This window comes from Paenibacillus sp. PvR098 (assembly GCF_017833255.1).
Lineage (GTDB): Bacteria > Bacillota > Bacilli > Paenibacillales > NBRC-103111 > Paenibacillus_G.
The window spans coordinates 115,343-173,013 of the sequence record NZ_JAFIBU010000001.1; the positions used below are offsets into that span (position 1 = coordinate 115,343).

55 protein-coding genes (2 of these 55 running past the window's edge) are annotated in these 57,671 nt (G+C 52.2%); 51 read left to right on the forward strand and 4 right to left on the reverse strand.

Annotated features, from left to right (window positions below; all coding sequences use genetic code 11):
* Window positions 1-203 carry the 5' portion of a DUF1657 domain-containing protein gene (locus tag JOE45_RS00570; protein ID WP_210022037.1) on the reverse strand. It extends 4 nt beyond the left edge of the window, so the window shows 203 of its 207 coding nt (coding positions 1-203); its start codon is at window positions 201-203; the stop codon falls past the left edge of the window.
* A gap of 138 nt (window positions 204-341) precedes the next feature.
* On the opposite strand from JOE45_RS00570, the gene JOE45_RS00575 reads away from it, so the two are divergent.
* The 17 genes from JOE45_RS00575 to leuS all read left to right on the forward strand — a co-directional run bounded on the left by JOE45_RS00575 (window position 342) and on the right by leuS (window position 17,293).
* Complete coding sequence (locus JOE45_RS00575; RefSeq protein ID WP_210022036.1) at window positions 342-1,202, forward strand: DUF421 domain-containing protein; 861 nt, start codon at window positions 342-344, stop codon at window positions 1,200-1,202.
* A 20-nt stretch (window positions 1,203-1,222) separates the two neighbouring features.
* Window positions 1,223-1,702, forward strand: coding sequence for a stage V sporulation protein AC (gene spoVAC / locus JOE45_RS00580; protein ID WP_210022035.1), 480 nt, complete (start codon window positions 1,223-1,225; stop codon window positions 1,700-1,702).
* A complete protein-coding gene (gene spoVAD, locus JOE45_RS00585) occupies window positions 1,703-2,716 on the forward strand; it encodes a stage V sporulation protein AD (protein ID WP_210022034.1) in 1,014 nt (337 codons plus the stop codon).
* A 10-nt stretch (window positions 2,717-2,726) separates the two neighbouring features.
* Window positions 2,727-3,092 carry a stage V sporulation protein AE gene (gene spoVAE, locus JOE45_RS00590; protein ID WP_210023485.1) on the forward strand — a complete coding sequence of 122 codons (366 nt, stop codon included), beginning with the start codon at window positions 2,727-2,729 and terminating at the stop codon, window positions 3,090-3,092.
* A 322-nt stretch (window positions 3,093-3,414) separates the two neighbouring features.
* Window positions 3,415-4,374, forward strand: coding sequence for an AAA family ATPase (locus JOE45_RS00595; RefSeq protein WP_210022033.1), 960 nt, complete (start codon window positions 3,415-3,417; stop codon window positions 4,372-4,374).
* A 2-nt stretch (window positions 4,375-4,376) separates the two neighbouring features.
* Entirely contained in the window at window positions 4,377-5,624 is a 1,248-nt protein-coding gene (locus tag JOE45_RS00600; protein ID WP_210022032.1) for a DUF58 domain-containing protein, read from the forward strand.
* Window positions 5,621-7,849, forward strand: a complete 2,229-nt coding sequence (locus JOE45_RS00605; protein ID WP_210022031.1) for a transglutaminase TgpA family protein — start codon at window positions 5,621-5,623, stop codon at window positions 7,847-7,849. Before JOE45_RS00600 ends, JOE45_RS00605 begins: the two co-directional genes overlap by 4 nt.
* Before the next feature lie 123 nt (window positions 7,850-7,972).
* The gene (locus JOE45_RS00610) at window positions 7,973-8,467 is read left to right on the forward strand and encodes a YqeG family HAD IIIA-type phosphatase (protein WP_210022030.1); all 495 of its coding nucleotides are present in this window, start codon (window positions 7,973-7,975) and stop codon (window positions 8,465-8,467) included.
* Window positions 8,468-8,474: 7 nt separating this feature from the next.
* Window positions 8,475-9,605 carry a ribosome biogenesis GTPase YqeH gene (gene yqeH / locus JOE45_RS00615; RefSeq protein WP_210022029.1) on the forward strand — a complete coding sequence of 377 codons (1,131 nt, stop codon included), beginning with the start codon at window positions 8,475-8,477 and terminating at the stop codon, window positions 9,603-9,605.
* Window positions 9,606-9,660: 55 nt separating this feature from the next.
* Window positions 9,661-10,530 (forward strand): shikimate dehydrogenase, encoded by an 870-nt coding sequence (aroE, locus tag JOE45_RS00620; protein WP_210023484.1) that lies wholly within the window; start codon window positions 9,661-9,663, stop codon window positions 10,528-10,530.
* 46 nt (window positions 10,531-10,576) lie between these two features.
* On the forward strand, window positions 10,577-10,870 hold the full coding sequence (gene yhbY / locus JOE45_RS00625) for a ribosome assembly RNA-binding protein YhbY (protein WP_210022028.1): 294 nt from the start codon (window positions 10,577-10,579) through the stop codon (window positions 10,868-10,870).
* 45 nt (window positions 10,871-10,915) lie between these two features.
* Window positions 10,916-11,503, forward strand: a complete 588-nt coding sequence (locus JOE45_RS00630; protein WP_210022027.1) for a nicotinate-nucleotide adenylyltransferase — start codon at window positions 10,916-10,918, stop codon at window positions 11,501-11,503.
* Window positions 11,493-12,077 (forward strand): bis(5'-nucleosyl)-tetraphosphatase (symmetrical) YqeK, encoded by a 585-nt coding sequence (gene yqeK / locus JOE45_RS00635; RefSeq protein ID WP_210022026.1) that lies wholly within the window; start codon window positions 11,493-11,495, stop codon window positions 12,075-12,077. Before JOE45_RS00630 ends, yqeK begins: the two co-directional genes overlap by 11 nt.
* A gap of 30 nt (window positions 12,078-12,107) precedes the next feature.
* Window positions 12,108-12,455 (forward strand): ribosome silencing factor, encoded by a 348-nt coding sequence (rsfS, locus tag JOE45_RS00640; RefSeq protein ID WP_210022025.1) that lies wholly within the window; start codon window positions 12,108-12,110, stop codon window positions 12,453-12,455.
* Complete coding sequence (locus tag JOE45_RS00645; RefSeq protein ID WP_210022024.1) at window positions 12,452-13,351, forward strand: CvfB family protein; 900 nt, start codon at window positions 12,452-12,454, stop codon at window positions 13,349-13,351. Before rsfS ends, JOE45_RS00645 begins: the two co-directional genes overlap by 4 nt.
* Window positions 13,352-13,428: 77 nt before the next feature.
* Window positions 13,429-14,223, forward strand: a complete 795-nt coding sequence (locus JOE45_RS00650) for a class I SAM-dependent DNA methyltransferase (RefSeq protein WP_210022023.1) — start codon at window positions 13,429-13,431, stop codon at window positions 14,221-14,223.
* Window positions 14,224-14,842: 619 nt separating this feature from the next.
* Window positions 14,843-17,293: a leucine--tRNA ligase gene (leuS, locus tag JOE45_RS00655; protein ID WP_210022022.1), complete on the forward strand. Its 2,451-nt coding sequence runs from the start codon at window positions 14,843-14,845 to the stop codon at window positions 17,291-17,293.
* A 95-nt stretch (window positions 17,294-17,388) separates the two neighbouring features.
* On the opposite strand, the gene comER is transcribed toward leuS, so the two are convergent.
* Window positions 17,389-18,222, reverse strand: a complete 834-nt coding sequence (comER, locus tag JOE45_RS00660; protein WP_210022021.1) for a late competence protein ComER — start codon at window positions 18,220-18,222, stop codon at window positions 17,389-17,391.
* A gap of 124 nt (window positions 18,223-18,346) precedes the next feature.
* Here comER and JOE45_RS00665 point away from each other — a divergent pair, with 124 nt between their 5' ends.
* The 6 genes from JOE45_RS00665 to JOE45_RS00690 all read left to right on the forward strand — a co-directional run bounded on the left by JOE45_RS00665 (window position 18,347) and on the right by JOE45_RS00690 (window position 24,832).
* On the forward strand, window positions 18,347-18,850 hold the full coding sequence (locus JOE45_RS00665) for a ComEA family DNA-binding protein (RefSeq protein ID WP_210022020.1): 504 nt from the start codon (window positions 18,347-18,349) through the stop codon (window positions 18,848-18,850).
* 100 nt (window positions 18,851-18,950) lie between these two features.
* On the forward strand, window positions 18,951-20,243 hold the full coding sequence (locus tag JOE45_RS00670; RefSeq protein WP_210022019.1) for a homocysteine synthase: 1,293 nt from the start codon (window positions 18,951-18,953) through the stop codon (window positions 20,241-20,243).
* Window positions 20,244-20,258: 15 nt separating this feature from the next.
* Window positions 20,259-20,771, forward strand: coding sequence for a deoxycytidylate deaminase (locus JOE45_RS00675; protein ID WP_210022018.1), 513 nt, complete (start codon window positions 20,259-20,261; stop codon window positions 20,769-20,771).
* A gap of 71 nt (window positions 20,772-20,842) precedes the next feature.
* Window positions 20,843-23,431 (forward strand): DNA internalization-related competence protein ComEC/Rec2, encoded by a 2,589-nt coding sequence (locus JOE45_RS00680; protein ID WP_348632457.1) that lies wholly within the window; start codon window positions 20,843-20,845, stop codon window positions 23,429-23,431.
* A gap of 152 nt (window positions 23,432-23,583) precedes the next feature.
* On the forward strand, window positions 23,584-23,793 hold the full coding sequence (locus JOE45_RS00685; protein ID WP_210022017.1) for a hypothetical protein: 210 nt from the start codon (window positions 23,584-23,586) through the stop codon (window positions 23,791-23,793).
* Window positions 23,794-23,923: 130 nt separating this feature from the next.
* Window positions 23,924-24,832, forward strand: a complete 909-nt coding sequence (locus JOE45_RS00690) for an EamA family transporter (RefSeq protein ID WP_210022016.1) — start codon at window positions 23,924-23,926, stop codon at window positions 24,830-24,832.
* Between the two features lie 103 nt (window positions 24,833-24,935).
* Here the strand turns inward: JOE45_RS00690 and JOE45_RS00695 are convergent, their stop codons facing one another.
* Window positions 24,936-25,808, reverse strand: coding sequence for a LysR substrate-binding domain-containing protein (locus JOE45_RS00695; RefSeq protein WP_210022015.1), 873 nt, complete (start codon window positions 25,806-25,808; stop codon window positions 24,936-24,938).
* A 138-nt stretch (window positions 25,809-25,946) separates the two neighbouring features.
* Here JOE45_RS00695 and JOE45_RS00700 point away from each other — a divergent pair, with 138 nt between their 5' ends.
* The 5 genes from JOE45_RS00700 (at window position 25,947) to holA (ending at window position 30,773) form a co-directional block, all read left to right on the forward strand.
* The gene (locus JOE45_RS00700; RefSeq protein WP_210022014.1) at window positions 25,947-27,140 is read left to right on the forward strand and encodes a YbfB/YjiJ family MFS transporter; all 1,194 of its coding nucleotides are present in this window, start codon (window positions 25,947-25,949) and stop codon (window positions 27,138-27,140) included.
* A complete protein-coding gene (locus JOE45_RS00705; RefSeq protein ID WP_210022013.1) occupies window positions 27,128-27,331 on the forward strand; it encodes a 2-hydroxymuconate tautomerase family protein in 204 nt (67 codons plus the stop codon). Before JOE45_RS00700 ends, JOE45_RS00705 begins: the two co-directional genes overlap by 13 nt.
* A gap of 230 nt (window positions 27,332-27,561) precedes the next feature.
* Window positions 27,562-28,119: an RNA polymerase sigma factor gene (locus JOE45_RS00710; protein WP_210022012.1), complete on the forward strand. Its 558-nt coding sequence runs from the start codon at window positions 27,562-27,564 to the stop codon at window positions 28,117-28,119.
* A 51-nt stretch (window positions 28,120-28,170) separates the two neighbouring features.
* Window positions 28,171-29,433 carry a zf-HC2 domain-containing protein gene (locus JOE45_RS00715; protein WP_210022011.1) on the forward strand — a complete coding sequence of 421 codons (1,263 nt, stop codon included), beginning with the start codon at window positions 28,171-28,173 and terminating at the stop codon, window positions 29,431-29,433.
* Between the two features lie 320 nt (window positions 29,434-29,753).
* Window positions 29,754-30,773, forward strand: coding sequence for a DNA polymerase III subunit delta (holA, locus tag JOE45_RS00720; protein WP_210022010.1), 1,020 nt, complete (start codon window positions 29,754-29,756; stop codon window positions 30,771-30,773).
* 100 nt (window positions 30,774-30,873) lie between these two features.
* Here the strand turns inward: holA and rpsT are convergent, their stop codons facing one another.
* Window positions 30,874-31,146, reverse strand: coding sequence for a 30S ribosomal protein S20 (gene rpsT / locus JOE45_RS00725; protein WP_210022009.1), 273 nt, complete (start codon window positions 31,144-31,146; stop codon window positions 30,874-30,876).
* 192 nt (window positions 31,147-31,338) lie between these two features.
* Between rpsT and gpr the strand changes: the two genes are divergently transcribed.
* The 23 genes from gpr to addA all read left to right on the forward strand — a co-directional run.
* The gene (gene gpr, locus JOE45_RS00730; protein ID WP_210022008.1) at window positions 31,339-32,337 is read left to right on the forward strand and encodes a GPR endopeptidase; all 999 of its coding nucleotides are present in this window, start codon (window positions 31,339-31,341) and stop codon (window positions 32,335-32,337) included.
* 234 nt (window positions 32,338-32,571) lie between these two features.
* Window positions 32,572-33,822 (forward strand): stage II sporulation protein P, encoded by a 1,251-nt coding sequence (gene spoIIP, locus JOE45_RS00735; RefSeq protein WP_210022007.1) that lies wholly within the window; start codon window positions 32,572-32,574, stop codon window positions 33,820-33,822.
* A gap of 51 nt (window positions 33,823-33,873) precedes the next feature.
* Window positions 33,874-34,248: a hypothetical protein gene (locus JOE45_RS00740; RefSeq protein WP_210022006.1), complete on the forward strand. Its 375-nt coding sequence runs from the start codon at window positions 33,874-33,876 to the stop codon at window positions 34,246-34,248.
* An 86-nt stretch (window positions 34,249-34,334) separates the two neighbouring features.
* Window positions 34,335-36,146: a translation elongation factor 4 gene (gene lepA / locus JOE45_RS00745; RefSeq protein WP_280874457.1), complete on the forward strand. Its 1,812-nt coding sequence runs from the start codon at window positions 34,335-34,337 to the stop codon at window positions 36,144-36,146.
* A 99-nt stretch (window positions 36,147-36,245) separates the two neighbouring features.
* Window positions 36,246-37,418 (forward strand): radical SAM family heme chaperone HemW, encoded by a 1,173-nt coding sequence (gene hemW / locus JOE45_RS00750; RefSeq protein WP_210022005.1) that lies wholly within the window; start codon window positions 36,246-36,248, stop codon window positions 37,416-37,418.
* 83 nt (window positions 37,419-37,501) lie between these two features.
* A complete protein-coding gene (locus JOE45_RS00755) occupies window positions 37,502-37,969 on the forward strand; it encodes an N-acetyltransferase (RefSeq protein WP_210023481.1) in 468 nt (155 codons plus the stop codon).
* 80 nt (window positions 37,970-38,049) lie between these two features.
* On the forward strand, window positions 38,050-39,084 hold the full coding sequence (hrcA, locus tag JOE45_RS00760; protein WP_210022004.1) for a heat-inducible transcriptional repressor HrcA: 1,035 nt from the start codon (window positions 38,050-38,052) through the stop codon (window positions 39,082-39,084).
* Complete coding sequence (locus JOE45_RS00765) at window positions 39,081-40,622, forward strand: TCP-1/cpn60 chaperonin family protein (protein ID WP_210022003.1); 1,542 nt, start codon at window positions 39,081-39,083, stop codon at window positions 40,620-40,622. The genes hrcA and JOE45_RS00765 overlap by 4 nt, the downstream gene beginning before the upstream one ends.
* 136 nt (window positions 40,623-40,758) lie before the next feature.
* Window positions 40,759-41,382 (forward strand): nucleotide exchange factor GrpE, encoded by a 624-nt coding sequence (gene grpE, locus JOE45_RS00770; RefSeq protein ID WP_210022002.1) that lies wholly within the window; start codon window positions 40,759-40,761, stop codon window positions 41,380-41,382.
* Window positions 41,383-41,434: 52 nt separating this feature from the next.
* On the forward strand, window positions 41,435-43,273 hold the full coding sequence (gene dnaK, locus JOE45_RS00775; protein WP_210022001.1) for a molecular chaperone DnaK: 1,839 nt from the start codon (window positions 41,435-41,437) through the stop codon (window positions 43,271-43,273).
* Window positions 43,274-43,356: 83 nt separating this feature from the next.
* Window positions 43,357-44,472 (forward strand): molecular chaperone DnaJ, encoded by a 1,116-nt coding sequence (gene dnaJ, locus JOE45_RS00780; protein WP_210022000.1) that lies wholly within the window; start codon window positions 43,357-43,359, stop codon window positions 44,470-44,472.
* Window positions 44,473-44,599: 127 nt separating this feature from the next.
* The gene (locus JOE45_RS00785) at window positions 44,600-44,749 is read left to right on the forward strand and encodes a YfhD family protein (RefSeq protein ID WP_210021999.1); all 150 of its coding nucleotides are present in this window, start codon (window positions 44,600-44,602) and stop codon (window positions 44,747-44,749) included.
* 4 nt (window positions 44,750-44,753) lie between these two features.
* Window positions 44,754-45,125, forward strand: coding sequence for a hypothetical protein (locus tag JOE45_RS00790; protein WP_210021998.1), 372 nt, complete (start codon window positions 44,754-44,756; stop codon window positions 45,123-45,125).
* A gap of 206 nt (window positions 45,126-45,331) precedes the next feature.
* Window positions 45,332-46,309, forward strand: a complete 978-nt coding sequence (gene prmA / locus JOE45_RS00795) for a 50S ribosomal protein L11 methyltransferase (protein WP_210021997.1) — start codon at window positions 45,332-45,334, stop codon at window positions 46,307-46,309.
* Window positions 46,310-46,319: 10 nt separating this feature from the next.
* On the forward strand, window positions 46,320-46,997 hold the full coding sequence (locus JOE45_RS00800) for a site-2 protease family protein (RefSeq protein ID WP_210021996.1): 678 nt from the start codon (window positions 46,320-46,322) through the stop codon (window positions 46,995-46,997).
* Window positions 46,998-47,144: 147 nt separating this feature from the next.
* On the forward strand, window positions 47,145-47,915 hold the full coding sequence (locus JOE45_RS00805; protein ID WP_210021995.1) for a 16S rRNA (uracil(1498)-N(3))-methyltransferase: 771 nt from the start codon (window positions 47,145-47,147) through the stop codon (window positions 47,913-47,915).
* Window position 47,916: 1 nt separating this feature from the next.
* Entirely contained in the window at window positions 47,917-49,323 is a 1,407-nt protein-coding gene (gene mtaB, locus JOE45_RS00810; RefSeq protein ID WP_210021994.1) for a tRNA (N(6)-L-threonylcarbamoyladenosine(37)-C(2))-methylthiotransferase MtaB, read from the forward strand.
* Between the two features lie 83 nt (window positions 49,324-49,406).
* The gene (locus tag JOE45_RS00815; protein WP_210021993.1) at window positions 49,407-49,835 is read left to right on the forward strand and encodes an NUDIX hydrolase; all 429 of its coding nucleotides are present in this window, start codon (window positions 49,407-49,409) and stop codon (window positions 49,833-49,835) included.
* Complete coding sequence (deoC, locus tag JOE45_RS00820; RefSeq protein WP_210021992.1) at window positions 49,836-50,519, forward strand: deoxyribose-phosphate aldolase; 684 nt, start codon at window positions 49,836-49,838, stop codon at window positions 50,517-50,519. It begins immediately after the preceding gene.
* Between the two features lie 19 nt (window positions 50,520-50,538).
* On the forward strand, window positions 50,539-51,909 hold the full coding sequence (locus JOE45_RS00825) for a class I SAM-dependent rRNA methyltransferase (RefSeq protein ID WP_210021991.1): 1,371 nt from the start codon (window positions 50,539-50,541) through the stop codon (window positions 51,907-51,909).
* A 53-nt stretch (window positions 51,910-51,962) separates the two neighbouring features.
* Window positions 51,963-52,547 carry a nitroreductase family protein gene (locus JOE45_RS00830; protein ID WP_210021989.1) on the forward strand — a complete coding sequence of 195 codons (585 nt, stop codon included), beginning with the start codon at window positions 51,963-51,965 and terminating at the stop codon, window positions 52,545-52,547.
* A 798-nt stretch (window positions 52,548-53,345) separates the two neighbouring features.
* Window positions 53,346-57,059 carry a helicase-exonuclease AddAB subunit AddB gene (gene addB / locus JOE45_RS00835; RefSeq protein ID WP_210021988.1) on the forward strand — a complete coding sequence of 1,238 codons (3,714 nt, stop codon included), beginning with the start codon at window positions 53,346-53,348 and terminating at the stop codon, window positions 57,057-57,059.
* A protein-coding gene (gene addA / locus JOE45_RS00840; RefSeq protein WP_210021986.1) for a helicase-exonuclease AddAB subunit AddA crosses the window boundary here: on the forward strand, window positions 57,059-57,671 show its 5' end (the start). The gene runs 3,356 nt beyond the window's last position; 613 of the gene's 3,969 nt are visible here — the first part of the coding sequence; its start codon is at window positions 57,059-57,061; the stop codon falls past the right edge of the window. The genes addB and addA overlap by 1 nt, the downstream gene beginning before the upstream one ends.

Sequence of the window (57,671 nt, forward strand, 5' to 3'; positions counted from 1 at the left end):
AAACCTTTATATTGCGGCTCTTCGTTCTCGAGCTGCTGTACGCGTGAGCTGACTTGATCTACAATACCTTGTGTTTGTTTGGCACAATTTTCAAACAGCGATTTTGCTTCTTGATTTTGCGTACCTAACGCAAACGTTTCAAGGCTTGCTTGCGCGCTTTTGAGCGATGCCAGCGTCGTTTTCACTTGGGATGCCACGGTCATCGATATCACCTCCACAAACGATAATATGCTCAATCTTTTTGAACTAATGAATGTAAAAAAAACCCAGTAAATAACAATAGCGATTTTAGTAAACAATTGAAATGTCATGCTTTAACCACTGGAAAAGGAGAGGGTCTCTTGCAGGAATGGGCGCAAATTGCGGTCCGCTCGGCAGCTGCCATAACGATTCTGTTTATAATCACCCGTATTCTTGGGAAAAAGCAAATTTCTCAATTAACCTATTTTGAATACATACTCGGTATTGCGCTTGGGGAAATGGTTGGATTCATGTCCATTGATTTAGAATCACCTTTTATGTATGGCCTGATCGGACTTTTGACCTGGTTTTTGCTCCCTTTTATCCTCGAAATCTTTGCCTTAAAGAGCAATCGGCTTCGGAAATGGTTTGAGGGAACGGGAACTGTGTTTATTAAAGAAGGCAAAATTATGGAAGACAATCTAAAAAAAGAACGCTACACCGCGGATGAGCTCTTGGAGCAGCTACGAATCAAGAGTGTTTTTAACGTGGCTGATGTGGAGTTCGCCATGCTGGAGGCCAGCGGAGATCTCAGTATTCTGTTAAAGCAAGAGCATCAGCCGCTGACACCCAAACAGTTGGGGATACGCGTTGCTCCTCAGAAAGAAACACAAGCGGTGATTATTGACGGGAATATCATGGACGAGCCATTGGCTACAGCGGGGCTTAGCCGAGAATGGCTACAGACAGAGTTGGAGAAAATAGGCGTAACCTTAGAGAATGTTTTTGTCGGTCAAGTGGAATCGTACGGTCAGCTGTATGTTGATTTATATGACGATATGCTGAAGGTGCCGCCGATGATTCAGAAGCCTCTGCTGCTGGCGACGTTGAAAAAATGCGAAGCGGATTTGGCGCTGTACGGGTTATCTACGGCAAACCAAGATGCCAAACGAATGTACGAACAATGCATGGAACAATTGTCAGGCATAATCGAGCAGGTTGAACCGTTTTTGAAAAGATGAGCAGAAAAGGGGTATAGAGGATGTCCACCAGATCGAAGATGAAGAAGTTAACTTGGACGCAGCAGGAATACCAAGAGTTTGCCAAGAAGCGGGAGCCGGCCCGTCCGGTGCTAAAAAATTGCTTTCGGGCCTTTTTGGTCGGGGGTTTTATATGCCTGATCGGTCAAGCCCTTATGGAAATGTTTATCAGTTGGTTCGGGTTTACCCAGAAAACGGCAGGGAATCCAACGGTCGCTGTACTGATCTTTGTTGCGGTCCTGCTCACAGGCTTTGGGGTGTACGATAAAATTGCTCAATGGGCCGGCGCCGGTTCCGCTGTTCCGGTTACGGGGTTCGCCAATTCGGTTTGCTCCGCTGCATTGGAACATAAAAGTGAAGGCTATGTCCTTGGGGTTGGGGGAAACATGTTCAAATTGGCCGGTTCGGTAATCGTGTTTGGAACGGTTGCGGCTTTTGTAATAGGCCTCATTCATATGCTTCTCGGATTGGAGGGTCGATAAATGCTGAAGGGATATCAGAGTTGGGAATTCAAAAAGCGTCCGGTCATTATGGGAACAGCGACCATCGTAGGACCGGATGAAGGCAACGGTCCGCTTGGAAACGAATTCGACATTGTTCACGCAGATAACATACTCGGTCAAGACAGCTGGGAGAAAGCGGAGAAAAAAATGCTGGAAGAAGCCGCCAAGCTTGCGATAGAGAATGCGGGTCTCACGAAAGAACATATTCAATTTTATATCGGCGGAGATTTGTTGAACCAAATCATTAGCAACAGCTTTGCCGTACGTACGATGCAAATTCCTTACATCGGTATCTTCGGGGCTTGCTCGACCTCGATGGAGGGCTTAGCCATAGCTTCCATGATCGTTGATTCCGGCTATGGCCATCAGGTGATGGCCGGGACGTGCAGCCATAACTGCACCGCGGAAAAACAATTCCGCTACCCGACGGAATACGGCTCGCAGAAGCCGCCAACCGCACAATATACGGTTACGGGAGCGGGATGTGTGGTTGTGGGGAATCGAGGCAAGGGGCCAGTCGTAACAGGAGCAACGATTGGACGTGTCATTGATATGGGGATTAAGGATCCTTTTAACATGGGCGCGGCGATGGCTCCGGCGGCTGTGGATACGCTGCAAGCTCATTTTCGCGATTTTAAGCGGGAGCCGGGATATTATGATCTGATCTTAACAGGCGATTTAGCGAAGGTTGGCTATGAAATTGCATGTGAATTGCTCGAAAAGCATCAGGTGCCGATTAAACAAACCAATTATTATGATTGCGGTCTAATGATGTACGATTTGGAGAAGCAGAATGTACAAGCAGGGGGTAGCGGCTGCGGCTGCTCAGCCACCGTAACGTACGGACACATCATGAAACGAATCAAAAAGGGAGAGCTGAAGCGGGTGCTGATCGTTGCGACGGGAGCGCTGCTTTCGCCGCTCTCGTTTCAACAGGGAGAAAGTATTCCGTGTATTGCTCACGCAGTAGCCATTGAAAGCGAGGTAGTGTAGCATGGATTGGATGCAATTTGTTTGGGCTTTTCTCGTTGGTGGTGCGATCTGTGTGCTGGGGCAGCTGATGATGGATGTCATGCGGTTGACGCCGGCACATACGATGAGTACACTTGTGGTGGCCGGTGCCATTGTGGATGGGATTCAATTCGGGGGCAAAAGCTTGTACGATAGGTTCATCGAATTTGCCGGTGCCGGGGCGACCGTACCGATTACGAGCTTCGGTAACTCATTGGTGCACGGGGCGCTGAGCGAATTAAAATCGCAGGGGCCGGTCGGAATCATCACAGGGATCTTCGAGGTCACCAGTGCGGGGATTTCTGCGGCCATCATATTTTCGTTTCTGGCCGCTCTCGTTTTTAAGCCGCAAGGATAAGGTTGTTAAAGGGCTGATGTAGATGATATAAGCTTCGGAACATGGGAGGGTGGCGCAAGCGCTAAACCGCCCATGGATTTCGGGGCTTTTTTGCAATCATACAAATAATTTCATCATTTTTACACGTGTACTCCGTTTCCTGATTCCTGTACAATAGGAAGTAAGTCTCTTGTATTTAGTGTGTATGTTACAAAGGTTACAATCACATTACATTTTGATTTCATTTGTCAAATCGGCACGATTTTTCAGAACCATAGGCTCTTATTTTACGTAATAAAATGAATTAACGTGTTAGTTTATGCGATTTTAAGGAGGCCGGACGATGGAGACGATGATCAGAGAAGATGTACAAGCGATAAGGCGCGTACAGGCGAACCTGGAATCCTGCATTCTGGGGAAAACAGAAGAAATTCAGCTGCTTTTAACTGCAATGCTGGCAGGAGGCCACGTGCTGCTTGAGGATGTGCCGGGTACAGGAAAGACGGTTCTGATCAAAGCGCTAGCCAAATCGATCCACGGACAATACCGCCGCATTCAATGCAACCCCGACCTCCTTCCCACCGATATCACCGGCGTTTCCATATATCATCCTAAGGATGAAGTGTTCATGTTCCGCCCGGGTCCCATCATGACAAATATTCTGCTTGCTGACGAAATTAACCGGGCTACAACAAAGACGCAATCCGCCTTGCTGGAAGCAATGGAGGAGAGACATGTTACGGTGGACGGAGAGGGTCATGAGCTGCCAAAGCCTTTCTTGATGTTGGCAACCCAAAATCCGATCGATTTCGAGGGCACCTATGTCTTACCGGAAGCGCAGCTGGACCGTTTTATGATGAAATTCAGCCTGGGCTATCCGGATGAGGAAACCGAAACGAAAATGATCATATCTCAAAGCATAGCTCACCCGCTGGATTCCCTGGAGCCGGTTATGGAAGTGGAGCATATATTGGGTATCCAAAAGCAGGTTAAGCTGGTCCATCTCGATGAGGCGGTGGCGGGGTATTTAGTATCGATTATCCGGTTGACCCGAGAGCATCCTGCGATTTACCTGGGCGCGAGCCCGCGTGCAACGCTGGCGTTGGTACAGGCGGTCAAAGCCTACGCTTTGCTTCAGGGGAGAGATTACGTCATTCCGGATGATATCAAATTTTTGGCGCCTTATGTGCTTGGACATCGGATTATTCTGCAGCCGGAAGCGCGGATGGAAGGTGCTACTGTACCTTCGGTGCTGCATTCGGTGTTCCAGCAGGTGAAAGTGCCGATACGTTGGGAGAAGTGATCATGCTGAGAACTTCTTTCGCTTATAAGCTGGCGGAACGCCCGCGATCCAGCCGCAAGCTCTGGGCTGTGCTTTCGGTTTTCTTGGGCAGCCTCGCATTCCTGCTGTTTCAGGGCGGAAAGCTGGCGCTTATGTTGTTTATCATCATGCTCATTCTCAGCGTTTATTTGTTGCTTGGCCAGTGGAGCGGAATCAAGCGGGCCCAAGGTGTAAGGACGCTCAAACATAACGAATTCGGGTCGATATTGGAAGCCGGAAGTACCCTTGGGGTAACGATTCAGCTGCAAATTCCGGGATTTTGGCCGATGCCTTATCTTTTCGTTAAGGATCGATTGGTTCACAAAAGCGGACGTGAGCTGATGTTCGAGGCGACGGTCGTGCCCGACTGGAAACGACGTGCGGAGTGGGAATACAGAACACCGGTGATGCGCCGCGGACACTACATCTTCGGGACTACGGAATGTGTAACCGAGGATGTGTTCGGATTGTTCGAGCACAAGGGAGAGCTTGAGCTTTCGCAAAGCATCGCGGTTCTGCCGCAAACGGTACCGATCCGGGAGTGGCAGCAGTTCCACCATATGATGAAAGGTACCAATCACCACTCCTCGACGACCCGTGCCGCACGTGAAACCACACAAATTAACGGTGTACGTGAATACATTTACGGAGACCGCCTCTCGCGGATTCACTGGAATGCGACCGCGAAAACGGGAACCTGGAAATCGAAAGAATTTGAGCGCGAATCGCTTCCAAAGACATATTTGTTTCTGGATCGAGGGCGGCAATCTTACCCGGATCCGGAGCCGTTCGAGCTGGCGGTATCCGCTGCAGCCTCGCTGTTCCAATACGGCGCTCATCGAGGCTTGGCGCTTGGGCTTATCTCCACCGGGTCAGGAGACAACTATTTTGAACCAAAATCGGGGCAAGCGCAGTATCAAGCGATGATTCAGCATCTTATCGATGTGGAGCCGGATGGGGCGTACAGCGTACGGCAGGTATTGATGGAGAAAATCAGCAGGCTCGCACCAGGCAGCTTCATTACGCTGATTAGTCCGGTCTCCGATGAAATGATGCTGCACTTGCTGCTATGGCTCAAGCAGCAGCAAATGAAGCCCTGCCATTTGTGGGTTTGCCCGGATGCAGCCCGTAAAGAAGCATGGGTAAAGCGGCTTCAGTCCCGGGGGATCGTCTGCTATGCGGTGCAGCATTTGTCTGAACTGCCTTCCCTGTTGGGAGGTCGAATCACATGAATGAGAAGCCGCTATCCTGGTGGAAGCACTTGTTATTTCATAATTGGCCGCATCGGCTCACGGTGCTGTTGTGCGGCGTGTTTTTGCTTCAGTTTACCATTTGGTTTTCCAAAGAAGAAGGCATGTGGCTGCGAGAGACCGTTGTCATCGTGCAGTTGACGCTATTGACGATCTTTATCATGGAGCATGTGCCGCGTATCCATTGGCTTCTTCGCGGCGCGATTGAGCTGGCGGCTATTCTTATTATCCATATCCAAGCGCTCCAACAGTTTGAAGTAATCGAGCCTATGAAGTTTTCAAGCTTCTTTTCTTCGCACTTGTTTTTGAACTTGTATGAGCTTACTCCTTATTTGTGGTTTGGACTCGGGGCTTGGGTCGCCTATCTGACGATGATCTGGTGGGTGGAAGCGAAGTGGCGCCTTTATGTTCTGCTCGTTATGACCGTACTGGCCATGTGCATCCGAGATTCATTTTCAGCCGTTTATTTATGGCCGCAGGTGGCCATCATTGTCGGCTGCGGGCTGCTGCTGCTGATATTGTGCCACTTTACACAGCTTCGGCGCAAAGATGCGTCAGCTTGGCGGCATCTTGCCCATTACCCAGCCTCCATTGCGATTCCGGTTGTTTCCCTCGTCTCCCTTACGATATTCATCGGGGCACTGATGCCGGAGGTAGGTCCGACGCTAACGGATCCGTATACCGCATGGCGCAATTTCAAAGGAGAACCGATGAATTTTACCACCGGCAAGGGCATTCAGGTGTCCACTGCCGTCGATGCAGCGGATTCTTCTTCTGGCTACAGCCGCAACGACTCTAACCTTGGCGGCGGGTTTCAGTTTGACTATACGCCGGTGATGGCTGTAGAAACGACGCACAGGGCTTATTGGCGCGGGGAATCCCGTTCGCTCTATACCGGGAGAGGCTGGGAGGAAAGCGATAGTGAACGCCGGGCCGCTTGGAGCGCTGTCCGCCCGGACAATCCGGTTCCAGTCGATCCGAGGCATCCCGCAGGGAATCGGAAGACGGTTGAGGTGACGCAAACCGTGACGCTGCTCACGGAGCAGCGGTATCCCGTCCTGTTCGGAGCCTATGCGGTGCAGAAGGTAACCGGCATTAACGGGGCCAAGAGTGGATTCGATCCGCTCCAATGGTCTTCCCAGCAGTCAGAGCTTAGGTTCAGTGAACGTCAGTCCTATCCGAAGACGTACACGGTCGTTTCCCAAATGCCGATTGTCGATGAGGCAGCCTTACGTGCGCTTCCGATGGAGCCGGCAAGGCCAGGTATGAATGAGTATTTACAGCTGCCGGACAATTTGCCCGAGCGCGTTCGGACGCTGGCGAGCGATATTACCAGAGAAGCGACGAATCCGTATGACAAAGCCAAACGGATAGAACAGTATCTGCAGCTGAATTTTCCCTACACGAACCGACCGGACTTATCGAAGGGGCGCAGTCGTGATTTCGTGGACCGGTTTCTATTCGAAATCCAGGAAGGCTACTGTGACTATTATTCGTCCGCCATGGTGGTTATGGCCCGTTCGGTGGGCTTACCAACCCGTTGGGTGAAGGGTTATGCATCCGGCGCAACGGATTGGAATGGCGAATTGTTAGGGATGTTCCCCGAGGATACGATGACGAATGCGGACGCATCTGGTGTGTACAAGGTGCGAAACTCGGATGCGCATTCCTGGGTAGAAGTTTACTTCAATGGCTATGGTTGGATTCCGTTCGAGCCGACCTCGGGATTTGCTCTGCCAATGGTGACAGCCGAAGCTGATCCCGCAATCGATACTTCAGAAGCTCCGGCTCCGATTGAAACGGAAACGGAAGAGAATGCGTCTGTCGTGGAGCCACACCATGTTGCAACTGGGGGCATTATAGCAGCGGTTGCTCTGTTTGCGGCTTTCCTGGTTTGGAAGCTGCAGCTCATTGAATTACTGAGAGAGCGGGAGCGCCGGCGCAGAGCTTCACTGCTGAAGCAGAAGGTTATTGTGGAGTGCGAGCGGCTGCTGCGTATATTCCGCCGCAACGGCTATGTGCGCGAGGAGCATGAAACGCTGCGTGAAGCGACTCGCCGGTGGTCGAAGCAAAGCCGTTGGATGAAATCGGAGCTCGATACCGTGCTTCATGTGTTTGAAAAAGCGAAATATGGGAATGCGGAGATTACCGAAGAGGATTGGCGTCAGACAACACAAATCGTAGAAAAGCTTCGTTCTCAGATGTAGCTTGCCCCTGAAGGCTTGACGGCTTCGAGCCGTCGGCCTTTTAATTTCTTCCTTTTTGCAACAAAAAGGAGTATTATGGTATAGTTTGACGTATACAGCCTAATGTCTTTCGAGGTGAACGCTTTGCTGAATAAGCTGATTCCGCGTAAACAAGTGAATTCGATTTATGAAATAGCACTCAATGAATTATGGGAGCAGGGGTATCGGGGCATCATTACGGATTTGGACAACACGTTGGTAGGGGCCAAGGCGCCGCTGGCTACGCCGGAGCTGATCGATTGGCTCAAGGTGGTAGGACAGGTCGGCTTTCAGGTGGTCGTTGTTTCTAACAACCAAAGGACTCGTGTGACCAAGTTCGCGGAACCGCTATCCCTGCCTTTTATTTACCGTGCCAAAAAGCCCACAAGCGCATCGTTTCGAAAAGCTCTGCACATGATGAATCTAAGGGCGGAAGAGACCGTTGTGATCGGCGATCAAATGCTGACGGACGTGCTGGGAGGTAACCGGATGGGCTTGTTTACCATTTTGGTTCGCCCCATATCATTGATGGACGAAGGTTTTTTTACCAAAGTAAACCGCAGAATAGAGAAGGCGGCTTTAACGATAATGAAAAGGTAGGGAATCCATGACGGATCAGAAACAAACGACAACGGAAGCTACTCACTGCGCAGGCTGCGGCGTAGCGCTCCAAACCGAAGACGCCGAGAGGCTTGGTTATGTGCCGGAACAGGCATTGACGAAGACGCCGGTTATTTGCCAGCGGTGCTTCCGCATTAAAAATTACAATGAAGCTTCCAGCATTACATTAAATCAGGATGATTTTCTGCGTTTGCTTACGCATGTAGGCTCGACCCAATCGCTTGTGGTCAACATTGTGGATCTGTTTGATTTCGAGGGCAGCATGATTTCCGGGCTCCCACGGTTTGTGGGAAACAATCCGATTGTGCTCGTTGTGAACAAAATCGACCTTTTGCCTAAGGTGACGAACTATAACCGGATCTTAAACTGGGTTCAGCGCCAAGCGAAGGAAGCAGGTCTGAAGGTAGCAGAGGTCGTGCTGTGCTCCGCAAAGAAAAACATGGGCTTCGAACGGGTGATCGAAGCGCTTGATGAACACCGCCGCGGCCGTGATATTTATGTCGTTGGCGCAACCAATGTCGGCAAGTCGACGCTGATCAACCGGCTGATCCGGGATTACAGTGATCTGGACGCGGAGCTGACTACGTCGCAGTATCCCGGAACGACACTTGATCTTGTCCGCATTCCGCTAGAGGACGGCGCATCTATTATCGATACGCCAGGCATCGTATACCATCACCGGCTGACGGAGCTTGTCAGTAAGAAGGATTTGATGAAGCTGATGCCGGACAAGCCGGTCAAACCGCTTGTATTCCAACTGAACGAACGGCAAACGATCTTCTTCGGCGGGTTTACACGGTTTGATTTTGTACAGGGCGAACGGCAGTCCTTTACTTTCTATATGTCTAATGCGCTCCAGGCTCACCGGACTAAGCTGGAACGGGCGGACGAGCTGTATGAGGAGCACAAGGGAGAGCTGCTGTCGCCACCAACGCGGGAGGAGCTGGACAAGCTGCCGAAGCTGGCAAAGCATCCGGTCAGAATTCCGAAGGGCTCGAATTTGGACGTGTCCATCTCAGGAATCGGGTGGGTGAAAGTGAACGGAACCACAGGAGCGGACCTTGTCATTCACGTTCCTAAGGGCGTGAAGGTAGCCGTACGAGAGTCACTTATTTAACCATTTGCCGAAGGAAAGGCGATGCATGGGCAAGCAATGGGAGGAACGGGAAACAATGGGGAAGCATAAGCTGGACAGTCATACGATTCTGTATGGTGTATTCGGAGATCCGATTCGTCATTCGAAGTCTCCGATCATGTTGAATAAGGCTTTTGAAGAAACGGGGATCAATGCCGCCTACGGAGCGTTCCATATCTTGCCGGGCACGCTGAAGGATGCCATCGCCGGAATTCGGGCGCTGCAATTTCGCGGAGTCAACGTGACGATCCCGCACAAAGTGGAAGTCATGTCATATTTGGACGAAATCGATGAAGCCGCGCACGTTATCGGCGCAGTCAACACGATTGTGAACGAAGGCGGCAAGCTGGTCGGTTACAACACCGACGGTATCGGTTATATACGTTCGCTCAAAGAAGAGACGGGCATCAATCTAAAAGGACGCAAGGTGCTGATGATCGGTGCGGGCGGCGCCGCTCGCGGCGTCGGCTATGCATTGGTCAAGGAAGGCGCTGAGCATGTCTACATTGCAAACCGGACGAAAGAGAAAGCTCTCCAGTTGGCCGGTTCTATGAGTGAATTCGGAAGCGTATCCGGTCACGGTTTGGACGAAGTAAGTAAGCTAGCCGGTGAGGCGGCTCTCGTCGTGAACAATACACTGCTCGGTATGCACCCGAATGTGGACGAGGTACCCATGGACGTGGAGCTGATCAAGCCCGGTACGGTGGTCAGCGATTTGGTGTATAATCCGATCCTTACCCGTTTTTTGAGAGAAGCCCGGGATCTTCGGGAAGCAACCGTTCACAGCGGCTTGGGCATGTTTATATATCAAGGCGCCTATGCGTTCGAATATTGGACCGGCCTCCCAGCTCCGGTTGCAGCCATGCGGAAAGTGGTTGAACAATCTTTTGAAGAGCATGCGAAATAGAGTTAAGATTAGATCTCATCAATAGAATAGAGGTAGAAGATAGAGCATGTTAACAGGCAAACAAAAGAGGCATTTGCGTTCGATGGCGCACCATTTGAATCCGATTTTTCAAGTCGGCAAAGGCGGAGTGAACGATCATTTGGTCCGTCACATTAGTGAGGCATTGGAGGTTCGGGAATTGATCAAGATTTCCGTCCTCAACAACTGTCTGGAGGATCCCAAAGAGGTGGCTGTGGAGCTCGCTGACGGGTCGGGTGCAGAGCTTGTGCAGGTCATTGGTAAAACCATAGTGCTTTATAAAGAGTCCAAAGAACATAAAACGATCGAGCTTCCGGTATAATTATCGAGTGGAGCTGGGATTCTTGTTGCAAAGAGGGGGAGCCGGATGAAAATCGGCTTGATGGGAGGAACTTTCGATCCCGTTCATATCGGCCATTTGATTGCAGCCCAGAGTGTTTGTGAGGAGCTGGGGCTGAATGAGGTTTGGTTTATGCCAACGTCCGTGCCGCCGCATAAGGAGCAGGCGCCCGGCGCTTCTCCGGAGCAGCGCTGGAAGATGGTATGCCTCGCCGCGGAAGGCCATCCGAGTTTTAAGCCGTCGGATATCGAGCTGCGCAAAGGCGGCGTATCCTACAGCATTGAGACGGTGACTATGCTCCGGTCGCAGTATCCTGACTATGAATTTTTTTACATCATCGGTGCCGACATGGTGCAGTACTTGCCCAAATGGCACAAGATCAACGAGCTGATCCGTCTTGTGACCTTCGTAGGACTTCATCGCCCGGGGTATGAAACCGAGATTGAAGGGTTGCCTGCCCCTATTCGGCAGGCCGTTCGCTCGGTCCGTATGCCTCAAATCGAACTATCTTCGACCTGGATCAGGCAGCGGCGGGCCGCAGGGCAATCCGTGCGTTATATGGTGCCCGACCGGGTAAATGATTATATCGAGGTGAACCGGCTTTATGAAGCGTGAAGACATGATCGAATCAGTCCGGTCGCAAATGCCGGAGAAGCGCTGGAACCATACGCTTGGCGTGATGGAGACAGCGGTGAAACTGGCCGAACGATTCGGAGCTGATCCGGTTAAAGCCGATTTGGCGGCTTTGCTCCACGATGTGTGCAAATATTGGCGGGTTGACGAGCAAGCGCGCATTATTCGAGAGAATGGGTTGCCCCTTGATCTGTTGGAGTATGACAAAGAGCTGTGGCATGCTCACGCCGGAGCGTGGGTGGCTGGTGAACGCTACGGTGTGCAGGACGAAGAGGTGCTGGATGCGATTCGTTATCATACCTCGGGGCGCGCGCGGATGACACTGCTGGACAAGGTAGTTTGTCTTGCCGATTATATGGAGCCGGGACGCGATTTTCCAGGCGTGCATAATATTCGCGAAATCGCCGAATATAGTTTAGAGAAGGCATTGCTTGCTGGTTTTGACGGAACGATACGATTCTTGCTGGACAAGGGAAAACGGATATATCCGATGACGCTGGCCGCTCGCAACGCTTTGATCGAAGAGCTGGGGCAGCAGGACGGTGCCAGCGTCTAGCACATTTTTATACTATTGGGAGGAAACCAGATGACGGTACAACCTGAAGAGCTTATGGCACTAGTGACCGAAGCAGCCGAAGACAAAAAAGCGATGAACATCATCACTTTGAATCTGCGCGGAATATCGCTGATCGCGGATTATTTTGTGATTTGCCACGGTAATTCTGAGACGCAGGTGCAGTCGATTGCTACGGAAATCCGCAAGAATGCGGAGGAAAAAGGGGTTCGGGTTCGCGGTTTGGAAGGGATGGACACGGCGCGCTGGGTACTTGTCGATCTTGGCGATGTGGTCGTCCATGTATTCCATCGCGACGATCGGGAGTATTATAACATCGAACGTCTTTGGTCCGACGCGAAAGTGGTCGAACGGGTATGAGACTTGATGCCGGTACGATCAGGCGCTTGGAAGTGGCAAGGGAAGTGTCGCCGAACGGCTATTTTTTGACCGACGGGACACAGGACGTTCTTCTGCATTACAGCGAAACGGTTGGGGAAGTGAAACTAGGGGACAACGTAGAGGTATTCTTGTTTCATGACACTCAAGACCGGCTGGCTGCAACGATGCGAAAGCCGCTGATTCGGCTTGGTGAGGTGGCACTGCTTGAGGTCGTGGATCTTCATCCGCGTTTTGGATGTTTCCTTGAGATGGGTCTGGGTCGGCATTTGCTGCTGCCGTTCAAGGAGCTTCCTGAGCTCAAGGAGCTTCGTCCTGAAGTCGGGGACAAGGTGTTTGTCGTGCTGGCCCACGACCGTCAAGGCCGCCTTGTCGCCAAGGTAGCGGGAGAAGAGCAGCTCAAAAAGCTGTGCTTCGATGCGCCGGCCGCTTGGCGCGGCACTACGGTAGAAGCAAGGGTGTACAAGCCCCTGCAGATGGGTACGTTCATCGTCTGTGACGGAGGTGTGGTTGGTTTCGGAGTCATCGGCTTCATTCATTCCTCCGAGCGGACCCGTCTGCTGCGGCTCGGCGAGCAGGTTAAGGTTCGCATTACCTTTGTGCGTGAAGACGGTAATGTCAACTGCTCAATGCGCGAACGCAAGGAAGTAGGACGGGATGAGGATGCGGAGAAGCTTCTGGCATTCCTACAGCAGCGTCCAAACCAGGCAATGCCTTATTCGGACGAAACACCCGCCGATCTGATCAGCCAGCGATTTGGGATGAGTAAGTCCGCATTCAAGCGCGCCATTGGAAAGCTGATGAAAGAAGGCATAGTTTATCAGGAAGGCAGCTGGACTTACCTGAAGCAGGATGAGATAAAGCCGGTAACCGAGTGAAGGATTGCTCCGGTACCGGCTTTCTTCTTGCGGTAGTGGGTTATCATGATGCGCTGAGTTAGGGGAGGTTGGTACTCGTGGCTTACGAGCGGTTCTCGTATATTTATGACCGTCTGATGGAAGATATGCCCTATGAGGAATGGATGCGATTTGCCCAGCAGTGCTGGGACAAGTACGGTAATCCCCGTACCATCGTCGACCTTGGCTGCGGCACTGGAGCTTTGGCGGTACCGCTTGCGCAGCTAGGCTATGAAGTGATCGGCATCGACCTATCAGACGATATGCTGGCCGTAGCTCAGCAAAAGGCAGACAACGCGCTGCGGCGTTCTGCCTTCCCTGCTGGAGGCAGGCTGATGCTGCTTCAGCAGGATTTGCGCGATTGGGAGCTTGGCCGACCCGTGGATGCTGTCATATCGTTTTGTGACTGTTTCAACTATTTGCTGGAGGAAGAGGATGTCGTGCAGGCCATCCGTCAAGCCTATGAGGGCTTGAAGCCCGGGGGCGTGTTTCTGTTCGACGTGCATACGCCCTACCAGCTTCAATCTTATGCCGAGTCACAGCCTTTTACTTTGAATGAAGAGGATATTGCGTATATTTGGACTTGCGATTATGACCCGGGACGCTGTGAGATCGAGCATGCGTTAACGCTTTTCGTCAGGGAAGGGGAGCTGCTGGAAACCGGATCGGACGACGCGGTGACCGAACGCTATCATCGGGTGGAGGAGCTGCATTTGCAGCGCGCCTATCCTCTGGATTGGCTCCAGGATAAGCTGCGTGAAGCCGGGTTCCGGGAAACGGCATGCTATGCTGATTTTCTGTGGAAAGCACCGGCGGAAGACACGCAGCGGGCATTTTTCGTAGCGGTAAAATAGGTAAACCCGCCTTATGGCTGCTCAAGCCAAAGGCGGGTTTTTCTCTATCCATAAAAGCGGCTTATTCTATCAAGTTCAATATTAGTTGCACAACGCTCAATATCATTCCCCAGAGCGGAAGTGACAAAATCAAGCCGTTTAATAAGCCCCGCATCGGTGACGACCTCCAAGAGACGCTTTTTTAACAGTATGTCCAAAACAGCCTCTGGACATCCCTGCTGATAAATAATGCTGGTTCTTGAAGGCTGTCTTCTTCATTCGCCGCCCGCTTGACATAGAGGAATCGTTTTACATATAATGAAATTTAATTGGAAGATTGCAAGGCTGTGAGAGAAAGCAGTACCTGTACGCCATATTTCAGAGAGCCGGTGGTTGGTGCAAATCGGTTGTGGCCGCAGCGAACTCGTTCTGGAGCCAGAAGGTGAAGGATCTTCGGAAGAAGGATTGACTCCGAGACCTAGCCGGATCGTATTCCCCGCGTTAAGGGGCTTGAGTGGACAGGGGCAAAGCATGCCGGCTGTCAACTAGGGTGGTACCACGGGAAGCGTAGCTCTCGTCCCTAGCTAAGGCTAGAGGCGAGGGCTTTTTTGTTTTTTATTCGAAGGAGGCATAATGTAACATGGCACAGGAAGTCAAAGAACAGCAAGGATATAACCCGCTGGCGCTTGAACCGAAATGGCAGCGCTACTGGGAGGAGAACAAGACGTTCAAAGTATTGGACGATGATAGCAAGCCCAAATTTTATGCGCTCGATATGTTTCCGTATCCTTCCGGTGCGGGACTTCATGTAGGCCACCCTGAGGGGTATACGGCTACCGATATCGTGTCACGTTACAAAAGAATGCGCGGCTACAACGTGCTTCATCCGATGGGATGGGACGCTTTCGGCCTTCCGGCGGAGCAGCACGCGCTTGATACGGGCGAGCATCCGCGTGAGATTACGATCAAGAATATCAACAACTTCCGCAGACAAATCAAATCGCTGGGTTTCTCGTACGATTGGGATCGCGAATTCAGCACAACCGACCCGGATTATTACAAATGGACGCAGTGGATTTTTATCCAGCTGTATAAAAAAGGTCTCGCTTACGTTGATGAGGTGCCTGTTAACTGGTGTCCTGCGCTGGGAACGGTTCTCGCGAATGAAGAGGTGATTGACGGCAAGAGCGAGCGCGGAGGCCATCCCGTTATCCGTAAGCCGATGCGCCAATGGGTGCTGAGAATTACCGAGTATGCGGAGCGCTTGCTGGAGGATCTGGAGGAGCTAGATTGGTCCGAGAGTATCAAGGATATGCAGCGCAACTGGATCGGTAAATCCAAAGGGGCTGAAGTGACATTCGCCATCGATGGACATGAGGGAGACGGCTTGAAAGTGTTTACCACTCGCGCGGATACGCTTTTTGGAGCTACGTACTGCGTTTTGGCGCCGGAGCATGAGCTAGTGGAACGCATTGCCACAGCCGAGCAAGCTGCTGCAGTGAAGGATTATCAAGAACGTGCCGCCCGCAAGAGCGACTTGGAGCGTACGGACTTGGCGAAGGAGAAGACTGGGGTATTTACGGGCGCTTATGCCGTAAATCCGGTCAATGGCGGCAAAGTGCCGATCTGGATCGCCGATTATGTATTGGCAGGTTACGGAACGGGAGCCATTATGGCGGTACCCGGGCATGACCAAAGGGACTGGGAGTTCGCCAAACAGTATGATCTTCCGATTATTGAAGTGGTGCAGGGCGGAGATCTTTCAATAGAGGCTTATCCTGGCGACGGAGCGCATGTGAACTCCGGCTTCCTGGACGGGCTCAGCAACGAACAGGCCATCGGAGCCATGATTCAGTGGCTTGAGGAAACCGGCAAAGGGCAGGGCAAAGTGACCTATCGCCTGCGTGACTGGTTGTTCAGCCGCCAGCGTTATTGGGGCGAGCCTATTCCGATTCTTCATCTGGAAGACGGTACGATGAAGACCGTTCCTGAGGATCAGCTGCCGCTGCTGCTTCCGGAAGTCGACGAAATCAAGCCATCCGGCACAGGTGAATCGCCGCTTGCGAACGTGACGGACTGGGTCAACACCATTGATCCGGAGACAGGTATGAAAGCCCGTCGCGAGACGAACACGATGCCGCAATGGGCCGGAAGCTGCTGGTACTATCTGCGTTTTATAGATCCTAAGAACGATCAGGAAATTTGCTCCCCAGAGCTGCAGCGCAAGTGGCTGCCGGTCGACTTGTACATCGGGGGGGCGGAGCATGCGGTTCTCCATCTGCTGTACGCGCGCTTCTGGCATAAGGTCCTGTACGATCTCGGTGTCGTGAATACGAAAGAACCATTCTACAAGCTGGTCAATCAAGGGATGATCCTTGGCGAGAATAATGAAAAAATGAGCAAATCCCGCGGAAACGTCATTAATCCGGATGTCATTGTGAATGAATTCGGGGCCGATACGCTGCGCTTATACGAAATGTTCATGGGCCCGCTCGAGGCAACGAAGCCATGGAACGCCAATGGCGTGGAAGGTACCTACCGCTTCTTGAGCCGAGTTTGGAGATTGTTCACCCAAGAGGACGGTCAACTAAGCGCGAAAATTAGCAGCGAGGAAGAAACGGGCAGCGAGGCGTTCAAGCGGACTTGGCACCGTACGATCAAGAAGGTAACCGAAGATTTAGAGGCACTGCGCTTTAACACAGCGATCAGCCAATTGATGATCTTCATGAATGAGGCTTACAAGACGGATCGTCTGCCGAAAGCGGCTATGGAGCAATTCGTGCAGATGCTCTCTCCGCTGGCGCCGCATCTTGCGGAAGAGCTGTGGGAGAAGCTGGGTCATAACAACACGGTCACTTATGAGGCATGGCCAACCTATGATGAGGCTTGGACTGTCGATAACGAGGTAGAGATCGTTATTCAGGTGAACGGACGCATCGCTGAGCGAGCAACGGTAGCCGCCGACGCGGACGAAGCTTCGATGCAGGAGCTGGCTATGAATTTGGATAAAGTGAAGGAAGCGATGGCCGGCAAATCGGTCCGGAAAGTCATCGTTGTTAAAGGCAAGCTGGTCAATATCGTGGTAGGCTAAGCTAAGCAATAGAAGCACTCAAAAAAACAACCGCACCCGAATGACTATCGGGTACGGCGGTTCATATGGAAAAGACGTGAAAGCATCGCGCTCTGTTAATCGACCTTGGTCCCGAGAAAGCGGGCTTCCACCTTTTCCAAATCCTCTTCATATTTGGCATGAGTTGTGCGGATCAAGTCGTAAAAGACGCTGCACAGCTCTTTTTCCATTATACGGAGCCCTTCGGCTGTAATCCCACCGGGCACGGCCACTCGCTGCTGCAGCATATCAGGAGTGAATCCGCCTGCGGTCAGCAGCTTGCCTGTACCAAGCGTCATTTCACTGGCGAGCCGGGTCGCCTCCTCTTCGGAAATGCCTGTGGCCGAGACGGACGCATCAATATACTTTTGCACGAAGAAGGCGAGGAATGCGGGTCCGCAGCTCGACAGGTCGGAGGAAATCCGGGTATACTCCTCGGAAATGCGAATTGGAGCGCTCACATAGGACAGCAGGTTTTCGAGCCGTTCTTGATCCTCGGGCAGCATCCGATCTCCATAAATACAAAGCGTTGCTCCGCTCAGTACATAATTTGTGATGCTCGGAATCACTTTGGCGATTTTGCAGGGAAGCTGGGCTTCAAGATGCCGGATCAGTACCGGGCTGGTGATCGAAACGATCGTTTGGTCAGGCGTCGTCGAGGCTTGAATCTGATCAATGACGTCCTTGAATTCCAAGGGTTTGACGCATATAAACAGCAGTTCAACTTGAGCTGCAACTTCCTTATTGGAACGGGCCACCTGTAAGCCCGGATAGCTCGCCGCCAAACGCTCCGCTTTGTCGATGGTCCGATTGGTCACCACGATGTTCTCCGGGTTCAAGGCACCGGAGCGGATGAACGTTTCGATAAGCATACTGCCCATGCTGCCTGTTCCGATGAAACCTATGCGCATGATGATCCCTCCTGAATTGAATGCAGCTTTCTTCATTTATATCGGGTAGAAAATAAAATTATGCATGAGATGGGCAATAAAAAAGAGAGGTGGTTGAGATCAGGTTAAGGAGAGGGGGTGTAATATGATGCGAATCGCTTTCATTGCGCTTGCTGTCGGTCTGTCGGCCGGGCTGTTGATGATATATCCTAAGCTAACGGAGCCTCCTGTCTCAAGCTTCATAAGCGCCGATGATGAAATGCGCAGGCTGCTGCAGGATCAAGCGGAGCAAAGGGTGCCGTCTCCGGCAGCTCCGAACGCCGGGCAAGGGGGAAAGCAGACGGAGACGATGCCTGCGGAAACCAAACCTGCGGAAACCAAGCCGTCCTCATCGCAAGGAGATCCGGTTTCGACTACGACAAAAGACGGCAAAGCGGACGCCTCTTTTGGCAAGCTGAATTTGAATACGGCTACGGCGGAGCAGTTGGATGAGCTGCCTGGTATCGGCCCGAGCAGAGCACAGGCAATTTTGGAGCTTCGAAAGAGGCTCGGCGGCAAATTTCGTTCTTCCGACCAGTTGTTGGAGGTCAAAGGAATCGGCGGGAAGACCTTGGAGAAGATCAAGCCTCACGTCACAGTAGAGCCTTAATCAGGCGTTTTTTCGATAACGCTTTCGTTTTCAGACGAAATATGCGAAAATAGGGAGGATTTATCCCAATTTATGCTATTTTAAAGGAGGACGTATTTGCATGTCAGAAGAACGCAAGCTCGCTTTGGAAACGTTAGCCATTCACGCAGGACAAGAGATTGATCCCACAACGATGTCTCGCGCAGTGCCTCTGTACCAAACCACTTCCTATGGGTTCCGCGATACGGATCATGCGGCGAATTTGTTTGCATTGAAGGAATTCGGCAATATTTATACCCGCTTGATGAATCCAACGACTGATGTGTTTGAGAAGCGGGTCGCGGCTCTAGAGGGCGGACTTGCCGCACTTGCGACTGCATCCGGACAAGCTGCAATTACGTACTCCATCTTGAATATAGCGGGAGCGGGAGACGAGATTGTGTCTTCGGCAAGTTTGTACGGAGGTACATATAATTTATTTGCGATCACGCTGCCAAAAATTGGCATTAAGGTGCATTTCGTTGATCCTAGCGATCCTGAGAATTTCCGTAAAGCAATAACGCCTAATACGAAGGCGGTATTCGCAGAAACGATCGGGAATCCGAGAGGGGATGTGTTAGACATCGAAGCGGTGGCTGCCATCGCTCATGAGAATGGCATTCCTCTCATAGTGGACAATACCTTCCCGAGCCCTTACCTGTGCCGCCCGATTGAGCATGGAGCAGATATTGTCATTCATTCTGCTACCAAATTCATCGGCGGTCACGGCACTTCGATCGGCGGCATCATTGTAGACGGCGGACGCTTTGACTGGAAGGCGAGCGGCAAATATCCGGGCCTTACCGAACCGGATCCGAGCTACCACGGCGTTGTATATACGGATGCGGTCGGTCCCGTCGCATATATCATCAAAGCTCGTGTGCAGCTTCTTCGCGACATGGGCGCTGCGATTTCTCCATTCAATTCATTTATGATGCTGCAGGGGCTGGAGACGCTGCATCTGCGAATGGAGCGCCACAGCTCCAACGCGATGAAGGTGGCTGAGTTTTTGGAGCAGCATGAAGCCGTCGAATGGGTGAGCTATGCTGGTCTGCCAAGCCATCCGTCCTACGATTTGGCCCGTAAATATATGCCAAAAGGACAGGGCGCCATTATGACATTCGGCATCAAAGGCGGCGTAGAAGCCGGCCGCAAGGTGATCAATGCCGTGCAATTGTTCTCTCATCTCGCCAATGTGGGCGATTCGAAATCACTGATCATTCATCCGGCGAGCACAACACATCAGCAGCTCAATGAAGAGGAGCAAAACGCTGCAGGTGTAAGCCCCGGGATGATCCGGTTGTCGATCGGTACCGAAGCGATCGAGGACATCATTTACGATTTGAATCAAGCGATTCAAACGAGCCAGAAGTAAGGGAGCGACCTTAGCATGATAGCCCGTAAAGATTGGGACACGTACTTTATGGACATCGCCTATATGGCATCCACCCGTTCCCAGTGCAACCGCAGACATGTTGGAGCTGTGCTGGTGCAGGGGAAAAAGCTTTTGGGCACCGCGTATAATGGAGCCCCCATGGGCGTCCCGGATTGCTCAGAGGCTGGCTGCATGCTGGTGGAAGAAATCGAACTGGTGGCTTCTGAAGGCAAAGAGCAGGTAGTCAAAAAACAGCGCTGTATTCGAACCATTCACGCGGAGCAAAATTTGCTTCTGTTCACCGACCGTGAGGACCGTGAGGGCTCGGTCGTGTATGTAACCGACCAGCCGTGCTGGACTTGCGCCAATATGCTGGCGAATAGCGGTATCGTTGAGATTGTGTTCCACCGTGCTTATCCGAAGGATCACGAGAAAGTAAGCGCCTTGACGGCGCAAAAAGCCCTATCATTCCGCCGGTTGGAGAAATATGAACCCCCGGCAGGAACGGTCTCGGAAGTGACGAATTAAATCGCTTGGAGGAAGAACCTCTTTTCGGACATGGTTAGCCATGTACTCGGAAAGAGGTTCTTTACTGTCTAGTGGCAAACAGAAGGGAGCTGACCGGTATAGGAAAGTCGAGGAGACCCGTCGTCACACTAGCCGTATGCTGGGCGCTAGGGTACGCCGCAGCTTTTGTTTACCCGATGCCGTGGGTGAACCTGTTTCTTACCTTCGGGGCAGGAATTCTATGTATTCTTGTTTTCATGCTGAAGCCTCCCGGATCAGCCTGGCTTGCAGGTATGCTGATTGCGATAGCTGCGGCCGGATGGTACGGCGAGTATGATACCTCCAACCGCAGCTTTATCCGGCTTGAGGCGGAGGAGGCAAGCGGGGTAGCCTTCCAAGGCAGAATCATGACGCCGGTTGAGGTGGACGGCGACCGAGTCTCTTTTCAGGCGGAGGCGGAGCATGTGTCCATCACGGAGGGGCTTCAGCCGTACCATGGAGGTCAAGGCGAGCTTGTGCAATTTTCGATCCGTCTATTAAAGCAGGAGGAGCAGAAGAAGGCAGCGGATTGGCAAAGAGGAGACCGGATAGAGCTCAAGGGAACGTTACTTCGGCCGGGAGAGGCACGTAACTTCGGGGGTTTTGACTATCGAAATTATTTAAGATTTCAGCATATTCATTGGCAGATGACGGCCAAAGGACTGGATGGCGTTGTCGTGAGTGCCCCGGCCTCAGGAGAGTGGGGAGGCTGGCTCGTCCTTCGCTGGAACGACCGGTTTCGTGAAATGTTGGCGGCAAAGGTAGAGCAGCTGTTTCCTGAAGATCAGAGCGGCTTTATGAAAGGCATGCTGATCGGACTCGCGGATGAGATCGATCCGGAACGGTTCGATCAATTCTCAAGGCTTGGGCTTACGCATATCATTGCCATTTCGGGACTTAACGTCGCAATTTTCCTCGCGTGCTTGATTTGGATCATGCGCCGACTCGGCTTCACGCGAGAAACGTATTTGCTTACGGCCATGGTTCTGATGCCGGTCTATATTGCCGTGACTGGGGCTGCTCCCTCCATTGTGAGAGCGGGAATCATGGCCATGATCGGCTTATATGCGGCCTATCGGAACCGTCTGAAGGACGGGCTGCACATCGCGCTGATCGCCGGTGTCGGTATGTTGATGTGGGATCCATACTATCTAGTGAACGTCAGCTTTCAGCTGTCATTTCTTGTAACGCTAGGGATCATCCTTGGCGTTCCGGCCATGAACAGGCTGCTTCCTTTGAAGCGGCCTAGGCTGCGCGATGCGGTGTCCATTACTCTCGTAGCGCAATTCATCTCGTTTCCGCTTAGCATTTATTATTTCAGTCAATTTTCCCTGCTCTCATTTGCCGCTAATTTTATGCTCGTTCCGGTATTCAGTATGATCGTGATGCCCGTGGGGACGGCGGCGATGCTGCTCGCTTTTCTATCTGCCTTTGTCGCCGCGCCGTTTGCAAGGATCGTTGAGCAGGTAAATACGATCTTGTTCTTTATTGTGGAATGGAGCAGCCGCTCGGACCTGTTTCAAACCATTTGGCCGAGCCCGGAACCTGTGTGGATTTTGATGTACTACGGGATGCTGGCGCTTCTTGTTCTGCTGATGGGGGAGCAGCATCTGCCGGAAGGAGGCGGTGAGCCTGAACCCATGCTGTATACCAAGACAGAACAGAGAGACAAAATGCAATCTCGATGGTGGAATCGATATGTACTGCTTCCGGCCGTCATTGTGGGCTTTGCCGCGGTTTTGTGGACTGGCTACGATCCTCAGCGAGGAAAGGCGGAGGGCAGAGTGCATTTTATCGATGTGGGTCAAGGGGACAGCATTTTGGTTCAATCACCGGGCAACGGAGGATACCTGCTCATAGACGGCGGTGGGACCTTAACGTTCCGCAAACCGGGAGAAGAGTGGAAGCAGCGGCAGGATCCCTATGAAGTCGGCCGGAAGCTGCTCGTGCCGCTGCTCAAAAAACGCGGCGTCCAGACCATCGATGAGCTGATTCTAACCCATCAGGATGTCGACCATTTTGGAGGATTACAGGCGGTCATTGAACAAATTCCCGTGAAGCGGCTGATTTTTAACGGGACGCTGAAGCCTGTTCCAGGAGTGGAGAAACTGTTCCAAACCGCGTTGGACCGCGGTACACAGCTTATCGATGCGCGTGCGGGAGACAGGCTGGAGGTAGGCCCGCACATGGTACTGCATTTTCTGTACCCTTTGCAGGAGGCTGCGGGCTCGGGTCTGCGATTGGAGAAGGACCAGAATCCGAGCTCCGTCGTATTTCTCATGGAGATGTCCGGGACGCGTTGGTTGTTTGCGGGGGACATTGGCCAGGCATCGGAGCGAGAGCTGGTGGAGCGATGGTCGACGGTGGAGGCAGGCACAACGGAGCTGGGAGCACCGATTGATGTGATGAAAGTGGCGCATCACGGTAGCAAATCTTCTACCTCGGAGTTTTGGCTGAGGGCATGGCAGCCCAAGCATGCTGTCATTTCCGCAGGAGTCAAGAATATCTATGGTCATCCTCATCCTTCGGTGCTGGATCGCCTGGCCGCGTATCAGGTCAGTGTTTACCGCACAGACCGTCATGGGGAGGTCCAAATGACCGTCCGCGAGGGCAAAATATATATGCGCACGAAGCTTGAATGACTGAGATGCTCAGCTCTGCATGGAGTTCATGGACAGAGTGAGCCTTTGCTTGAATTATGGATTCGACCGGATAGCCGGAGACCAACGTTTTTAATGTTGAGTTTCCCGCTGTCTTTTTTTTGTGAAAAATGGTATGGAAAGAGGAGAGGTCTATGAGTACAGAAGCAAAACAAATGCATTTGGGAGCATTTATTTATTATGTTGGTCATCATATTGCTGCATGGAGGCATCCGGATGCAAAATCATCGGGAATCATGGACCTGAATTTTTATAGGGAGGTTGCTCAAACAGCGGAAAGAGGAAGGTTCGATATGATTTTTCTCGCTGATAATATCGTAGACCCGCTATCCTGTGATCCGTAAGAATTCTCGTTGGATGAAGAAAGCGGAAAGGCAACGGGGCTTGAATAAAAGGTCTGTTTTTGCTATGATCTTCATCTGTGCGGCGTGACCGCGGGTGGGTGAGGGATTATACGAAACAGAGGAATAGGAATTGCAATTTTCTGAGCGTTTCAAAGCCAGTGTGTTGGTGTTGATCGGAGCCGCATCGTTCGGCATTTTGTCCACCTTCGTCAAATTGGCGTACGACAAAGGATTTACACCGGCCGAGGTGACGGGCAGCCAAGTGATTTTCGGTTTTGCCGTGATGTGGATGATTAGCTTGCCGTTATGGCACAAAATAAAACAGATGTCGAAACGATCCATGCTCAAGCTGATCGGGAGCGGGGCTTTTACCGGGCTTACCGGCGTTTTCTATTATTACTCGCTGCAGACGCTGGATGCTTCGTTCGCCGTCCTGCTGCTTTTTCAATTTACTTGGATGGGGCTTCTGATGGATTGGCTTCTGCACGGCAAAGTGCCCGGGCGATATCAGCTTGCGGGAGTCGCAGTTATCCTCGCGGGTACGGTGCTCGCTTCCGGCTTATGGATGGGCACCACGAAGTCCATGACTGTGTCCGGAGTAGGACTCGGATTGCTTGCCGCGGCAAGCTATACGCTGTTCATTTACTTCAGCGGCAAGGTGGCTGTCGAGGTGCCTGCGCTGTTAAGAAGCTCATGGATGGTTACCGGAGCGACAATTACGGTATCATTTATCTATCCGCCCGAGTTTCTGTGGAATGGCTCGCTTGCCGATGGTTTGTGGCTGTGGGGAGGAATCTTAGCTTTATTCGGCATGATTCTGCCTCCCTATCTATTTGCTAAAGGGGCGCCGTACCTGGACACCGGTATGGCAGCCATACTAGGAGCCGTAGAACTTCCCGTCGTTGTTCTGGTTTCGGGTTTGCTGCTTGGAGAGAGTTCAGGGTGGGTGCAGTGGCTCGGCATCGGTCTGATCTTCGCCGGCATCGTGGTGTCTGAACGTAGAAGCGCTGCGAAAGGGATAAAACCCGGGGCGAACTAGTCATAGCGATGAAAAACCGCTCTTCTTAGTAGAGGAGCGGTTTTTCCTGTTATTTTGCACAAAGTATTTTGTTTGCGGCGCTTTATGAGCCCATTTAAATCTGTCAACGGACGAACTTGGCGCTGATTTCGTCCGTGAACGCAGTGTATGCCCGCGACACGTAAGCGTCTTTGCGCCGGATAAGCACGGTCCATACATAGCCGTGCTTATCCGGGATCGGGTGGCAGCGGATGAAGTTCTTCTCCGCTTTGCGCTGAACGATGGAGCGGGGAAGCAAAGAGACGCCCAAGCCGGCGGCCACGCAGCCGAGAATCGTTTCGAGCGTGCCGAATTCTAATATTTTAACGGGCATGACGCCTTCCTCATGGAGCCACTGCTCCATTTTGGCACGGTAGGAGCAGCCTGCGCGAAATGCCAACACTGTACGTGTGTTCAGCTCCTTGGCGGAAGAGAGCGGAGGGTGCGTGGATTGGGTAACGACCATGAGCTCTTCCTCGATGAACGATTCCTGTAGAAGATCCGGGTGTTCCACAGGTCCGGCGACAAAAGCGCCGTCGAGTTCATAGTCAAGCACCGCCTGAACAAGCTGTTCGGTCGGGCCGGTCACTAACGACAGGTTCACTTCCGGGTATGAACGATGGTAGGCGGCCAGAAGCTCGGGAAGACGCACCGCAGCCGTCGTTTCCATAGAACCGATTGACAAAGAGCCTGTCGGAGTGGTCCCGTCGGTTACGGCCTTGCGGGCCTCCTCCACCAAGCGCAGCACTTGCCCGGCGTACTCCAGCAGCGTTTTTCCAGCGGAAGTCAAGGTGATGCCTCGGTTATGGCGGTAAAATAACGGCGTTCCCAGATCGTTCTCGAGCTGCCGGATTTTGGTTGTGATATTGGATTGCGCATAGCCGAGCTGCTGAGCCGCTTTAGAAATGGTGCCGGCAAATGCCGCGGTTTGAAAAGCTTTGAGCATGTCGATATCCAAGCGGTGCTCCCTCCTTTTTCTGTTATCTCAATAACAGATACTACATATCAATATTACATATTTTACATGATACCAAGTAAGCATTACTATAGACAATAGCAAGCTGTTAAATCATGGTGAACAGGGGAGGGGCGAAGCATGAACGCATTGGCACAACGACCGGTATTTCTTTTGATCAGCGGTGTGCTGGCCCTTTTTATTGCGATGGGCGTCGGTCGCTTCGCCTATACTCCGATTCTTCCGTATATGTTGGAGCGGCAGTATTTCGGAGATGCCGGAGCGGGAGCGCTTGCGTCGGCGAACTATGCGGGGTATTTGGCAGGCGCCGTTATGGCAGCGTGGTTCTCCGGCAGCGGACGAAGACTCGTATGGCTCAAGCTTGCCCTTGTCGTCAGCGTGCTGACAACCGCGATGATGGGGTTGACGACGCACTACCCGCTATGGTTGACCCTCCGATTTGTTTCGGGACTTGCCGGCGCAGCGGTATTCGTGTATGCTTCCGGTGTAGTATTGGACGGCCTTGCAGGACTGCGGGGATTTGGCAGTGCTTCCGGTCTGTTCTACGGCGGAGTCGGTGCCGGGATCGCCGCTTCGGGACTTGTTGTACCGCTGCTCGAGGCATCCTTCGGCTGGCAGGGGACATGGCTGGGGCTGGCGCTGATTTGCGCCGGCCTGTTAAGCGCAGCCTGGCTGGGCCTGAAGGAGTATGGAGAGCGAAGCCCGGTACAGCTTGCATTCAAGCCATCTGGGAATGATCTACCCCGTTTGGACCTGCGGATGCTTCGCCTGCAGCTGGTCTATGGTTTGGAAGGCCTCGGGTATATTGTGACGGGAACCTTCTTGGTTGCGTATGCGGAAAGCGTGCCCGCTATGAAGGAACTTTCTTCATGGAGCTGGGTGCTGGTGGGAGCTGCCGCTGTTCCTTCCTGCTGGATGTGGTCCAAGCTTCAGGGGTTCTGGGGACATGAGCGGACGCTATGCTTCTCCATGCTGCTGCAAGCTATCGGAATTTTGCTGCCCGTGGTTTTTCCCACTGTCGCAGGATTAACGGCAGGCGCAATTCTTTTTGGAGCTACGTTCATGGGAATCACGGCATTGGCGGTTTCGCTGGCGAGGCGTCTGGCTGTTCGTGATGCCGGAAGAAGTGTGGGCTTAGTCACCGCCATTTATGGCGCCGGCCAAATGGCCGGTCCGACGGCCGCGGGTCTGCTTGCCACCCTGACCGGGAGCTATCGGTGGTCGCTTACCGGGGCGGCCACCATCGTATTAATCGGTGCTTGCATTATCATCATCCCCATTCACGCGAAAGGACGATCGACATGCCCTATGTAAACATTAAAATTACGAAAGAAAACGTAACGCCGGAGAAGAAAGCTGAATTAATTCAAGGTGTAACCCAGCTATTAGTGGATGTATTGGGCAAAAATCCGCAAACGACCGTTGTCGTCATTGATGAGGTGGACACAGACAACTGGGGTATTGGCGGCGAGTCTGTCACCGTGCGCAGAAAGCAAGGAAAATAAACCCAAAAGATTTCGGCCCGTATCCGCGGTGCTGAAATCTTTTTTTTTGTTTTTACGAGCGAAACAAAACAGTTGTGCGAACGTATATTAAACAGCAAAAATGGAAACCGAAAGGCGTTTTTCCTTCTATATACCTGGCAGGCAAAATTTGATATTCTTATAGAGTTCAAGATGCTGCAACATTTTTGCAGTCCGGGACGTTTATAAGGTTGCAAGAGAGGGGGATCCCAGTGGTAGCGCCAGAATTATTAAAGGCTGCCCAATCGGGCGATCGCGACGCTCTAATTACCCTACTGCGAGAAATTGAGAATCACGTTTACCGCACCGCTTATTACATTCTGGGCAATGAGCAGGATGCGATGGACGCCGCACAGGAAGCGTTAATCCGAATTTATACTAAAATCAACTCCTACGAAGAAAAGGCTCAGTTTAAAACTTGGGTGCAGCGCATCGTAACGAATCTTTGTATCGATAAATTTCGTCGGACAAAGCCAACGGTTTCGATTGAGCAGCACGACCTGAGCTTTACCGACCATAAAACGGTGGAAGACGAAGTGATGTCTTCGTATATCGCCAAAGACATCCGAGAGGCGATCGACAAGCTACCCGAACACCATCGTTCAGTGGTTGTACTGAGGTATTTGGAGGACTTCTCCTATAATGAAATAGCGGAATCGTTGGATTTGCCTATCAATACGGTGAAGTCTTACCTGTACAGGGCGAGGCAGCAATTGCAAACGATTCTAGGGGAGTATAAAAAGTCGGGCAGCGATGCGGTTCGGGGTTGAGCGACGCATGAGAAGGGATATACGAACACCAAAGAAAGGTAGTGTACGGGGATGATGTGTCAAGAGGTGATCGAGCTGATGCAGAGATACCTTGATCGGGATCTCGATGAAACGGAATACGGCCGGATGCTTGGGCATCTGCAGCAGTGTCCGGATTGCACCAAGCTGTTCGAGCGTCTTGTGAATTTGTCGCACGAGCTCGAGAGCTTGCCGAAGGTAACGCCTCCCTTCAGCTTGGTTGACGCTATTATGCCAAAGCTGGAGCAGCTTGAAGCAGGAGGACAGCTTTCGGGCACGGCATGGTCTTCACAGACGGGAGAGGAAGGAGCGGCACGCGAGACGGAGCAGCGAGGGGCGATGTCTCCTGCAGAACAGCCTAAGCTTGGAAGTAAGCGCAAAAATGTCAAGGAATGGTTCTCGTTCCCGGTGTTCGGGGGCGTTGTGGCTGCCGGTCTTGTGTTCGGATTCTTCCTGTTCCAGCAGCAGTCTGGACCGGACGCGGGCAGTATATGGCTTGGGCTGAACCAGCAAAAAGCCAGTGAAAACGCCGCTCAAGATTCGAGCAGTCAAGCGGCTGACAATCAGGCCGACACGATGTCGATTCAAGAGGAATCAGCGTCTCCGGCCTCTCAAGATCATCTGATGGACCAAAAGGGTGCACCGGCGGGCGGTGAAGCCCCAAAGGAAGCTGCTGCGGGGGACGGGCAAGACGAGCAGCGCCAAACACCGGCTGAGAGTCAGGTGCCCAGAGCGCCAGCGCCCAAAGCGGCGAAGCCTTCAGCTTCGCAGGATCAGCCTGGTGCGGCAGCAAGGTCGGAAGAACCGACGGTTTCACGGACAGAAACGCCAGAGCCTGAAGTGCCAAGCGGAATGGTGCCGCCTGCGGCAGAAGCTCCGGCTCCATCCGAAGAGCCGTCATATGGCGCAGCCTCAATTATGGATCCCCCTGCGAACGGCGGTGGCGGAGTTCCCAAGGAGGTTCCATCGGAGGTCGCTGCTCCAGACCATATGCGCAACAAGTCAGGCGGCCATATGGGAATTATGGGGATGCCGGAGGCGGAGGAGCCGCCGATGCACCAATTAGCGTCTCCTGACGGAAAATATACCGCGTATTTTGAGAATGCTCATGTGACGGTGCGCAACAAGGAAGGCCAAGAGGCTTATACCTCCAAATATTCGTGGGAGGATGCCGACCGGGTGGACCTTGTGGAATGGTCTACAGACAACAAGCTGACCTACCGGGTGAAGATGCATGAGCAATCCAGAACATTCGTCATATCGGTTGCGGAGCTAACCGAGATAGAAACGAAGTAAAACAAAACCGGAGCAGCGTCTTTCGGTATTTCAGGGGGAGATCATAATTATTTATTAGCTTTGCACACTTCACAGGGGCTCAGCGTATATTAGGGTATCCAGCATTTAAGTACTATCGATTCACGTCGTATGACCACCGGCCGCTTTATGGTTTCTAGAGCCTATCGGCGGTGTTTATATAGATGGGTTTCGGACAGAGGGATTAGGTCAAACCTTACCGGTTTTGACGTAATCCCTTTGTTGTTGATATCATATAGCGTATCGGAAGGATATGCGGACGAAGTAGGAACGCTTAGAACGGGGAAGGTGGCTTTCGGGCGATGGATTATAAAACAGCTGTCAAACAAATAGACAAGAAACAATATGCACCGGTTTATGTTTGCTACGGCACGGAGAGCTATTTGATCCGAGAGTTGATTAACCGCTTGACGGACAAGCTGGCGCTGCCGGAGCATAAAGCGTTTGCCGTAACCCGTTACGATATGACGGAGACACCGGTGGAAGCCGTTATTGAGGAGGCTGAGACACTTCCTTTTATGGTCCCCAGCAAGCTGGTTGTGGCTTCGAACGCGCTTTTTTTGACAGGGGCCAAAGATAGCGGCAAGGTCGAGCACAGGCTGGACCGGCTGACGGATTACATGAAGACGCCGGTCGATTTTAGCATCATTGTCTTTACTGTGGATGCGGATAAGCTGGATGAACGCAAAAAAATCGTCAAAGCGCTGAAGGATGCGAACGCTCTGATTCCTTGTACCATGCTCTCGGCGGACGAATTGACGCATTGGGTGAATCAGGAAGCGGACAAAGCAGGGATCGGCTTTGCCCCCGGCGCAGCGGAGAAGCTCATACTATACACGGGAACGGGCCTGCAGGCTTTGGCCAAAGAGGTGGAGAAATGCGCTCTTTATATCGGACGGGGTGGAACCATCACCTCCGCGGATCTCGAGCAGCTTGTGACGAGAAGCATCGAACAAAACATTTTTCAACTCATCGAGCATATTGTACAAGTGGAACTAGAGCAAGCGTTCACCTTGCTCAGTGAGCTCTTGCGGCGCAAGGAAGAGCCGATCAAGATCGTCATGCTGATCGCACGGCAGTTCCGGATCATGTTACAAGTGAAGGATCTGATGCTGCAGGGTTATTCCCAGCAGCAGATTGCCGGCCAAATTGGCCTGCATCCGTACGGGGTCAAAATCGCGGCAGGTCAAGCGGGGAAGTTCGAACTGAAACGACTTGCCCATATTTTGCAGCAGCTTGGGGATCTGGACTACCGGATGAAAACCGGTAAAATCGATAAGGTGTTGGGGCTGGAGATGTTTTTGCTGAAGCTGGCTTCTTAATCTCGCGGGATTCGGAGGAATCCTGCGAATTTTTCATGGCAAAATTAAAAAGACCATGTATCCTTTACGGATACATGGTCTTTTTTCGTCGCTCTTGATCTTAAGCCTGCGCGGAAAGAGCATTAAGCTTTTTCGCTAAGCGGGACTTTTTGCGGGCAGCGGCATTTTTATGGATCAATCCTTTGGTCGCTGCTTTGTCCAGCTTCTGGCTGGCAGCGATCAGGGCAGCTTTAGCTGTTTCCACGTTGCTGCTTGCTGCAGCTGTTTCGAAAGATTTTACAGCAGTGCGAAGCGCGGATTTATGAGAGGCATTGCGCAGACGGCGCTTTTCGCTCACTTTCACACGTTTAATCGCGGATTTAATGTTTGGCATGACGTTCACCTCCTACTACAACTTGCAAAAAACAAATGTAAAAATCATCATCGTAGACAACTCTTGATATTCTAACATGAGGCATTTCAAAATGCAATAGAAACGCAGGAGAGCGTCTGTAAAACTTTTGCATAACGTATACAGCTTTTTCACACTATATACCATGAGTACAATAGGAAAGGGGACGAGTTCATGGATCTGGACTTAAGCGCATATTCCGTCCGGACAGACCTGGCGCTGGAAGCACGTGAAATGGCTTCTTCCGCAGGTTCGTCCATACCGGGCGTACATACGTCGAATTTTGAGCAGGAAGGCATCCTTGTCAGTATGATCGATATTACCTCACGAGAAGGATCACAGGCTCTCGGGAAGCTGCCGGGTCATTATATTACGATTGAAGTCCCGGCGCTTCGCCAAAAAGACAGCGACCTTCAGGACAGGGTTGCCACCGTATTGGCTCAGGAATTCGAGAAGTTTATGAAAAAGCTTAACATTGCCCCAAACGCCAAAGTGCTCATTATCGGGCTTGGCAATTGGAATGTGACGCCCGACGCTTTGGGGCCGATGGTTGTCGAGAACGTGATGGTGACCAGACATTATTTTGAACTGATGCCCGATCAGGTAAGCCCCGGTTATCGTCCCGTCAGTGCGGTAGCGCCTGGGGTTCTGGGGACGACGGGGATCGAGACGAGCGAGATTGTGCAGGGAATCGTCGACCGGTCGAAGCCCGACCTGGTTATTGCCATTGATGCTCTAGCCTCACGCTCGCTCGAACGGGTGAATACGACGATTCAAATTGCCGACACGGGAATTCATCCGGGCTCGGGGATCGGAAATAAACGCAAGGGGCTGACGCTTGATACGTTAGGGGTTCCGTGTATCGCTATCGGCGTGCCTACCGTCGTTTACGCCTCTACGATCGTGAACAATGCATTTGATATGATGCATCATCATTTCCGCCAGCAAACTGCCAATACCGGGCAAATCCTTGGGCTGCTGGACAACATGCAGGAGCAGGAGCGGCTGCAGCTCGTCAAGGAAGTGCTTAATCCGCTCGGACACGATTTGCTAGTCACGCCCAAAGAGATCGACCAATTCATCGAAGACATTGCGAACATCATCGCCAGCGGCCTGAACGCAGCTTTACACGAAGCGGTAGATGTGGACAATGTGGCGGCATATACGCATTAACCCAGGGTGTAAAGTGTCTGATTGGCTTGTCAAAGCCGGTCAGACACTTTTTTTGAGTTGAACGGATGTCCATATGCCTCTTCTTCTATTTCGGTCTATTAATTTTTTGGTTCTATCGATTTGCTCATCCTCATAGAGTTGTATAGTAGTCAGTCGAGGAGTCGAATGTGCTGGCGGATGTAGAATGGACGCTTAGCACATACAGAACCGGAAGCAGTAGAAGGAGGAATGGCAATGAAATGGCCGGCGGTTACAGTGAGCTTGAGCAAGCTTCGAAAAGCGAAAGATTCCATTGGAGTGTATGCCCGGACCTATATGATTCTAATGACGGGATGCCTGTTGTTTTTTATAGCGCTGGGGCTGCTCGGATATGTGCATTCCCAGATGCAGAATGCGGAGCCGTCTTCTTCTATGAAGGGACTGGCCGCCTCGGTATCGAGCCAGTTTTTTACGGATATGATGGGAATGGAGATTCCCCATCTGCCGTCGGACGGAAAGACGCACACGTTCTCTCAATCGAATGTATCGAGCTTTTTGTTCTCGCTTGTGACCGATCTGAATCCCCACGATCCGAAGTCGTTGATCGCCCGTGAGGTTCCGGGCTTGGGCCAGAATCGAGCTGTTTTGCTGAGCAGAGGCGGGGGAACGGTGGATTCGCCGGTGGATTACGGGCCGAAGTCTGGGGTGTTCGAAAGGGAGGATTTGGGAGAGGCAGGCTCCATTACGGCGAATCCGGGAGCCGCGGCAGCAGGCCCGGTTCAAGGCCCCGAATATCCGCTGCCGACAGCGCAGCCCCCGAGGACTGCAGGCAAAAATGTCGCCTTCATCTATCAATCGCACAATCAGGAGTCTTATTTGCCGGAGCTTCCTGGAGTGAAGGATCCGGACAAGGCGTATGATCCTAAGAAAAATGTGACGCTCGTAGGTCGCAGGCTAGCGGAAAAGCTGGAGAAGGAAGGGATAGGGGCCGTGCACTCCGACAAAAACTATCCGGCGATCGAGCAAAGCTTCAATTACTATTATTCTTATAGATATTCTCTCAAAACGCTGCAAGAAGCCTCGACCGGACATCCTGACTTGAAATACTATTTTGATCTTCATCGGGATTCTCAGCGGCGTGACAAAACGACGGCCACCATTAATGGACAAACGTATGCGCAGGTTTACTTTATCATCGGCGGGAAAAATCCGAAATGGAATCAAAACTACGAGTTCGCCGAACAGATCGATAAGGTGCTCGAAGAAAAATATCCCGGTATCTCCAAAGGCATTCACGCCAAGTCCGGAGAAGGCAACGGAGTGTACAACCAGAACTTTTCCCCGAACAACGTTCTGATTGAAATCGGCGGGGTCGACAATACGCTGGAGGAGTGCTATCGCACCGCGGATGCGCTTGCTGCGGCAATCTCTCAAGTCATCCTGAATGCGGAGAAGGTGGATGCAGCACCGACTCCGACTCCGGCAGAGGAGAAAAAGCAAAGCTAAGCAAACGATCAGGGGTTTCACCTTATTTGATGGAAAGGGAGAGGAAAGCGCGTGAGAGGAAACGCATTCGTGAAGTATAGCTCCTTGGGGCTTGCCATGGCGTTCTGCATATTTTTCGGCGTGTCGCTTGCTACGCAGGGGACCGAACGGATCCACGGACCGCTAGTGAAAGCGCAGGCGGACCCGGCGTCTGCGTCACGCGCTTACAGCGCTGCACCGGCGGTTGGCAAGCCGGCCGCGGCAAGCGGCGCAGGGCCTGCGGTCAAGTTGGCCCCGGCGGTGAAACCGGAAGCAGCGCCGTCCGCAGAGCCGACGTCCGACACGGGGATCAACCGCATGGGCAACAAGGCAGGGGAACTGCTGCAGATTGCGGCTCATCACGGCATACGCGCTTTCGTCTCTCTAATTGAAGCTTTGTTGAAATGACAATCCGCCCTCCATTGAAGCATTCCTTCACAACTGCTATAATGAGAAGTATTGTAAATTTGCAGGTTAGTGAGGTTTAGCTGCCGATGGATATCCGAGCCAGACAGAAGAAAATCAGAAATTTTAGCATTATCGCCCATATCGACCATGGAAAATCGACGCTGGCTGACCGTATTCTCGAGTTCACCGGCGCGCTGTCGTCGCGTGAAATGCAGGAACAGGTACTTGACCAGATGGATTTGGAACGGGAGCGGGGGATCACAATCAAGCTGCAGGCCGTAAGGCTCAGCTACCGTGCCGATGACGGCGAAGAATATATATTGAACCTGATTGACACCCCGGGGCACGTCGACTTTACGTATGAGGTGTCGCGCAGCCTTGCGGCTTGTGAAGGCGCGCTGCTCGTCGTCGATGCAGCACAGGGTATTGAAGCGCAGACGCTGGCTAACGTATATCTGGCATTGGACAATAATTTGGAGATTTTGCCGGTTATTAACAAGATTGATTTACCAAGTGCGGACCCCGAGAGGGTAAAGCAGGAGGTCGAAGACGTCATTGGACTCGATGCCAGCGAAGCGGTGCTCGCATCGGCGAAGGCCGGTATAGGGATTAAAGAAATTCTCGAGCAGGTGGTCCAAAAGGTGCCGGCTCCGACGGGAGATCCGGATCAGCCGCTGAAGGCGCTCATTTTCGACTCACACTACGATCCGTACAAAGGGATTATCGTTTACGTCCGGGTTATTGACGGGTCCATCCGTTCGGGCTCCAAAATCAAGTTTATGGCGACGGAAAAAACGTTCGAAGTCATCGAGGTAGGGGCGTTCAAACCGCGGATGGGGACAGTCGAATCGCTGGAAGTCGGCGATGTTGGCTTCATCGTTGCAGGGATTAAGAACGTCGGCGACACCCGTGTCGGGGATACGGTCACGGATGCTAAGAACCCGACGCCGGAACCGCTCCCGGGTTACCGCAAAATCAACCCGATGGTATTCTGCGGTCTGTACCCGATTGAAACGAACGACTACAACGATCTGCGCGAAGCGCTCGAGAAGCTGCAGCTCAACGATGCCTCGCTCAGCTTCGAGCCTGAGACGTCGACAGCACTCGGATTCGGTTTCCGCTGCGGCTTCCTGGGGCTTCTCCACATGGAGATCATTCAGGAGCGGATCGAGCGGGAATTTGACATCCCTCTCATTACGACGGCGCCAAGCGTGGTGTTCCGCGTAACACAGACGGACGGCACTGTGCTGAACATTGAGAATCCTTCGCTGTTCCCTGAAATCGGGAAAATCGATTTTGTTGAAGAGCCGTTCGTTAAAGCTTCGGTCATCGTCCCTAATGACTATGTCGGGGCCATCATGGAGCTTTGCCAATTCAAGCGCGGCGAATATATCAATATGGAGTATCTTGATACGACGCGGGTCACGTTGACCTACGACATGCCGCTGTCGGAGATTGTTTACGACTTCTTTGATCAATTAAAATCAAGTACCAAGGGTTATGCGTCCTTTGACTATGAGCTTTCGGGCTATAAGCGTTCCAACCTGGTCAAAATGGACATCATGCTCAACGGAGAGCAGGTTGACGCCTTTTCCTTCATCGTCCACCGCGACCGCGCCTACAACCGCGGACGTATCATTTGCGAGAAGCTCAGGGAAATCATTCCCCGCCAAATGTTCGAGGTGCCTATTCAGGCGACGATCGGACAGAAGGTCATCGCCCGCGAAACGGTCAAAGCCATGCGGAAAAACGTTCTTGCTAAATGCTACGGAGGCGACATTTCCCGTAAACGGAAGCTGCTGGAGAAGCAGAAGGAAGGGAAAAAGCGCATGAAACAGGTCGGCAGTGTAGAGGTGCCGCAGGAAGCATTCATGGCGGTCCTGAAGATCGACGATTAGATCATTTTAATTTATGTAACAGGCAGGCAGGTGCGGGTAGAGGCTATTGCGGCTTCAAGCAGGCACCTGCTTTTGCCTTTCGAGGGATGGTGATTCAAAATGCTGCAGCACAAACAAACGCCCAAAGCGGTGTACCTTCATATCCCATTTTGCACGAACAAATGCCATTACTGCGACTTTAATTCGTATATATTGAAGGGCCAGCCGGTCATGGACTACTTGGATGCTCTGGAGCGGGAGATGGAGCAAACGGTGAAGGCCGTGCCCCCGGGAGAGATCGAAACGATATTTGTTGGCGGAGGAACGCCAACCGTGCTTACTCCGGAGCAGATGGAGAGCTTTTTGCATCGGGTGCGGACTTACTTTCCAAATTGGTCGCCGCAGGTGGAGTTTACGATGGAAGCGAACCCCGGCACGACCGATCGGGATAAGCTCCAAGCGATGAAAGAAGGCGGGATCAACCGGATCAGCTTCGGCGTGCAGTCGTTCAACAACGAACTATTGGAACGCATCGGCCGGATTCACAACACGGATGACGTTTATCGAAGTCTGGAGAACGCGCGGGCGATTGGATTTTCCAATATGTCCATCGATCTGATGTTCGGTTTGCCGAAGCAGACGCGCTCAATAATGGAAGATACGCTTCGAGAGGCTTTGGAACTGGATTTGCCCCATTATTCGATTTACAGCCTGAAGGTGGAAGAAAATACGTTGTTTCACTCCTTGTATGAACGGGGCGAGCTTCCACTGCCTGCAGAAGATGAGGAAGTCTCTATGTTTTCGCTTATTATGGAGCGGTTGAAGGCTGCGGGCTACGGTCAATATGAAATCAGCAATTTCGCCAAGCCAGGACATGAGAGTCGTCATAACTCGATGTATTGGCGCAATCAAAGCTATTACGGCCTTGGGGCTGGAGCCCACGGTTATGTCCATGGACACCGTCACATTAATATCAAAGGGGTACAGCCGTATATCGATGCGACCCGAAAAGGACGTCCGCTGCTGGAAACCAGTAGGGTAAGCGAAGAGGAAGCGATGGAAGATTTCATGATGGTCGGGCTTCGGCTGCTTCGAGGCGTTAGGAAGGCTGATTTTACCGAACAATTCGGTAGTAGGCTTGAGGATGTGTTCGGCCAAGTACTGGATAAGCTTTGTGGACAAGGACTGCTCGAAGCCTCACCGGAAGGCTATAGGCTGTCCACACGCGGAATATGGCTCGGCAATGAAGTGTTCGGCGAATTTTTGGGAGCGGTCGGGATAAAAAAAGGTTGAATATTTTATACGTTTTGTTGTATATTTATTCATATTATCTCATAGCAATTTTTTACTAGACGAATGGTGGGATCCCGATGAAAATGACCGTGACCTGCAGAAAAGCGACGGAACAAGATATAGATACGCTATACGTAATTATTCAAGGCTATGCCGAACAAGGAATTATGCTTCCACGCTCTAAGGAGATGCTCGCCTCGCAGATCGATACGTTCGTCGTGGCAGAGATCGACGGGGATTTAGTCGGCTGCGGTTCTCTGACAAGGCTTGGACAAGACCTGGTGGAAATCCGTTCCCTCGGTGTGACGAGCGGTTATAAGGGACAGGGGATCGGCAAAGCGCTTGTCGACTTTCTGGTCCGAGAAGCGAAAGAGCAGGGCATTCCGAAGGTCATGGCGCTGACATACGAAGTGGCATTCTTTCAAAAAAACGGGTTTGCCGTTGTGGATAAGGAGATCTTTCCCGAGAAGGTATGGAAGGACTGCATCCATTGCAAAAAGCAGCACTGTTGCGACGAAATCGCCGTTCTGAAACGGTTAGAGACGACTTGACACAGACCCTTTGGGTCTGTTATTTTTGTATTAGCTTAGCACTCTATAGGATGGAGTGCTAATGAAAAGGTGGGATGAATGTGCTAACCGAACGTCAACGTCATATTTTGAGCGCCATCGTAGATGATTATATTCGTTCAGCAGAGCCGGTCGGCTCCCGCAGCATATCCAAGCGCGGCAATGTGGGATTCAGCCCTGCCACCATCCGCAATGAAATGTCCGACCTGGAGGATTTGGGCTTCCTGGAGCAGCCGCATACGTCGGCCGGGAGGATTCCTTCTCATAAGGGTTACCGATATTATGTCGATCATTTAATGACTTATAACAATCTCGCGCATCATGAAGTAGATGTGCTAAAGCGATTTTTTGCCGATAGAATGCAGGAGATGGAACGGGCCATTCAGCACGCTGCGATGATTTTGTCTCAGCTGACCAATTATACGTCTATTGTGCTCGGCCCGGAGATGACCGGCACGACACTGAAGCATCTGCAGATTGTCCCTCTGACGGAACGGACGGCCGTTGCCATCATTGTAACGAATACCGGCCAGGTAGAAAATAAGACGGTCACGATTCCGGAAGGCATTCCGATGGGCGAGATCGAGAAGTTCGTCAACCTTCTGAATGCGCGGCTGAAGAACGTGCCGCTGCTTCATTTTAAATCCAAGCTGTACACGGAAATCGCGTCGGAAATGAGCAGCTTTATTTCCGGTTATGAGGAGCTTCTGATCATGCTCGACACCGTGATGAGCGGCGGAGAAGAAGAACGCGTATTTTTAGGCGGTACGACGAACATGCTCAGTCAACCGGAATTCAAAGATGTAGACAAGGTGAAGAGTATTCTCGATCTGCTTGCTGAAACACCGAAACTGGTCCAGTTATTTGCCGGAACGGCGGACGCAGGCGGAGGAATCCAGGTACGGATCGGAAGCGAGAATAAACTCGAAGCCGTCAATGACTGCAGCTTGATTACCGCTTCGTATTCTATAGACGGTCAACTGTTGGGCACGATCGGCATACTAGGTCCAACACGGATGGACTATGCTAAAGTGATGAAGCTGCTGGATCATTTGTCCAAGGATTTGACGGGGCATATGGAGCGCTGGTATAAATGAACCAGTTGAACAACGGAAGTCAGGATGGCGAGGAAGCCTATACAACGCTGAGAAACAACGCCAATGCTATCCGCGCGATCTGCTCGGCGGTGGAGGGGACGCTTGGGCCCAAAGGGCTTGACACAATGTTGGTAGGCGCTCATGGCGAAGTCATCATTACCAACGACGGCGTCACCATTCTGGAGAAGATGGACGTTACCCATCCCGCGGCAAGGCTGCTGATCCAAGTGGCTCGTTCCCAACAGGCGCAGGTGGGCGACGGTACTACGACCGCCACAGTGCTTGCGGGAGCGCTTGTAGCTGAAGGCGTTGCGCAGGTCGTGCGCGGCGTACCGGTATCCAAGGTCGTGCGCGGGGTGCAGGAGGGCATTGCTTTCGCTTTGCGTTCGCTGGCTCACCATTCGCGCCCCATCAACGGGCTCGACGATCCCTTGCTGTATCGCATTGCCTTCATCGCGGGGCGTGAGCATGCGGATTTGGCTGGACTCGTGATCGAAGGCGCGAAGCGGCTAGGGCTGCAGAAACTGCGGGAGGAGCATTTCCGCTTTTCAGATGTAGTCTTATCCCACGGCAAGGCGACGGGTGAAGTTTGGCCCGGCCTGCTTATTCAGAAACGGCCGGCCAATGCTCAGCTTGAGTTTCCGCCAGATACGGCTCAGATCCTGCTGCTCCAGGATGCGTTCGAGCCGGAAGCCATTGATGAAGAGGCTTTGACGACGGATGCCGGGTTCCACAAGCAAATGCAGCTTCGGGAGCAGTTCCGGGAGCTTCTCGGGAAGCTTGTCGAGCTGCGTGTTGGCTTTATTGCCTCGGAGCGGGGGATCGATCCGGAAGCGGAGCAGTTTTGCACCGATCACGGGATCATGGTGCTGCAGCGCCTGTCTCGGGTGGAGCTTCGCCGCATCGCCGAATATACTGGCGCCCGGCCGCTTCGTCGCAGCGGGCTGCGCAAGCCTGTCCATGAATTGGCGGGGTATCTCGGTTATGCCGGGCACGTGGCTTACGACGAACGGCTCGAGATTGTTCGTATGGGCGAGGGCAAAGGCCGAGCGCAAGTATCGATCGTCGTCGGCGCCAGCACGAGCGAGATAGTCGGCGAAAGGCTTCGCATCGCCCGAGACGCGGCTTCCAGCGTACAGGCCGGGCTGCGCGGCGGGTATTTACCCGGCGGTGGGGCTGCCGAGATGGCGGTTGCGCATGAGCTCGAACGGTATCGTGAGACGGTTCAGGGCATGGAAGGCTTCGGCATCGCAGCCGTTGTGCAGGCGCTGCGCAAGCCGCTTTCGCAAATCGTCGTGAATGCGGGCTATAATCCGCTCGAGAAGGTGGAGGAAGCCAAAGCTGCGCAGATTGCTTCGGGCAGCGACAGTCTCGGTATTGACTGTGACTCTGGAATGGTAAAGGATATGCTGGAGCAGGGAGTGATCGATCCGGCCGAGGTGAAGCTGTATGCTCTTCAAGCGGCAGGAGAGGTAGCGTCCGCTGTATTGCGCATTCACACCGTCATTAAAATGCGGGATTCGCGTTCCGAGGAGTGAACGCCGAATTAAGGTTGTGTTCACCGATACGGAATGGTTACAATATATAATAGAAATAAAGGGTCGCATCCCCTACATTGCGCGCTTATGCAGCGATAGAGGATGGTCCCTGATTCGGTTAAGGAGGTGACAGACATTGAACACGGAACAACAACAAGCGGACGGACGCCAGAAGGCAGGCGAACAGCCGGAGCAAGAGGCGAACGCTACATATGAAGCCGCAGCTAATAACGAAGCGAATGCTGCCGAGGCCGGAGACGGTAACGAGCAGGAGCAGGCAGCGACTGCTTCCGAATCCCAAGATGCTGTCAGTCAGGAGCTTGAGGAGCTTAGGAAGCAAGTGGAAGAAAATCAAGAGCGTTTCTTAAGAACTCAAGCCGATTTTGATAATTATAGACGGCGCACAATGAAGGAAAAGGAAGAATTCGCGAAGTACGCTTCCTTGAAACTCATAGAGCAGCTGCTCCCGGTAGTGGATAATTTCGAACGGGCGCTCACCGCAAGCAAAGACAACAAAGATTACGACGCTCTGGCTAAGGGCATTGATATGATTTTCCGTCAATTGGACGGAGTGCTGACCAGTGAAGGCTTGAAGCCTATGGAAACGGTGGGCACGCCTTTTAATCCGGAATACCATCAGGCGATCATGCAGGTGGATTCGGAGGAGCACGAGGAAGGCATTGTGGTGGAAGAGGTTCAGAAGGGCTACATCCTCAAGGATAAGGTACTTCGCCCTGCCATGGTCAAAGTGAGTTCATAAATCATAACATCATTGAACACGAAATAAACGAATTTAAGGGAGGCTAATCCTCATGAGTAAAGTAATTGGTATTGACCTTGGGACAACAAACTCTTGCGTTGCCGTTATGGAAGGCGGCGAAGCGGTTGTTATCCCTAATGCGGAAGGAAACCGTACAACCCCTTCGGTTATTGGCTTTAAGAAGGATGGAGAGCGTGTCGTAGGCGAAACGGCAAAGCGACAAGCGATCACAAACCCTGACCGCACGATCATGTCCATCAAGCGTCACATGGGTACGAATCATAAAGAGAAAATCGACGATAAAGAATATTCGCCGCAAGAAATTTCCGCTATGATTCTTCAGAAGCTGAAAGCTGATGCGGAAGCATACCTCGGTCAAACTGTAACACAAGCTGTTATTACGGTTCCGGCCTATTTCAACGACAGCCAACGTCAAGCGACGAAGGATGCCGGTAAAATCGCGGGCCTTGAAGTGCTTCGGATTGTGAACGAACCGACTGCGGCTGCTCTGGCTTATGGTCTGGAAAAGTCCGAGGATCAAACAATTCTCGTGTATGACCTTGGCGGCGGTACGTTCGACGTATCCATTCTGGAGCTTGGCGATGGCTTCTTCGAAGTTAAAGCTACCAGTGGGGATAACCGTCTGGGCGGCGACGATTTTGACCAAGTTATTATTGATTACCTCGTTTCCGAGTTCAAAAAAGAGCACAGTATCGACCTGAGTAAAGATAAAGCCGCGGTTCAACGTTTGAAGGATGCGGCCGAAAAAGCGAAGAAAGAGCTCTCCGGCGTATTAACGACAACCATTTCCCTGCCGTTTATTACGGTAGTGGATGGCGTACCGCAGCACTTGGAGGTCAACCTGACCCGTGCCAAATTCGAGGAGATTTCCGCTCCTTTGGTGGAAAGAACGATGAGTCCAACTCGCCAAGCTTTGAGCGATTCCGGACTTTCGGCCAATCAAATCGATAAAGTGGTGCTTGTCGGAGGTTCTTCCCGGATTCCTGCTGTACAGGAAGCTGTTAAACGCTTGATTGGTAAAGAGCCGCACAAAGGCGTGAATCCGGATGAAGTCGTTGCCCTGGGTGCTGCTGTTCAGGCGGGTGTATTGACTGGGGATGTTAAAGACGTTGTCCTGCTCGACGTAACGCCTCTTTCCCTCGGTATTGAAACCGCAGGCGGTGTGTTCACGAAGATGATCGAGCGCAACACGACGATTCCGACGACGAAATCGCAAGTGTTTACAACCTACGGCGACAACCAGCCAAGCGTAGAAATTCACGTGCTTCAGGGTGAGCGTGCGATGGCTGCAGACAATAAATCATTGGGCCGCTTCATCTTGGGAGACATTCCACCGGCGCCACGCGGGATTCCGCAAATCGAAGTTACCTTTGACATCGACGCGAACGGAATCGTCAACGTGTCTGCTCTCGATAAAGGCACAGGCAAAAGCCAAAAAATCACGATTACTTCCTCCAGCGGTTTGTCCGACGATGAAGTAGAGCGCATGATGAAGGACGCTGAGGCTCACGCTGAAGAGGACCGTAAGCGTAAAGAGCTTGTGGAAGTCCGCAACCAAGCGGATCAGCTCGTTTATTCCGTTGACAAGACGATCAAGGATTTGGGCGACAAGGTCGATCAGGCCGAAATAGATAAAGCCAATGATGCAAAAGAAAAATTGAAAAAAGCTCTCGAAGGCGATAACTTCGAGGAGATCAAAGCAGCCAGCGATGAGCTTACGGAAATCGTTCAGCAGCTGTCCGTGAAGCTGTATGAGCAAGCGTCTCAAGATGCTCAGGCTTCCGGTGGTGCAGAGGAAGCGCCGGGCGCTTCCAAAGGTAAAGATAACGTAGTAGATGCCGACTATGAAGTAGTCGACGACAAGAAGTAATAACCCGTTAGACACGCAGGGAGTCAAAGTCGGCACGACCGGCTTTGACTTTCCGTTTGTCGCCCGGGAATGGGAGTGGAACGATGAGCAAACGCGATTACTATGAAGTGCTCGGGGTTGGTAAGGAAGCTTCTCCGGAAGACCTTAAAAAAGCTTACCGCAAGCTGGCGCGTCAATATCACCCGGACGTCAATAAGGAAGCCGACGCTGAATCCAAGTTTAAGGAAGCGAAGGAAGCTTACGATGTTTTGAGCGACGATCAAAAGAAAGCGCAGTACGACCGCTTCGGCCACGTAGATCCGAACCAGGGTATGGGTGGCGGCGGTGGTCAGGATTTCGGCGGCTTCGGCGATATCTTCGACATGTTCTTCGGGGGAGGCGGCCAGCGCCGTAATCCGAACGCGCCACAGCGGGGGAACGATCTTCAGTACACATTGACGATCGAGTTTAAAGAAGCGGTGTTCGGCAAAAAAATCGATATTCATATTCCGCGGACAGAGACGTGCGAGACGTGCGAAGGGAGCGGGGCGAAGTCGGGTACCAAGCCGCAAACGTGCGGCGTCTGCCATGGCTCCGGCCAGCAGGAGGTCGTGCAGAACACGGCTTTCGGCCGCATTGTGAACCGCCGCGTCTGCTCGGCCTGCCAAGGCCAGGGCAAAATTATCAAGGACAAGTGCAGTACCTGCCACGGCTCGGGGAAGGTCAAAAAACAGCGGACAATCAATTTGAACATCCCGGCCGGAGTGGACGATGGAGCTCAGCTCCGTGTAACCGGCGAAGGCGAATCCGGAACGCGCGGAGGTCCTTCAGGAGATCTGTATGTCGTTATTCGGGTGAAGCCTCATGATTTTTTCGAGCGCGAGGGAGACGACATCTACTGTGAAGTGCCGTTGACTTTTGCACAGGCGGCGCTTGGAGACGAGATTGAAATTCCAACCTTGACAGAGAAGGTGAAGCTGAAAATCCCTGCAGGCACCCAAACGGATACGTATTTCCGTCTGAAGGGCAAAGGGGTTCCACGCCTTCGCGGGTACGGACAAGGAGATCAGCATGTTAAGGTCGTTGTCGTTACACCGACGAATTTGAACGATGAACAGAAGGAACTGCTGCGCGAATTTTCAAAGGTTGTTGGAGAGAATACAAATGAGCAGCAGCAATCGATATTTGAACGAATGAAAAAGGCATTTTTAGGTGACTAAAGGACACGGCAGGCTTTCCGCTGGAGCGGATTGCCTGCCGTGTTTTTTGTATATTTAGGAGTTCGGAAGTTGAAACTAATTTCATTGTGTCAAGCGATCACCTACTATTGGACAGGAGGTATTACACATGAATGCAAAGAACAATGCACAAAATGAACTGCCCATAGCCAAAAACGAGGACGTTGAATTCTCAAGCGAGCTGGCAGATGCCGAAGACATGGAGGCCAACCGCCGCGCCGAAGCAGCCGACAGCCGTCAGGAAAAGGATCGAGGGTAGCGCGATGTCCGAGAGAAGCATACTTGCCTATTTTCACTCGCCGGAGGAAGCGGAAGGGGTCGCTTCTAAGCTGAAAGCGCTGCGTGCCATTGACGTATCCGTTGACCGATTCGGCAAATATCCCGGGGATGGTGTCGATCACATCATGAACCCGATCACTAGCGATTTTCCGGGACTGGGGTACTTGACGCAAAGCGCCGACTTCAATAGCCGCGATGCGGCTGTGCTGGCCGCTGCGGACGTAGACGCCAGCGGCATGGCGGGCGGAGCCGAATCAGGCCCGACCGGCAGGGATATCGTACTCGCCGCAGTAGTGGATGAGAGCGTATATGAACAGGCTCTCCGCGTCATACACGATGGCGGGGGCACACCGTAGGCTGAATTAGAGAGTCGGCGTCCGAACAGGACACCGGCTTTTTATAATGATAGAATGGTTCTTCATCGAAAGGACTTCGAATTAAACTTTTTTATTTTTTAAAATAACGGCTGAGGCTCTTTTCTACATAAAGTTTTACCCGTATCAGGAATTGTTGTACAATAGGCGTAATGTGCTTTTTTACCGAATGGAGGCTGGATAAGTTAATGCGATGGCATGAAGTGACGGTTCACACAACCGAAGAAGCGATCGAAATGATCTCGAATTTTATACATGAGCTGGGAGCCGGCGGAGTATCAATTGAGGAGTCGGGCACGCTGAACAAGCAGAGGGATACCTCATTTGGACAGTTGTACGAGCATCCGCTGAACAATATTCCCGAAGGACGCGCCGTCATTAAGGGGTATTTTTCCGAAGGTACGGATATGGAGGTCATTCTGCGGGAGCTGAAGCTTTCCGTGGAGCTGCTGAGCGGATACGATATCGATACCGGCGAACCAACGTATGAGCTGAAGGACGTAGATGACGAAGACTGGGCTGATGCCTGGAAGCAGTACTTTAAGCCGCTTCGCATCACTGACCGGTTGACGATCAAGCCGACCTGGGAGGATTACATACCCGGACCGGACGAGCTGATCTTAGAGCTTGATCCAGGCATGGCGTTCGGTACGGGAACGCATGCTACAACCGCGCTTTGTCTAAAGACGCTCGAAGGCGTCATTGAAGGCGGAGAAGACGTGATTGATGTCGGAACAGGCTCCGGCGTGCTGGCGATTGCCGCGGCCAAGCTGGGAGCAGGTCACGTGCTCGCGCTGGATCTCGATCCTGTCGCCGTCTACAGCGCAACGGAGAATGTCAGGTTGAATGGGTTGGACCAGCAAATTACTGTGAAGCTGAGCGATTTGCTTCAGGTGATCAATGAGAGCCGCTCCAATAGTGCAGAAGGTCCGCTTGGGGTGAAGCTGCCTGTACAGGTGGTTGTTGCTAACATTCTGGCGGAAATTATTTTGATGTTCGTTGACGATGTGTATGAAGTGCTGGAATCGGGTGGAAGCTACATCGTATCCGGCATAATTAAAGCGAAGCAGGAGTCGGTGGAGGAGGCTTTGACGGCCGCCGGTTTTGTCATGACGGAGCGTCATGAGGATCAGGATTGGGTCGTGCTCATCGCAAGAAAGCCGTAGGTGAGCGAGAGTGGACTGGAATTCGTTCTTAGCTTTCAATGTCGAGCAGATGCCCTTCGTTTTCCTGGTGCTGCTGATCGCTTTTTCCGTACATGAGTTCTCTCATGCCTATTTTGCCGACAGATTCGGAGATTCGACCCCACGTTCGATGGGGCGCTTAACGCTCAATCCGCGCGTGCATTTGGATTGGCTCGGTATGATCTTCTTTCTTATCATAGGGATTGGCTGGGCCAAACCCGTGCTCGTGAACCGCAGTAACTTTAAATACCCGAGAAGAATGGGCATTATCGTATCCTTTGCGGGGCCGTTCAGCAACCTGGTGCTTGGATTTATCAGCTTGATCATTCTGTACGCTGTGCACCAGTTCAATCTGCTGGCCGGAATGTCATCCGGCATCAGCATGGCGATCAATCTTTTTTTGACGCTGATGGTGACACAGAACGTCTTTTTGTTCATACTGAACCTCATTCCTTTCCCGCCGCTCGATGGCTACCGCATTATAGAAGATCTGCTGCCGCGCAGCATTTTGATGAAAGTGAAGCCGTATGAGCAGTGGCTGTTTTTCGCGATCCTGCTGATGTTCTTCATTGAGCCGATTCGCAGGGTGACGCTGGGGCCGATCTTCGCGCTGCAAACTCCGATTCTCGAATTCTTTCGGTCGGTGGTCAGCCTGATATTCGGAAGCTAGCTTGTTGATAAGAGCCTATATGGTAACGTGGTGCCTTTTTGCTAACTATACTGGTTTTTGGAGCAAAAAAAGTGTATGATGAAGGATGACCGTTTCTACTTTATGTATAAGCGGTCAGACTTATTTTGGCGGAAGTGACGGATAAACATGCAAAGATATTTCATTCAGCCGGATCAGTTCACGGACGAGACGGTAAACATAACCGGTGACGACGCCCACCATTTGACACGTGTGATGCGGTCGAAGCCGGGTGATACATGTATAGTGAGCGACGGAATAGACCGCGAAGCTTTAGTGCGGCTGAGGGTAGTGGAGCCTCAGCAGGTCGTTGCCGACGTAATCGAAAGGCTTCCCATGGATAATGAGCCTGCCGTCGATGTTTGGGTGGCGCAAAGCTTGCCGAAAAGCGACAAGATGGAGCTCGTGATTCAGAAGGGAACGGAGATCGGGGCGGCTGGGTTTATTCCCTTCGTGTCTGAGCGAACCGTTGTACAATTGGACAGCAAGAAGGAAGGAAAGCGGCTCGAGCGTTGGCAAAAGATCGCCAAGGAAGCCGCAGAGCAGGCTCATCGCAATCGCGTGCCGGCAGTGGAATCAGTGTTATCCTGGAAGGAATTGCTGCGTCTTGCAGAAGAAGCGGATGCGGCCTGGATATGCTATGAAAAGCAAAGCGTTCAGGAGCTTCGAGGTCAGATCCGGCAGGCCGTTTCGTCACGCCAGGATGTGAGCCGCCGCCTGAAGCTGCTGCTCATGATCGGACCCGAAGGCGGGTTCAGCGAGCGGGAAGCGGAGGAGGCGGAAGCGGCAGGCTGCCGCGCCGTCAGCCTGGGCAAACGCATACTTCGAACGGAGACGGCCGCGATGGTCGGACTCACGTGTATTTTATACGAAACCGGAGAGATGGGAGGAGAAGAGTAACATGGCGACAGTCGCTTTTCACACACTGGGCTGTAAAGTCAACTTTTATGATACGGAAGCGATCTGGCAGCTGTTTAAGCAGGATGGATACGAGCAGGTTGATTTTGAATCGACCGCTGACGTATATGTCATCAACAGTTGTACGGTTACGAATACAGGAGATAAAAAAAGCCGTCAAATGATCCGGCGTGCGATCCGCAGAAATCCGGAGGCGATCGTAGCGGTAACGGGCTGCTATGCACAAACATCTCCTGCCGAAATTTTGGCGATTCCAGGAGTCGATCTGGTGATCGGGACGCAGGACCGGGACAAAATTATGCCTTACGTGAAACAGCTGGAGCAGGAACGCCAGCCGATTAATGCCGTGCGCAACATCATGAAAACCCGTACGTTCGAGGAGCTCGACGTGCCGGATTTTGCCGATCGCACACGCGCTTTTCTCAAAATTCAAGAGGGCTGCAATAATTTCTGCACCTTCTGTATCATTCCATGGTCGCGCGGTCTAATGCGCAGCCGCGAGCCTCAAAGCGTGCTTCATCAAGCCCGTATGCTGGTCGATGCCGGATATCAGGAGATCGTGCTAACGGGTATTCACACGGGTGGTTACGGTGAGGATATGGAGGATTATAGCCTGGCCAAGCTGCTTTGGGATTTGGACAAGGTAGAAGGCCTGAAGCGCATTCGCATCAGCTCCATCGAAGCAAGCCAAATCACTGACGAGGTGCTGGAAGTATTGCAAAAGTCGGACAAAATGTGCCGTCACCTGCATATTCCGCTGCAAGCCGGAGATAACGACGTACTGGGGCGGATGCGCAGAAAATATACGACGGAACAGTTTGCGCAAAAAATCGAGCACATTCACCGCATTATGCCGGGGGTTGCAATCACGACGGACGTAATTGTAGGCTTCCCGGGGGAAACGGAAGAGATGTTCCGCAACGGATACCGTTTCATGCAAGAAATGAAATTCTCGGAAATGCACGTATTTCCGTACTCCAAACGGACCGGTACGCCGGCAGCCCGGATGGAGGATCAAGTCGACGAAGAAATCAAAAACAAACGAGTGCATGAGCTCATTGATTTGTCGGAGCACATGCAGTTGGATTATGCCAAGCAATTTGTGGGCAGCGTGCTGGAGGTCATCCCTGAGCGCGACTACAAGGGACAGCCGGGCAGCGGCCTGATCATGGGCTATTCGGACAATTATATTCAAGTCGTGTTCGAGGGCAGCGAGGAGTGGATCGGTCAGGTATGCCGGGTTAAGATTACCGAAGCCGGAGTCAACGAATGCCGCGGCCAAATCGTCCGCGCGCCGGAGACGGTTGCCGTAAGCTCGTCCTCAAGAAAGCCGTCTGGAGCGAACGCTGCTGAAACCATCCCTGGACAAGCAGCCAAGGCTATCGTATAGGATAAAAAGGAGAGGATTTCGTCGGGAGCGCAAGTTTCCGATGAAGTCCTTTCCATTTCTAGCTATGAGAAAGGGTGAGGTCGATGAAGGAAATTTCGGCCGGAGGCGTCGTGTTCCGCAAGCTCGGGGATGACTTGCAGGTGCAAATGATTCAGGACCGGTACGGTAAAATAACGCTGCCTAAAGGGAAGATGGAGCCCGGCGAGACGATCGAACAAACCGCCCTCCGCGAAATTGCTGAGGAAACGGGGATCATCGGCACGATTGTGCAGCCGCTGGAGAAAATTACGTATCAATTTACGTTGTCCGGCGTAGGCTTAGTGGATAAAGAGGTACACTATTATTTGGTAGAGGCAACGGGTGGATCGCTGCAGGCCCAAGTAGAGGAAATTCGCGGTGTAGAGTGGCTCGATCCGATTACTGCTTGGCAGCAGCAGACACAGTCTGGGTATGGAAATAACGATTCGGTTCTAAAAAAAGCGCTGGAAGCGCTGGGATATGAGGTGAGGTAAATGACCGGATTTGATGTGAAAGCATTGCCTTCCTACATTGACCATACGCTGCTTAAAGCGGATGCAGACCATGATGCGATTCTCAAGCTCTGTGAAGAGGCGAAGCAGTACGGGTTTTACAGCGTATGCGTGAACGGTGTTTGGGTTCCGCTTTGCCGTGAGCTTCTGCAGGATTCCGTCGTGAAGATCAGCGTCGTATGCGGATTTCCGCTAGGAGCCAGCGACACTAAGGTAAAAGCCTTTGAAGCGGCTAAAGCGGTTGAACAAGGAGCTAATGAAATCGACATGGTGCTTCAAATCGGGAAGCTGATACAAGGCGATCATGACGCGGTCCGTGACGATATCCGTGCAGTGGTAAAAGCTGTAGAGGGACAAGCGATTGTCAAGGTCATTTTCGAAACGGGCGTTTTGACGGATGAGCAAAAAACAGCCGCCTGCCGCCTATCCGAGGAAGCGGGAGCCCAATATGTAAAAACGTCAACCGGCTTTGGGAAAGGCGGAGCGACGCTTGAGGATGTGGCACTCATGCGCCGGAGCGTATCCTCTTCGATCGGAGTAAAAGCGTCCGGAGGCGTTCGTGACCTGGAAACCGCAATGAAAATGATCGAAGCAGGTGCGACCAGACTCGGGACGAGCTCAGGTGTTGCATTGATGACAGGGCTTGCGGGCTCTTCGTCTTATTAATTTGTTGGAGGCTTGAGCTATGGCAGTCGTTTATTTACAGAAAAAAAGAAAGAAGCGTCTTGAGGAAGGCCACCCTTGGGTATTCCGTTCGGAAATCGAACGGGTGGAGGGGGAAGCCGTTCCTGGCCGGCTTGCTTCCATACATACGCATACCGGCCAGTTTGTTGCGGCCGGCTACTACAATCCGGCTTCGCAGATTGCGGTCCGGGTTGTTTCTTATGAGCCGTTGGAGGAAATAAACCAGGATTTCTTTATTCGGCGGTTACGGGAGTGTAAAGAGCACCGCGAGCGGTTCCTTCCAGATGCCCGAAGCTATCGCTTGGTCTATGGAGAAGCGGATTTGTTGCCGGGCCTGATCGTTGATAAATTTGAGGATGTGCTGGTTGTTCAGATACTGACGCTGGGCATGGAAGAAGCCAAAGAAGCCATGATCGCCGCTTTGATCGAAGTGATGCAGCCGGCAGGTATTTATGAACGCAGCGATGTGTCGGTACGGGAGCTGGAGGGTCTCACACAGCGCAAGGGGCTGCTTTATGGCGAATGCCCGCGGCATGTAACCATACGCGAGAACGGACTGCTGCTTGAGGTCGATATCGAACAAGGCCAGAAGACAGGCTATTTCTTCGACCAACGGGAGAACCGGGCGGCTTTGGCCCCACTTATGAAGGGCTGGGGCAAGCGAAGCGGTATTGAGCTTAGAGAGCAATTGTTGGACGACGGAACGGTGAAGCGGATTCCCGTGAACAAAAGCGGAACCGAGGTGACGTTTCCTTATTGGGACGGCGCTACGGTGCTGGAGTGCTTCTCGCATACCGGCAGCTTTACGCTGAACGCTTGCGCTTACGGGGCAAAGAAAGTGACCTGCCTGGATATATCGGAGCATGCGGTGGATACCGCCAAGCGGAACGTGGAGCTCAACGGATTCGAGGAACGGGTGGAGTTCGTGGTTGCCGATGCGTTCGATTATTTGCGCGAGCAGTCCCGCGGTCTTGACATTCGGCAGGAACGTGCGCAAGCGGATCGGCGGAAGGTGGATACCTCCGTCCCTCTTGTGAGTAAAGGAAGGACGTGGGATGTTGTCATTCTGGATCCTCCGGCCTTTGCCAAATCGCGAAGCGCCGTGGAAGGAGCCTGCAGAGGCTACAAAGACATCAACCTGCACGGAATGAAGCTGGTGAATGAGGGCGGCTATTTGGTAACAGCCAGCTGCTCGTACCACATGAAGCCGGAGCTGTTTCTGGAGACGATTCATGCTGCGGCGGTGGATGCGGGCAAGACGCTTCGTTTGATTGAATTCCGCAATGCCGGGAAGGATCATCCGCGAATTTTGGGCGTCGACGAAGGCAATTATTTAAAATTTGCTATTTTTGAAGTGCGGAGCAAGCGATAACCGAGTACATGTTTTACAGTGTTAAGATGCCGTTCAATGAGGAGAGGTGTCGGATGATGGGAAGCATGCGTTTGGAGGAAGCGATTCAGGGCCGACGGAGTGTCGGACGGGTGAAGCAGGATCCGATCTCCAGGGAGCAAATCGAAGAGGTGCTGGAGGCGGGGAACTGGGCCCCAAGTCATCATGGAACTGAGCCGTGGCGTTTCTTTGTCATGACGGGCAAAGGGCGGCAGGTGCTGGCTGATGCCTATGCTGATATAGTGTCGGATAAAGCTCCGCAGCTCACGAAGGAGGATTTGGAGGGATTGCGGGCGAAGCAAGCCGCCAAGGCGTTCCGCGCACCGGTCGTGATCGCTGTCGTTGTTTCGCCAACGGATGCTAAGGGTGTTATTCAAATCGAAGAATTTGCTGCAGTGCATGCCGCCGTGCAAAATATGCTCTTGACGGTACATGCTCTGGGCCTTGGAGCGATCTGGCGCTCCGGCGAACCGATGTACCACGCGCGGATGAAGCAAGCCTTCAAGCTGACCGATAAGGAAGAAATGGTCGGACTGCTGTACATGGGGATTCCGGATATGCCACAGCCGGAAGGCAAGCGGAGACCTGCAGCGGACAAAACGGTGTGGATGACGGATTGACGGACAGTACTCTGTATTCAATACAATAGAAGTGACCAGTAAACAGAAGGGCGATATCCTGTGGGGGTATCGTCTTTTTTGGTGCAGTTAGCTCATTTTTACGCAAAAAAAACCTGCTCATTCCATATTGGGAACGAACAGGGTGTCAAACTACATAACCTAAATCCACCATATCACCTCATTCATTAGATCATAAAAATGGGGGCTGGAGTATCTTCTTAATCGTTGTCTGATAATCCATGCTTATCTAATAATTTATAAGTTTCATGTCTTACCTCTACGATATAATCAATAAAAGAAGTGATAAATTTAATCATTTGAATTACCTCCTTCTATATCATTGTGAACTTCTTAATCGTGGTCTGATAACCCATGCTGGTCTAATAATCGGTAGGTTTCGGTTTTTACTTCTGCGAAATAGTCGATAAAAGAAGTGAAAAATTTAATCATTTGAAATGACCTCCTTGTAAATATTGTATCTTTATTATCTTGTATGCAACACCATTTGACAAAGCTGATATACCTCCATGAAAGCGACAATCATTGGCAATGAAAACCAATGAAAACGTAAGTCATAGTCCATAATCTTATGATTTCGAGGTTTTACGCTGTTTTTCTCCTCTTTAGGAACATGTAGCTGGAATTTGGCATGCAGGTTCAATAGTTGTTCACATTTAGAACGTTTGTTCCTGTTTTGAAAAATGTTATAATGACCAAAACCTACCTTTTCCCATCAAGTGCGGATTTTTGGTAGAATAATAGAGTTAATGTAAATGATACGGAACGGAGGAAGCGATCATGGCTTTTCGTTTTGTGCTTGGCCGTGCCGGGAGCGGGAAAACGACATTTTGTCTAAATGAAATCAAACAAAGGCTCATGGAGAAGCCGGAGGGGAGACCGCTGATATGGCTTGTGCCGGAGCAGGCGACGTTTCAGGCGGAGTATGCGCTTGTATCCGCACCTGAGCTTGGGGGAACGCTTCGGGCGCAGGTTCTTAGTTTTCGCCGGTTGGCCTGGCGGGTGATGCAAGAGGTCGGGGGCACGGCTCGTCTTCCGATTGATGAAACGGGGAAAAAGTTGCTGCTTCACCGCGTTATACATAGAAACAAGGATCGGCTGCGCCGATTTCAAGCTTCTGCGGATCAAATGGGGTTTCTGGACAATTTGAATCAACTGTTCAGCGAATTCAAGCGCTACTGTGTAACGTCTGAAGGCCTCAGCCGGTTTTATTCGGAGCGTTTCGGCTCCCTCAGTGCTTCAGGCGGTTCATTGGAGGATAAGCTGCACGATCTGCAGTTGATCTATGGCGATTTTGAAATGGAGCTGTCAAAGCTTTACTTGGACGGAGAAGATTATTTGACCTTGCTTGCCAAGCAGCTTGGCGAATCGGATTATGTACATGATGCCGAGTGCTGGGTAGACGGGTTTCACGGGTTTACGCCGCAGGAATTCGCGGTACTGGAGCAGCTTGCGCAGAGGGCAAGGAATGTGACGCTAACGCTATGTCTCGATCGGCCTTACTTGAATGGGGAAGGTCTTTATGAGCTAGATTTATTCCATCCCACGGCACGCACCATGCTGGAGCTTCAGGAGCGGCTGCGGCAGCAAGCGGTCGATGTAGCGGAGCATATTGTGCTTTCAGACTCCCCTCCTGCACGGTTTGGGGACAATCCGATGCTCGCTTATCTGGAAGCGCATTGGGGAGATCGGGTCAAGAAGCCATTCACCGACAAAGGGGAGGTTAACGGAGGTTCGTCCGTCCGGATCTCCGCAGCGGTAAGCCGAAGGGCCGAGGTGGAGGGATTAGCCCGGGATATCGTGAAGCTTGTGCGTGATGGAGGGCTGCGTTGGCGCGATATTTCCGTCTCCGTCCGAAGCGTGGAAGCTTACGGTGATCTGCTGGCCGGAACGTTCCGTGATTACGGCATCCCCCATTTCTTCGACCAGAAGCGTTCGGTGATGCATCATCCGGTGGTGGAGCTGATTCGCTCGGCACTCGAGACAGTGCTCAATTATTGGAAATATGATGCCGTTTTTCGATGCGTCAAAACAGGCTTGTTCCTGCCGTTTGCTGAGGAAAGGGACCCTCAGGGAGGGAAGCTGCGGATCGACCGTCTCGCAATGGATCAGTTGGAAAACTATGTATTGGCCTTCGGCATTCAAGGCTCCAAATGGACAGATCCGAAGGATTGGACCTACTCCAATAGAACGAACCTGGAGCAGGATGAAGCGGAAGCACGAGCTGCTGACGAGGCTTTTTTGACTAAAATCAATGCCTGTCGCAGGGCGGTAGCCGAGCCGCTTATGGAGCTGCAAAACAAGCTGCGTGAGAAAACAACGGTACAAGACCGCGTACGAGCGGTATACGAACTGCTTATCAGGCTTCAAGTGCCTGAACGGCTGGAAGCGTGGAGTCAGGCGTCACTGCGGTGCGGTGAACCGGAAAAAGCCAGGGAGCACGCACAGGTATGGGAGCGGATCATGGATGTGTTCGATCAGCTTGCCGAGCTGATGGGGGAGCAGTCCACATCACTGGACTTATTCGCGGAGTTGATCCAAACAGGGTTTGAGAGCATCAAGCTCGGTCTTGTTCCTCCGACATTGGATCAGGTGTTGATCGGGTCGATGGACCGAACCCGTTCCGGACGGGTGAAGCACATGTTTGTACTCGGGGTGAATGAAGGCGTCATGCCCGCCAAAATTACTGAAAGCGGCGTGCTGACGGAAGCGGAACGGGAGAGGCTCGGTTCGGCGGGTCTTCAGACTGCTGAAGGAAGCCGAAGACGGCTGCTTGATGAGTCGTTCTTGATCTACTGCGCGTTCTGCACTCCGTCAGACGGATTATGGCTCAGCTATCCTTTGGCCGATGAAGAAGGGAAATCGCTGCTTCCTTCCGATGTGATCCGGCAAATCAAGCGGTTGTTTCCGCACACTCGGGAGCGGCTCTTGTTTAATGATCCGGCTTCGGATGCATCCTCCGGCGAGCAGCTCGAATATGTGGCGCATTCGGACAAAGCGCTATCGCTGCTGGTTGTGCAATTAAAGCAGTGGATGCAGGGTTCCCCCATGAGCGGGGTATGGTGGTCCGTATACAATTGGTTTGCCCGGCAGCCGGAATTCGGCTGGAAGCTTTCCCGAATGATTCAATCGCTGCTGTATACGAATAAGGCACCGGCTTTAAGCGATCCGACCAGCAGGCAGCTGTACGGAGAACATATCGAAACCAGCGTGTCGCGGATGGAACGGTTTGTCGCTTGTCCATTCTCCCAATTCGCTTCTCATGGGCTGCGGCTGAAGGAACGCCGCATTTTCCGGTTGGAGGCACCCGACGTAGGGCAGTTGTTTCATGCGGCCTTGAGCAAGTTTGCGGAGCAAGTGGAGATGGAGGGAGTGGATTGGGGGGCGCTCACTGCCAGGGAGAGCGAAGAGCGCGCCGCGCTGGTGGTCGATGCGCTTGCGCCTAAGCTGCAGGGCGAAATTCTTCTCAGCTCCAAAAGGTATTTGTATATTGCCCGCAAGCTGAAGCAGGTGATTAGCCGGGCCGCCTTGATGCTGGGAGAGCATGCCAAGCGTGGGCAATTCCGCCCGATCGGACTCGAGATCGGCTTCGGAAACGGGCAGCCGATTCCGCCGCTGATTTACGAGCTGAATAACGGAGTTCGTATGGAGCTTCGCGGAAGGATCGACCGGATCGATCGCGCGGATACCGAGCAGGGAACGCTGCTGAGGGTGATCGATTATAAATCAAGCGCCAAAATGCTGAACATGGCCGAAGTGTATTACGGGCTTTCCCTGCAAATGCTTACCTATTTGGATGTGATCCTGACGCACGCGCCGATATGGCTGGGCAAAGAAGCGGAGCCCGCCGGAGTCCTTTATTTTCATGTACACAATCCGATATTGAATGCCAAAAACGGACTGACTGTCGAACAGATCGATAAGGAGCTGAAGAAACGCTTCAAAATGAAAGGGCTGCTTAAAGCTGATCCGGAGGTGATCGGGCTCATGGATAGCAGTCTGATCGGGGCAAGCGGGCATTCCGAGCTGCTGCCGGCAGCGCTCAAAACGGACGGCAGCTTCTATAAAACTTCTTCTGTTGCATCGGAAGCGCAGTGGAATACGGTTAGAGGCTATGTTAGACGAACCATACGCGAGATCGGCACGTCCATGACGGATGGGCGCATCGATATTGAACCCTATCGAATGGGGCAGTCAATCGCCTGCACCAACTGCTCCTACAGGTCGGTATGCCAGTTCGACACGCAGCTGGAAGGCAACGATTATAAGGTGCTGCCTCCGATAGGCAAAGATTTGGTGTGGGAGCTGATGGAGAAACAGGCTGAACCGAAACGGCGCGGGTCTGTTTCAGGTTTTAGGCCGGCGGCGTCCCGAATCCTGCCGCTTGCCGCACTGGAGATCGCAGCTTCAACGGAAGACGAATCGGACGCTCTCACAGAAGACGAGTTGAATTCCACGTCCGGCCGTAAAGAAAACGATGGAGGAGAGACCTGATGACTGTAACGTTTCCAAAGCCTGAGGGCAGCACTTGGACGGATGACCAATGGAACGCGATCTCCGTTCACGGGCATTCCATCCTGGTGGCCGCCGCCGCCGGTTCCGGCAAAACGGCCGTACTCGTAGAGCGGATTATCCGGCGCATTTCCGATGAAAAAGATCCGATCGATGTGGATCGGCTGCTTGTGGCTACATTCACCAAAGCAGCGGCTGCGGAGATGCGTCACCGGATCAGCGAAGCTCTGGAAAAAGCGCTCACGGCCAATCCCGATTCCGATCACCTTCGGCGTCAATTGGCCCTTATACCCAGAGCATCGATTACGACGCTGCATTCGTTTTGCATGGAAGTTATTCAAAAGCATTATCAGCTAATCGGCTTGGATCCGGGGTTTCGCATTGCGAACGAAACAGAAAGCGCGCTGCTGCGTCAAGATTTGCTTGAGGAGCTTCTTGAAGAGCGATATGGAGATGCTGCCGAAGAAGATCCTTTCTGGCGGTTGGCGGATGCATTCAGCGGTGATAAAAGCGACGATGCGCTTTTTCAGTTGGTGCAGCGGCTGTACGACGATTCCCGCAGCCACCCTTGGCCGCAGCATTGGCTTGAAGAAA

Coding starts and splice junctions, on each gene's coding strand:
- spoVAC (WP_210022035.1), top strand. CDS start 1,223: ATGTCCACCAGATCGAAGATGAAGAAGTTAACTTGGACGCAGCAGGAA.
- spoVAD (WP_210022034.1), top strand. CDS start 1,703: ATGCTGAAGGGATATCAGAGTTGGGAATTCAAAAAGCGTCCGGTCATT.
- spoVAE (WP_210023485.1), top strand. CDS start 2,727: ATGCAATTTGTTTGGGCTTTTCTCGTTGGTGGTGCGATCTGTGTGCTG.
- JOE45_RS00595 (WP_210022033.1), top strand. CDS start 3,415: ATGGAGACGATGATCAGAGAAGATGTACAAGCGATAAGGCGCGTACAG.
- JOE45_RS00600 (WP_210022032.1), top strand. CDS start 4,377: ATGCTGAGAACTTCTTTCGCTTATAAGCTGGCGGAACGCCCGCGATCC.
- JOE45_RS00605 (WP_210022031.1), top strand. CDS start 5,621: ATGAATGAGAAGCCGCTATCCTGGTGGAAGCACTTGTTATTTCATAAT.
- yqeH (WP_210022029.1), top strand. CDS start 8,475: ATGACGGATCAGAAACAAACGACAACGGAAGCTACTCACTGCGCAGGC.
- aroE (WP_210023484.1), top strand. CDS start 9,661: ATGGGGAAGCATAAGCTGGACAGTCATACGATTCTGTATGGTGTATTC.
- yhbY (WP_210022028.1), top strand. CDS start 10,577: ATGTTAACAGGCAAACAAAAGAGGCATTTGCGTTCGATGGCGCACCAT.
- JOE45_RS00630 (WP_210022027.1), top strand. CDS start 10,916: ATGAAAATCGGCTTGATGGGAGGAACTTTCGATCCCGTTCATATCGGC.
- yqeK (WP_210022026.1), top strand. CDS start 11,493: ATGAAGCGTGAAGACATGATCGAATCAGTCCGGTCGCAAATGCCGGAG.
- rsfS (WP_210022025.1), top strand. CDS start 12,108: ATGACGGTACAACCTGAAGAGCTTATGGCACTAGTGACCGAAGCAGCC.
- JOE45_RS00645 (WP_210022024.1), top strand. CDS start 12,452: ATGAGACTTGATGCCGGTACGATCAGGCGCTTGGAAGTGGCAAGGGAA.
- leuS (WP_210022022.1), top strand. CDS start 14,843: ATGGCACAGGAAGTCAAAGAACAGCAAGGATATAACCCGCTGGCGCTT.
- comER (WP_210022021.1), bottom strand. CDS start 18,222: ATGCGCATAGGTTTCATCGGAACAGGCAGCATGGGCAGTATGCTTATC.
- JOE45_RS00665 (WP_210022020.1), top strand. CDS start 18,347: ATGATGCGAATCGCTTTCATTGCGCTTGCTGTCGGTCTGTCGGCCGGG.
- JOE45_RS00670 (WP_210022019.1), top strand. CDS start 18,951: ATGTCAGAAGAACGCAAGCTCGCTTTGGAAACGTTAGCCATTCACGCA.
- JOE45_RS00675 (WP_210022018.1), top strand. CDS start 20,259: ATGATAGCCCGTAAAGATTGGGACACGTACTTTATGGACATCGCCTAT.
- JOE45_RS00685 (WP_210022017.1), top strand. CDS start 23,584: ATGAGTACAGAAGCAAAACAAATGCATTTGGGAGCATTTATTTATTAT.
- JOE45_RS00700 (WP_210022014.1), top strand. CDS start 25,947: ATGAACGCATTGGCACAACGACCGGTATTTCTTTTGATCAGCGGTGTG.
- JOE45_RS00705 (WP_210022013.1), top strand. CDS start 27,128: ATGCCCTATGTAAACATTAAAATTACGAAAGAAAACGTAACGCCGGAG.
- JOE45_RS00715 (WP_210022011.1), top strand. CDS start 28,171: ATGATGTGTCAAGAGGTGATCGAGCTGATGCAGAGATACCTTGATCGG.
- holA (WP_210022010.1), top strand. CDS start 29,754: ATGGATTATAAAACAGCTGTCAAACAAATAGACAAGAAACAATATGCA.
- rpsT (WP_210022009.1), bottom strand. CDS start 31,146: ATGCCAAACATTAAATCCGCGATTAAACGTGTGAAAGTGAGCGAAAAG.
- gpr (WP_210022008.1), top strand. CDS start 31,339: ATGGATCTGGACTTAAGCGCATATTCCGTCCGGACAGACCTGGCGCTG.
- spoIIP (WP_210022007.1), top strand. CDS start 32,572: ATGAAATGGCCGGCGGTTACAGTGAGCTTGAGCAAGCTTCGAAAAGCG.
- lepA (WP_280874457.1), top strand. CDS start 34,335: ATGGATATCCGAGCCAGACAGAAGAAAATCAGAAATTTTAGCATTATC.
- hemW (WP_210022005.1), top strand. CDS start 36,246: ATGCTGCAGCACAAACAAACGCCCAAAGCGGTGTACCTTCATATCCCA.
- JOE45_RS00755 (WP_210023481.1), top strand. CDS start 37,502: ATGACCGTGACCTGCAGAAAAGCGACGGAACAAGATATAGATACGCTA.
- JOE45_RS00765 (WP_210022003.1), top strand. CDS start 39,081: ATGAACCAGTTGAACAACGGAAGTCAGGATGGCGAGGAAGCCTATACA.
- dnaK (WP_210022001.1), top strand. CDS start 41,435: ATGAGTAAAGTAATTGGTATTGACCTTGGGACAACAAACTCTTGCGTT.
- dnaJ (WP_210022000.1), top strand. CDS start 43,357: ATGAGCAAACGCGATTACTATGAAGTGCTCGGGGTTGGTAAGGAAGCT.
- JOE45_RS00785 (WP_210021999.1), top strand. CDS start 44,600: ATGAATGCAAAGAACAATGCACAAAATGAACTGCCCATAGCCAAAAAC.
- JOE45_RS00790 (WP_210021998.1), top strand. CDS start 44,754: ATGTCCGAGAGAAGCATACTTGCCTATTTTCACTCGCCGGAGGAAGCG.
- prmA (WP_210021997.1), top strand. CDS start 45,332: ATGCGATGGCATGAAGTGACGGTTCACACAACCGAAGAAGCGATCGAA.
- JOE45_RS00805 (WP_210021995.1), top strand. CDS start 47,145: ATGCAAAGATATTTCATTCAGCCGGATCAGTTCACGGACGAGACGGTA.
- mtaB (WP_210021994.1), top strand. CDS start 47,917: ATGGCGACAGTCGCTTTTCACACACTGGGCTGTAAAGTCAACTTTTAT.
- JOE45_RS00815 (WP_210021993.1), top strand. CDS start 49,407: ATGAAGGAAATTTCGGCCGGAGGCGTCGTGTTCCGCAAGCTCGGGGAT.
- deoC (WP_210021992.1), top strand. CDS start 49,836: ATGACCGGATTTGATGTGAAAGCATTGCCTTCCTACATTGACCATACG.
- JOE45_RS00825 (WP_210021991.1), top strand. CDS start 50,539: ATGGCAGTCGTTTATTTACAGAAAAAAAGAAAGAAGCGTCTTGAGGAA.
- JOE45_RS00830 (WP_210021989.1), top strand. CDS start 51,963: ATGATGGGAAGCATGCGTTTGGAGGAAGCGATTCAGGGCCGACGGAGT.
- addB (WP_210021988.1), top strand. CDS start 53,346: ATGGCTTTTCGTTTTGTGCTTGGCCGTGCCGGGAGCGGGAAAACGACA.